Source organism: Klebsiella sp. RHBSTW-00484, from assembly GCF_013705725.1.
Taxonomy (GTDB): Bacteria; Pseudomonadota; Gammaproteobacteria; order Enterobacterales; family Enterobacteriaceae; genus Klebsiella.
The window spans coordinates 1,256,747-1,311,951 of the sequence record NZ_CP055481.1; the positions used below are offsets into that span (position 1 = coordinate 1,256,747).

The 55,205-nt window shown below is 56.9% G+C and carries 59 protein-coding genes, 3 tRNA genes and 1 riboswitch (2 of these 63 running past the window's edge); of the genes, 29 read left to right on the plus strand and 33 right to left on the minus strand.

Annotated elements, in window-relative coordinates; all coding sequences use genetic code 11:
• The 20 genes in view from HV213_RS06055 to pduA are tightly spaced (at most 18 nt apart) and all read right to left on the minus strand, a layout consistent with a single transcriptional unit that may run on beyond the window.
• On the minus strand, window positions 1–1,187 hold the 5' portion of the coding sequence (locus HV213_RS06055) for an acetate/propionate family kinase (RefSeq protein WP_181485032.1). 28 nt of this gene lie to the left of the window's left edge; 1,187 of the gene's 1,215 nt are visible here — the first part of the coding sequence; it begins with the start codon at window positions 1,185–1,187; its stop codon lies beyond the left edge, outside the window.
• Window positions 1,172–1,624 (minus strand): propanediol utilization protein PduV, encoded by a 453-nt coding sequence (gene pduV / locus HV213_RS06060; RefSeq protein WP_000826271.1) that lies wholly within the window; start codon window positions 1,622–1,624, stop codon window positions 1,172–1,174. The genes HV213_RS06055 and pduV overlap by 16 nt, the downstream gene beginning before the upstream one ends.
• Window positions 1,625–1,628: 4 nt before the next feature.
• Window positions 1,629–1,979, minus strand: coding sequence for a propanediol utilization microcompartment protein PduU (gene pduU / locus HV213_RS06065; RefSeq protein ID WP_000441100.1), 351 nt, complete (start codon window positions 1,977–1,979; stop codon window positions 1,629–1,631).
• Window positions 1,979–2,533 (minus strand): propanediol utilization microcompartment protein PduT, encoded by a 555-nt coding sequence (gene pduT / locus HV213_RS06070; RefSeq protein ID WP_110276466.1) that lies wholly within the window; start codon window positions 2,531–2,533, stop codon window positions 1,979–1,981. The genes pduU and pduT overlap by 1 nt, the downstream gene beginning before the upstream one ends.
• 2 nt (window positions 2,534–2,535) lie before the next feature.
• Complete coding sequence (gene pduS, locus HV213_RS06075; RefSeq protein WP_181485033.1) at window positions 2,536–3,891, minus strand: cobalamin reductase PduS; 1,356 nt, start codon at window positions 3,889–3,891, stop codon at window positions 2,536–2,538.
• Window positions 3,888–5,000 carry a 1-propanol dehydrogenase PduQ gene (pduQ, locus tag HV213_RS06080; protein ID WP_181485034.1) on the minus strand — a complete coding sequence of 371 codons (1,113 nt, stop codon included), beginning with the start codon at window positions 4,998–5,000 and terminating at the stop codon, window positions 3,888–3,890. Before pduQ ends, pduS begins: the two co-directional genes overlap by 4 nt.
• Window positions 5,001–5,011: 11 nt before the next feature.
• A complete protein-coding gene (gene pduP / locus HV213_RS06085; RefSeq protein WP_181485035.1) occupies window positions 5,012–6,403 on the minus strand; it encodes a CoA-acylating propionaldehyde dehydrogenase PduP in 1,392 nt (463 codons plus the stop codon).
• Window positions 6,400–7,410: a two-domain cob(I)yrinic acid a,c-diamide adenosyltransferase PduO gene (gene pduO / locus HV213_RS06090; protein ID WP_181485036.1), complete on the minus strand. Its 1,011-nt coding sequence runs from the start codon at window positions 7,408–7,410 to the stop codon at window positions 6,400–6,402. The genes pduP and pduO overlap by 4 nt, the downstream gene beginning before the upstream one ends.
• Window positions 7,411–7,419: 9 nt before the next feature.
• Window positions 7,420–7,695, minus strand: a complete 276-nt coding sequence (gene pduN, locus HV213_RS06095; protein WP_004133641.1) for a propanediol utilization microcompartment protein PduN — start codon at window positions 7,693–7,695, stop codon at window positions 7,420–7,422.
• Between the two features lie 3 nt (window positions 7,696–7,698).
• Window positions 7,699–8,190, minus strand: coding sequence for a microcompartment protein PduM (gene pduM, locus HV213_RS06100; RefSeq protein ID WP_181485037.1), 492 nt, complete (start codon window positions 8,188–8,190; stop codon window positions 7,699–7,701).
• The gene (locus HV213_RS06105; protein ID WP_181485038.1) at window positions 8,187–8,819 is read right to left on the minus strand and encodes a phosphate propanoyltransferase; all 633 of its coding nucleotides are present in this window, start codon (window positions 8,817–8,819) and stop codon (window positions 8,187–8,189) included. The genes pduM and HV213_RS06105 overlap by 4 nt, the downstream gene beginning before the upstream one ends.
• Complete coding sequence (locus HV213_RS06110; protein WP_181485039.1) at window positions 8,819–9,301, minus strand: BMC domain-containing protein; 483 nt, start codon at window positions 9,299–9,301, stop codon at window positions 8,819–8,821. Before HV213_RS06110 ends, HV213_RS06105 begins: the two co-directional genes overlap by 1 nt.
• Before the next feature lie 3 nt (window positions 9,302–9,304).
• Entirely contained in the window at window positions 9,305–9,577 is a 273-nt protein-coding gene (pduJ, locus tag HV213_RS06115) for a propanediol utilization microcompartment protein PduJ (RefSeq protein ID WP_110276474.1), read from the minus strand.
• 18 nt (window positions 9,578–9,595) lie between these two features.
• A complete protein-coding gene (gene pduH / locus HV213_RS06120) occupies window positions 9,596–9,946 on the minus strand; it encodes a propanediol dehydratase reactivase beta subunit PduH (RefSeq protein WP_181485040.1) in 351 nt (116 codons plus the stop codon).
• Window positions 9,936–11,768: a propanediol dehydratase reactivase alpha subunit PduG gene (gene pduG / locus HV213_RS06125; protein WP_181485041.1), complete on the minus strand. Its 1,833-nt coding sequence runs from the start codon at window positions 11,766–11,768 to the stop codon at window positions 9,936–9,938. The genes pduH and pduG overlap by 11 nt, the downstream gene beginning before the upstream one ends.
• A gap of 15 nt (window positions 11,769–11,783) precedes the next feature.
• Entirely contained in the window at window positions 11,784–12,305 is a 522-nt protein-coding gene (gene pduE / locus HV213_RS06130) for a propanediol dehydratase small subunit PduE (protein WP_181485042.1), read from the minus strand.
• Window positions 12,306–12,319: 14 nt separating this feature from the next.
• A complete protein-coding gene (pduD, locus tag HV213_RS06135) occupies window positions 12,320–12,994 on the minus strand; it encodes a propanediol dehydratase medium subunit PduD (protein WP_181485043.1) in 675 nt (224 codons plus the stop codon).
• A gap of 10 nt (window positions 12,995–13,004) precedes the next feature.
• Window positions 13,005–14,669, minus strand: coding sequence for a propanediol dehydratase large subunit PduC (gene pduC / locus HV213_RS06140; protein WP_112213931.1), 1,665 nt, complete (start codon window positions 14,667–14,669; stop codon window positions 13,005–13,007).
• Between the two features lie 18 nt (window positions 14,670–14,687).
• Window positions 14,688–15,500 carry a propanediol utilization microcompartment protein PduB gene (gene pduB / locus HV213_RS06145; RefSeq protein ID WP_181485044.1) on the minus strand — a complete coding sequence of 271 codons (813 nt, stop codon included), beginning with the start codon at window positions 15,498–15,500 and terminating at the stop codon, window positions 14,688–14,690.
• On the minus strand, window positions 15,497–15,781 hold the full coding sequence (gene pduA, locus HV213_RS06150; RefSeq protein WP_110276481.1) for a propanediol utilization microcompartment protein PduA: 285 nt from the start codon (window positions 15,779–15,781) through the stop codon (window positions 15,497–15,499). The genes pduB and pduA overlap by 4 nt, the downstream gene beginning before the upstream one ends.
• A 523-nt stretch (window positions 15,782–16,304) precedes the next feature.
• Between pduA and pduF the strand changes: the two genes are divergently transcribed.
• The 21 genes from pduF (at window position 16,305) to cobT (ending at window position 34,683) form a co-directional block, all read left to right on the plus strand.
• Window positions 16,305–17,105: a propanediol diffusion facilitator PduF gene (gene pduF / locus HV213_RS06155; RefSeq protein ID WP_181485045.1), complete on the plus strand. Its 801-nt coding sequence runs from the start codon at window positions 16,305–16,307 to the stop codon at window positions 17,103–17,105.
• Between the two features lie 188 nt (window positions 17,106–17,293).
• A complete protein-coding gene (gene pocR / locus HV213_RS06160) occupies window positions 17,294–18,205 on the plus strand; it encodes a transcriptional regulator PocR (protein WP_181485046.1) in 912 nt (303 codons plus the stop codon).
• Between the two features lie 291 nt (window positions 18,206–18,496).
• Window positions 18,497–18,787: riboswitch (cobalamin riboswitch) on the plus strand.
• A 96-nt stretch (window positions 18,788–18,883) separates the two neighbouring features.
• Window positions 18,884–20,263: a cobyrinate a,c-diamide synthase gene (locus tag HV213_RS06165; RefSeq protein ID WP_181485047.1), complete on the plus strand. Its 1,380-nt coding sequence runs from the start codon at window positions 18,884–18,886 to the stop codon at window positions 20,261–20,263.
• Window positions 20,260–21,219, plus strand: a complete 960-nt coding sequence (gene cbiB, locus HV213_RS06170; RefSeq protein ID WP_181485048.1) for an adenosylcobinamide-phosphate synthase CbiB — start codon at window positions 20,260–20,262, stop codon at window positions 21,217–21,219. Before HV213_RS06165 ends, cbiB begins: the two co-directional genes overlap by 4 nt.
• A gap of 10 nt (window positions 21,220–21,229) precedes the next feature.
• Entirely contained in the window at window positions 21,230–21,862 is a 633-nt protein-coding gene (locus HV213_RS06175) for a cobalt-precorrin-8 methylmutase (protein WP_181485049.1), read from the plus strand.
• On the plus strand, window positions 21,859–22,998 hold the full coding sequence (gene cbiD / locus HV213_RS06180; RefSeq protein ID WP_181485050.1) for a cobalt-precorrin-5B (C(1))-methyltransferase CbiD: 1,140 nt from the start codon (window positions 21,859–21,861) through the stop codon (window positions 22,996–22,998). The genes HV213_RS06175 and cbiD overlap by 4 nt, the downstream gene beginning before the upstream one ends.
• Complete coding sequence (locus HV213_RS06185) at window positions 22,992–23,597, plus strand: cobalt-precorrin-7 (C(5))-methyltransferase (protein WP_112213925.1); 606 nt, start codon at window positions 22,992–22,994, stop codon at window positions 23,595–23,597. Before cbiD ends, HV213_RS06185 begins: the two co-directional genes overlap by 7 nt.
• Window positions 23,587–24,156 (plus strand): decarboxylating cobalt-precorrin-6B (C(15))-methyltransferase, encoded by a 570-nt coding sequence (locus tag HV213_RS06190; protein ID WP_181485051.1) that lies wholly within the window; start codon window positions 23,587–23,589, stop codon window positions 24,154–24,156. Before HV213_RS06185 ends, HV213_RS06190 begins: the two co-directional genes overlap by 11 nt.
• Window positions 24,149–24,922: a cobalt-precorrin-4 methyltransferase gene (locus HV213_RS06195; protein ID WP_105274013.1), complete on the plus strand. Its 774-nt coding sequence runs from the start codon at window positions 24,149–24,151 to the stop codon at window positions 24,920–24,922. The genes HV213_RS06190 and HV213_RS06195 overlap by 8 nt, the downstream gene beginning before the upstream one ends.
• A complete protein-coding gene (cbiG, locus tag HV213_RS06200) occupies window positions 24,903–25,958 on the plus strand; it encodes a cobalt-precorrin 5A hydrolase (protein ID WP_181485052.1) in 1,056 nt (351 codons plus the stop codon). The genes HV213_RS06195 and cbiG overlap by 20 nt, the downstream gene beginning before the upstream one ends.
• The gene (locus HV213_RS06205; protein WP_181485053.1) at window positions 25,958–26,683 is read left to right on the plus strand and encodes a precorrin-3B C(17)-methyltransferase; all 726 of its coding nucleotides are present in this window, start codon (window positions 25,958–25,960) and stop codon (window positions 26,681–26,683) included. The genes cbiG and HV213_RS06205 overlap by 1 nt, the downstream gene beginning before the upstream one ends.
• Entirely contained in the window at window positions 26,680–27,465 is a 786-nt protein-coding gene (locus HV213_RS06210; protein ID WP_181485054.1) for a cobalt-precorrin-6A reductase, read from the plus strand. The genes HV213_RS06205 and HV213_RS06210 overlap by 4 nt, the downstream gene beginning before the upstream one ends.
• A gap of 10 nt (window positions 27,466–27,475) precedes the next feature.
• Window positions 27,476–28,270: a sirohydrochlorin cobaltochelatase gene (cbiK, locus tag HV213_RS06215; RefSeq protein WP_181485055.1), complete on the plus strand. Its 795-nt coding sequence runs from the start codon at window positions 27,476–27,478 to the stop codon at window positions 28,268–28,270.
• A complete protein-coding gene (locus HV213_RS06220) occupies window positions 28,267–28,980 on the plus strand; it encodes a cobalt-factor II C(20)-methyltransferase (protein ID WP_181485056.1) in 714 nt (237 codons plus the stop codon). Before cbiK ends, HV213_RS06220 begins: the two co-directional genes overlap by 4 nt.
• Window positions 28,977–29,723, plus strand: coding sequence for a cobalt ECF transporter S component CbiM (gene cbiM, locus HV213_RS06225; RefSeq protein ID WP_110275912.1), 747 nt, complete (start codon window positions 28,977–28,979; stop codon window positions 29,721–29,723). Before HV213_RS06220 ends, cbiM begins: the two co-directional genes overlap by 4 nt.
• A 1-nt stretch (window position 29,724) precedes the next feature.
• Entirely contained in the window at window positions 29,725–30,006 is a 282-nt protein-coding gene (locus HV213_RS06230) for an energy-coupling factor ABC transporter substrate-binding protein (RefSeq protein WP_181485057.1), read from the plus strand.
• Window positions 29,993–30,670 carry an energy-coupling factor ABC transporter transmembrane protein gene (locus HV213_RS06235; RefSeq protein ID WP_181486343.1) on the plus strand — a complete coding sequence of 226 codons (678 nt, stop codon included), beginning with the start codon at window positions 29,993–29,995 and terminating at the stop codon, window positions 30,668–30,670. The genes HV213_RS06230 and HV213_RS06235 overlap by 14 nt, the downstream gene beginning before the upstream one ends.
• An 8-nt stretch (window positions 30,671–30,678) precedes the next feature.
• Complete coding sequence (locus HV213_RS06240) at window positions 30,679–31,494, plus strand: energy-coupling factor ABC transporter ATP-binding protein (RefSeq protein WP_181485058.1); 816 nt, start codon at window positions 30,679–30,681, stop codon at window positions 31,492–31,494.
• Window positions 31,491–33,014: a cobyric acid synthase gene (locus HV213_RS06245; protein WP_181485059.1), complete on the plus strand. Its 1,524-nt coding sequence runs from the start codon at window positions 31,491–31,493 to the stop codon at window positions 33,012–33,014. Before HV213_RS06240 ends, HV213_RS06245 begins: the two co-directional genes overlap by 4 nt.
• Window positions 33,008–33,553, plus strand: a complete 546-nt coding sequence (gene cobU / locus HV213_RS06250) for a bifunctional adenosylcobinamide kinase/adenosylcobinamide-phosphate guanylyltransferase (RefSeq protein WP_110275907.1) — start codon at window positions 33,008–33,010, stop codon at window positions 33,551–33,553. Before HV213_RS06245 ends, cobU begins: the two co-directional genes overlap by 7 nt.
• A gap of 74 nt (window positions 33,554–33,627) precedes the next feature.
• Window positions 33,628–34,683, plus strand: a complete 1,056-nt coding sequence (gene cobT / locus HV213_RS06255; protein ID WP_181485060.1) for a nicotinate-nucleotide--dimethylbenzimidazole phosphoribosyltransferase — start codon at window positions 33,628–33,630, stop codon at window positions 34,681–34,683.
• A gap of 97 nt (window positions 34,684–34,780) precedes the next feature.
• On the opposite strand, the gene HV213_RS06260 is transcribed toward cobT, so the two are convergent.
• The 3 genes from HV213_RS06260 to HV213_RS06270 all read right to left on the minus strand — a co-directional run bounded on the left by HV213_RS06260 (window position 34,781) and on the right by HV213_RS06270 (window position 35,205).
• Window positions 34,781–34,857, minus strand: a tRNA-Met gene (locus HV213_RS06260).
• A 147-nt stretch (window positions 34,858–35,004) separates the two neighbouring features.
• Window positions 35,005–35,081: transfer RNA gene (locus tag HV213_RS06265), tRNA-Met, on the minus strand.
• A 47-nt stretch (window positions 35,082–35,128) separates the two neighbouring features.
• Window positions 35,129–35,205: transfer RNA gene (locus HV213_RS06270), tRNA-Met, on the minus strand.
• A gap of 211 nt (window positions 35,206–35,416) precedes the next feature.
• Between HV213_RS06270 and mltA the strand changes: the two genes are divergently transcribed.
• On the plus strand, window positions 35,417–36,514 hold the full coding sequence (gene mltA, locus HV213_RS06275; RefSeq protein WP_181485061.1) for a murein transglycosylase A: 1,098 nt from the start codon (window positions 35,417–35,419) through the stop codon (window positions 36,512–36,514).
• An 80-nt stretch (window positions 36,515–36,594) separates the two neighbouring features.
• Window positions 36,595–37,416, plus strand: a complete 822-nt coding sequence (gene tcdA, locus HV213_RS06280; RefSeq protein ID WP_181485062.1) for a tRNA cyclic N6-threonylcarbamoyladenosine(37) synthase TcdA — start codon at window positions 36,595–36,597, stop codon at window positions 37,414–37,416.
• 96 nt (window positions 37,417–37,512) lie between these two features.
• On the opposite strand, the gene csdE is transcribed toward tcdA, so the two are convergent.
• Window positions 37,513–37,944, minus strand: a complete 432-nt coding sequence (gene csdE, locus HV213_RS06285; RefSeq protein WP_181485063.1) for a cysteine desulfurase sulfur acceptor subunit CsdE — start codon at window positions 37,942–37,944, stop codon at window positions 37,513–37,515.
• Window positions 37,944–39,149 (minus strand): cysteine desulfurase CsdA, encoded by a 1,206-nt coding sequence (gene csdA / locus HV213_RS06290; protein ID WP_181485064.1) that lies wholly within the window; start codon window positions 39,147–39,149, stop codon window positions 37,944–37,946. Before csdA ends, csdE begins: the two co-directional genes overlap by 1 nt.
• A gap of 197 nt (window positions 39,150–39,346) precedes the next feature.
• Between csdA and HV213_RS06295 the strand changes: the two genes are divergently transcribed.
• From HV213_RS06295 to rlmM, 4 genes are all read left to right on the plus strand, one after another.
• Window positions 39,347–39,571 carry a YgdI/YgdR family lipoprotein gene (locus tag HV213_RS06295; protein ID WP_014226620.1) on the plus strand — a complete coding sequence of 75 codons (225 nt, stop codon included), beginning with the start codon at window positions 39,347–39,349 and terminating at the stop codon, window positions 39,569–39,571.
• Window positions 39,572–40,197: 626 nt separating this feature from the next.
• Window positions 40,198–41,115: a glycine cleavage system transcriptional regulator GcvA gene (gcvA, locus tag HV213_RS06300; RefSeq protein WP_181485065.1), complete on the plus strand. Its 918-nt coding sequence runs from the start codon at window positions 40,198–40,200 to the stop codon at window positions 41,113–41,115.
• Window positions 41,116–41,134: 19 nt separating this feature from the next.
• Window positions 41,135–41,530, plus strand: a complete 396-nt coding sequence (locus tag HV213_RS06305; RefSeq protein WP_181485066.1) for a DUF423 domain-containing protein — start codon at window positions 41,135–41,137, stop codon at window positions 41,528–41,530.
• Window positions 41,523–42,623: a 23S rRNA (cytidine(2498)-2'-O)-methyltransferase RlmM gene (gene rlmM, locus HV213_RS06310; RefSeq protein WP_110275899.1), complete on the plus strand. Its 1,101-nt coding sequence runs from the start codon at window positions 41,523–41,525 to the stop codon at window positions 42,621–42,623. Before HV213_RS06305 ends, rlmM begins: the two co-directional genes overlap by 8 nt.
• A 61-nt stretch (window positions 42,624–42,684) precedes the next feature.
• Here the strand turns inward: rlmM and fucR are convergent, their stop codons facing one another.
• From fucR to fucP, 5 genes are all read right to left on the minus strand, one after another.
• Window positions 42,685–43,395: an L-fucose operon activator gene (gene fucR, locus HV213_RS06315; protein WP_181485067.1), complete on the minus strand. Its 711-nt coding sequence runs from the start codon at window positions 43,393–43,395 to the stop codon at window positions 42,685–42,687.
• A 57-nt stretch (window positions 43,396–43,452) separates the two neighbouring features.
• Complete coding sequence (gene fucU, locus HV213_RS06320) at window positions 43,453–43,875, minus strand: L-fucose mutarotase (RefSeq protein ID WP_181485068.1); 423 nt, start codon at window positions 43,873–43,875, stop codon at window positions 43,453–43,455.
• A 1-nt stretch (window position 43,876) separates the two neighbouring features.
• Window positions 43,877–45,295: an L-fuculokinase gene (gene fucK / locus HV213_RS06325; protein WP_181485069.1), complete on the minus strand. Its 1,419-nt coding sequence runs from the start codon at window positions 45,293–45,295 to the stop codon at window positions 43,877–43,879.
• 100 nt (window positions 45,296–45,395) lie between these two features.
• The gene (fucI, locus tag HV213_RS06330; RefSeq protein WP_181485070.1) at window positions 45,396–47,171 is read right to left on the minus strand and encodes an L-fucose isomerase; all 1,776 of its coding nucleotides are present in this window, start codon (window positions 47,169–47,171) and stop codon (window positions 45,396–45,398) included.
• Window positions 47,172–47,285: 114 nt separating this feature from the next.
• Window positions 47,286–48,638, minus strand: coding sequence for an L-fucose:H+ symporter permease (gene fucP, locus HV213_RS06335; protein ID WP_181485071.1), 1,353 nt, complete (start codon window positions 48,636–48,638; stop codon window positions 47,286–47,288).
• Between the two features lie 572 nt (window positions 48,639–49,210).
• On the opposite strand from fucP, the gene fucA reads away from it, so the two are divergent.
• Window positions 49,211–49,858, plus strand: coding sequence for an L-fuculose-phosphate aldolase (gene fucA, locus HV213_RS06340; RefSeq protein ID WP_181485072.1), 648 nt, complete (start codon window positions 49,211–49,213; stop codon window positions 49,856–49,858).
• 652 nt (window positions 49,859–50,510) lie between these two features.
• Here the strand turns inward: fucA and HV213_RS06345 are convergent.
• From HV213_RS06345 to HV213_RS06355, 3 genes are all read right to left on the minus strand, one after another.
• Window positions 50,511–51,533 carry an IS110 family RNA-guided transposase gene (locus tag HV213_RS06345; RefSeq protein WP_181482387.1) on the minus strand — a complete coding sequence of 341 codons (1,023 nt, stop codon included), beginning with the start codon at window positions 51,531–51,533 and terminating at the stop codon, window positions 50,511–50,513.
• A 186-nt stretch (window positions 51,534–51,719) separates the two neighbouring features.
• Window positions 51,720–52,475, minus strand: a complete 756-nt coding sequence (xni, locus tag HV213_RS06350; RefSeq protein WP_181486344.1) for a flap endonuclease Xni — start codon at window positions 52,473–52,475, stop codon at window positions 51,720–51,722.
• 110 nt (window positions 52,476–52,585) lie between these two features.
• A complete protein-coding gene (locus tag HV213_RS06355) occupies window positions 52,586–54,529 on the minus strand; it encodes a sigma-54-dependent Fis family transcriptional regulator (protein ID WP_181485073.1) in 1,944 nt (647 codons plus the stop codon).
• A gap of 271 nt (window positions 54,530–54,800) precedes the next feature.
• Here HV213_RS06355 and ssuD point away from each other — a divergent pair, with 271 nt between their 5' ends.
• Window positions 54,801–55,205: the start of an FMNH2-dependent alkanesulfonate monooxygenase gene (gene ssuD / locus HV213_RS06360; protein WP_181485074.1), read on the plus strand. 768 nt of this gene lie beyond the right edge of the window; 405 of the gene's 1,173 nt are visible here — the first part of the coding sequence; its start codon is at window positions 54,801–54,803; its stop codon lies beyond the right edge, outside the window.

Genomic DNA, 55,205 nt, shown 5'->3' on the forward strand with positions numbered 1-55,205 from the left:
TCGGGAAGCGCGAGGCGCATAACGTCGCGGGCAATCATCAACTCTTCATTAGTATTAATGACTGCCACTTTGACGACTGCGTTTTCGGCCTGAATAAAGGTGGCGTTATGCTGGTTTTTCTCTTCATCGACCGACAGCCCGAGAAAATTCAGGTTGTGGCAGATGGCACTTCTGGCGCGGGCCGAGTTTTCGCCGATACCGCCGGTAAAGATCAGCGCGTCCAGGCCGCCCATCTGCATGATATAGCTGCCGATGGTGGCGCGAATGCGCTCGGCAAACAGCGTCAGCGCCAGGGTTGCTCGTTGGTTGCCACCGTCAGCAGCCTGTTCGACATCGCGATAGTCATGGGAGACTCCGGAGACGCCAAGCAGGCCCGATTCATTGTTTAACAACAGGTTGAGCTGCTCCGGCGTTTTGCCCTCATGCAGCGCCAGCCACGGTAAAATCGACGGGTCGATATCGCCGCTGCGGGTGCCCATCATCACGCCGGACTGCGGCGTAAAACCCATCGAAGTGTTCACGGAACGCCCGCCTTTGATGGCGCAAACGCTGCTACCGTTACCAAGATGGCAGCACACCACGCGCAGCGCGCTCAGCGGCACGCCCAGTTTTTCTGCCAGCGTCGTGCTGACGTACTTATGGCTGGTGCCGTGGAATCCATAGCGACGAATGCCCAACTCGCTGTAGTAGCGCCAGGGCAGCGGGTAAATAAACGCGCGCTCGTCCAGCGTCTGGTGAAAAGCGGTATCAAATACCGCGACCGACGGCGTATCGGGCAGCAGTTGGCGGAACACTTTGATCCCCAACGCATTAACCGGGTTATGCAGCGGGGCCAGTTCAGCCAGACGCTCAATTTCAGCTAAGGTTTCATCGGTGACCGGTGTCGAATCTTTAAAACGTTCCCCGCCGTGCGCCACGCGGTGACCGACGCCGTCGATATCCTGCAGGCTCTGAATAATCTGGTAGCCAAGAAGCTTTTCCAGCAGCAGGGTGACAGCCTCACGATGATCGGCGATCGGCGCCGACTCCTGCCATTTTTGCGCAGGGGTTTTTATCGTTACCTGAGCGTTGGCCATGCCGATACGTTCAATCAGTCCCTGACAGAGCGTCTCGCCCTGCGGCATTTCCAGCAGTTGGAATTTTAATGATGAGCTGCCGGCGTTAATGGCCATTATTTTGTAAGACATAAAGGTTCCTTCGAATTCAGAAAATCCAGCACGGCGTCGAGACCCGAGTTATTCAACGCGCTGGTAATAAAAATCTGCTGTGCGCCAGCCTGCGTAAGCCACTCCGCAACCAGCGAAATACGCTGCGGGTCGGCCAGATCGGCCTTGGTGACCAGGCCAATCGTCGGGCGATTCATCGGGGCGGTAAAACCCGGAGAAAATGGCGACCACTGGGCATCGGCGTTCAGCACCAGCGCGATGACGTCAGCTTCGCAGGCGCTGGTCAGCAGGGCGCTATACAGGCAGCGGTTCTCCAGATATTCGCCCGGCGTGTCGATGGCCATCGGCGACCATTCAATGGCCTGAGTTTTCTTATAATGGAGCGCTTCGCCGCGCAGGCTTTGGGTCAGCGAGGTTTTTCCGCACTGGCTGGGGCCGATAAACATCAAACGCTTCATTGGCTTACGTCCGGGTGATCGAACAGGTGGTGAACTGCATCATTTCGCCCAGCGTGCGCGTCACCTGCTTGAGGGCATATTCGACGGCGGAAACATCGCCGGTCAACACCACCGCGCCGGTAAAGCGATCGAGAAAACCAATCTCCACCGCGCCGGATTTGGTGGCGATATCGCAGGCGATAATCGACGCTTCGCTCGGCGTGATGGTAAGGATGCCAATGGCGGAAACCGCATCCGGCAGGCCCAGCTTCTTAAAGAGATCTTTCCCTGGATTGGCAATCAGGTGCGCGAGGGTGACCTGTTTCCCCGGCACGTATTCCTGAATCATGCGATCCGTTGTCGGTTGTCTTTCCATTATCCCTCCACCATCTGTCGCCACATGGCTTCATGCGGGCGCGGGATCACCGAACGGTAAACCAGCAGCCCTTTCTCGCCTGCGCTTTCGCTGGCAACCGTTACGGCGTTATTGACGTCAGAAACGTCGCCCGCCACCACCATGTAGCACTTACCGCCGATGCCGAATGCCATATGCACTCTTACCAGGGTGACGTTTGAGGCTTTCACCGCCCGGTCCGCGGCGCTAATGCAGGCCGCTACGCTCCAGGTTTCGACGATGCCGACCGCCTGGCGTTTTTCGACGCTGTTCAGGCCGCTGATCGCCGGGAGAATGCTGGGATGGATGTTCGCCAGCACCATGCTGTCGACGAGCATCTCGCCCGCCAGCGACGTGCCGGTTTCAATGGCCTGCTGGAGCGCGCCGATATCGCCGCCCAGCATCAGTAAAAACTTACCTGGGCAGATGGTCTTGCTGACCAGTAAATCGACGTTGGCGCTTTTCAGCATTGCATCACCAAGCTCCATGCCTTTGGCGATGCTGGTGAGTTCTAAAATTCCTATAGCCTGAGACATGGTTAACCTCTTACAACCGTGATGGCCTGTTCGCTGATGGCCGATACAACGCCGTCGATGCTGGCGTGAATCGGCGCGCCTAATGCACCTGCCGGGACATCGGCAATGCACTGTCCGCGCGTGACGCGTTCCCCTTGCGTGACATTCGGCACCGCGCTGGCACCAATATGCTGGCGCAGCTGCAAGGTCACTGTTTCCACTGACGGTTCGTCAGCGCAGAGCGGCGCTTCCTGATACCAGGGGCTGAGCCCGAGTTTGGCGATCAGCCGCTTCACCGGCACCAGGCGATATTTCGCCATCTCATCGGCCGGATACAGCGGCCCTTCGTAGCGCTGGTTTTGCGCCCGCAGCTCGCGTTTCAGCATCCGGTTGATGCGCATCGGTGAGATCCCCACCGGGCAGGCCACGCTTTCACAAACGTTGCATTCCGAGCAGGTAAGGGCGCTCAGCAGCAGCTGCGGCGTGGCGGCCTGGTGAAAGTTCACTGCCCGAACCAGCAGGTGCGGGGAGAGTTCGTGGCCAATCAAATGCCGCGGGCAGAGATCGGTGCACAGACGGCACTGCTCGCAGACGGTACGCGCGACGGAAAGCACCGTGCGCTCGTCCTGCATTCGCCGCTGGATAAGCGGATGGCTTTTCGGTAGCACCAGCAGACCACCGGTGGTTTTGGTCACCGGGTTATCCAGCGAGGTAATCAGGCCGCCCATCATCGGGCCGCCGTTAATAAAACCGGGGTCGTCAACCGTTGCACCGCCCGCCAGCGCTAATACTTCGCGCAACGACATGCCGATGGGGACGGTAACGGTCAACGGCCTGGCGACCGCGCCGTTCACGGTCAACGTGCGGCGGGTCACCGGAAACTGCTGCTCGACCGCCCGGGCAATATTAAGGATCGTTTGCACGTTATTGACGACTACGCCAACGCTGGCTGGTAGCGCTGCCGGGGCGACCCGGCGGCCGGTTGCCATCCAGATGGTCAGCACTTCATCGCCCGCCGGATAGACATCCGGCAGGATATGCAGGCGGATACCGGCAGGCAGCAGCGGGGTTAATGCGTCGATGGCCTGGCGGTATTTCTCTTTCAGGGCGATAACCCCTTCGCGCGCGCCGGTTGCCGTCATCGCATATTGCACGCCGCGTACCAGACGCGCGGCCTGCTGCCACATCAGCTGCTGGTCAACTTTGAGCATCGGTTCACACTCGGCGGCGTTCACCAGGAAAATTTCCACCTGCGCCTGTAGCTTTACGTGGGCGGGAAAGCCTGCGCCACCTGCGCCGACGACGCCCGCCGCGCGAACGCGCTCGCGAATTTCATCAGCGCTATAAGACATTTCAACGGCGTTGATGGCGGTACTCATAGCAGTTCCTCCAGCAGTTCCCGAATGGCTTCGGCATTAGCCGGACGCGGGTTGGTGCGTAGGGTGACGTCAGCCAGCGCAGCCTGCACCATCGCTGGAATGCGCGCGGAAAAGTCGGATTTTCCTTCTTTAAGCGCAGCGGCCAGTGAGGGAAGGGCGCAGCGTTGCTTAAGCAGTTCGATTTGCTGAATCAGCGCATTGATCGCCGCGATATCATTAGCTTCTGCCGGGCAAAAACCACAGGTCTTCGCCATCCGCGCGTAGCGTTTGGCGGCACGCGGGTCACCCGCGTTAAAACGAATCACCGTCGTGAGCAGCAGCGCATTAGCCAGCCCGTGCGGCAGATGAAACTGTCCGCCGAGCTGGTGAGCTATCGCGTGATTAAGCCCCAAACCCGCCTGACTGAACGCCATCCCCGCCAGTGTTGAAGCATTGTGCATTTTCCCGCGCGTCGCTACGCAGTCACCTTTTTCCACCGCCGTGGGCAGATACTGGAACACCAGTTTGGCGGCTTTTTCCGCCAGCGCGTCGGTAAAGTCGCTGGCGTGCGGTGATACCCAGGCCTCCAGGGCGTGGGTCAACACGTCCATACCGGTGTTGGCGGTAATCTGCGGCGGTACGCTGACCACCAGCTCCGGGTCGAGGATCGCCATATCCGGATACAGCGCATTGTTGAACAGCGGGTACTTGATACCTTTATCAGGATCGCTGATCACGCAGGCGCTGGTGACTTCCGAACCGGTGCCGCTGGTGGTCGGGATCGCTACGCAGGTTTCGATGTTGATCCCGCTCTGCTGGCTAAACCAGACGATGGCCTTCGCCGCGTCCATTGCCGAGCCGCCGCCGAAACCGATCACCACCTGCGGTTGCAGAGCCTGCATTTGCGCAATGCCCTGCACCACGGTGTGGATGGTGGGGTCCGGCGTTATCTCGCTAAAGACGCTGATGCGGTTATCTGCGGGCAGCGCGTTGCGCAGGGTATCCAGCAGCGGCGAGCGTGCCAGAAACCCATCGCAGATTATCCAGATGTGCTTGTTGGTAAAGCGCTTAAGCACCGCCAGACTGCCCTGACCGCTGTACAACCGCGTTTGTAGTGAGAAAGTATTCATCGCGACCTCGGTTAGCGGATGGAGAAGCCGTTGGTCAGCACGCAGCGCCGTGAGCGAGCAAAGGTTCGCGCCGACGTGGTCCCTTCACCGGTTGGCGTGGCGATAGTGAAGGTGGTAAACCCTTCGCCGCCGACGCCAATCCCGGCATAGGATGGGCCGTTTTTAACGAATATTGAGGTTTGCAGGGTGCGCGCTGCGAGGTTCAGGCGCGACACGTTCTGCGAGTGCATGATCGCGGTGTGATGCAGCCCCTCTTCAACCTTCAGTGCTAGCGTCAGCGCGCTATCGAAATCGCTGACTTTTACCACCGGCAGCATCGGCATCAGCTGTTCGCTGGTCACCCACGGATCGTCGGCGTTGACGATGCCAATCAGCAGACGAGGCGCTTTGGCAGGAACGGCGATCCCGGCGGCTTCCAGCATGGCTGACGGGCTTTTCCCGACCAGCTTTTTATTGGCCTGGCCTTCTGGCAGGCAGGCGGCGCGGAGTTTGTCGGTATCGGCAGGACTTAGCAGCAGCGCGCCGAAGGTCTGCATTTGCTGCACCAGGCGGTCGGCGACGCTCTCCACCACAATCAGGCTCTTTTCAGCAATGCAGGGCAGGTTGTAATCGAATGAAGCGCCGTTGATGATATCTTCCGCAGCCTTCACCAGATCGGCCGTTTCATCGACGATACAAGGCGGGTTGCCCGCGCCTGCGCCAATCACTTTCTTACCGCTCTTCATTCCCATCGCCACAATGCCCGGCCCGCCGGTAATAGCGAGTACCGCAATTCGCGGGTGGGCCATCATCTGCTGGGTGGCTTCGAAAGTTGGCTCTGCGACGGTAACCACCAGGTTGCGGATGCCGCAGCAGCGGAAAGCAATCTCTTCAATCAGGCTGATAAGCTTGAGAGAGACCTTTTTCGCTCCCGGATGCGGGCTAAAGTAGACGCTGTTGCCCGCTGCCAGCATGCTGATGCTGTTGTTGATGATGGTTTCCGTCGGGTTGGTGCTTGGGGCGACCGAACCGATGACGCCAAACGGTGAGTATTCAAAGAGCACCATGCCGCCGTCGCCGGTCAGCGCGGTAGTGGTGAGGTCTTCTACGCCCGGGGTGTTATCCAGCGCAGCCTTGTTTTTCAGAAACTTATCTTCTTTATTGCCCATGCCCGTTTCATTGGCGCTCTCTTCCGCCAGCGCGGCGAGAAGCGGCGTCAGCTCCTGACGCATTGCGCTGATGATTGCGCTGCGCGTTTTCAGCGGGCACTGCTGGTAACGTAAGAACGCCTGGTGCGCGGCGTCGATTGCCTCGCTGACGGACTGGAAGATCCCTTTGCCCTGAGGCTGGCTCGGCGTTTGCTCCGGGGTCAGTTGCTCGCTGAGAATGGTGCGAATGAGGGTTTCGAGTTCAGAAGTATTCATTGATGAGTTCCCACGTTAATGGCCGCAATGGCAGCCAGTGCTATATCCATGTCCTGCTCAACGCTGCCGCCGCTGATGCCCAGACCCCCAATCAACAGACCGTCACGCCACAGAGCGTAACCGCCGCCAAAGGTAACGACTTTTCCCTGTAAATGACTTTCCAGGCCATAAAGCGCGGCGCCCGGCTGAACGACATCGCTCAGTTCATGGGTTGCCGTTTTCATAGCGACTGCGGTCCAGGCTTTTTTCGGTGCCAGTTCGCTGCTGACCAGCAGCGCATCCGGCATTCGCCAGGTGACGGTTTCCGTGCCATGTGCGTCAACAATGCTGACTACCACTGGGACCTGAAGCTGCTGGGCGCGCTCTACGGCGGCGCGGGTCAACTGGTGTAGATCGTGAAATGAGAGAGCCACGGGCGTCGTCTCCTTGATGCGAGGTGGCTGGCTGGCAGCCAGATAGCGTTTGCTGATTTCACGGATGATGTCGTTCTGGTGCGCATCGCTATCTTCGGCGCGAGCCAGGGCGTACAGGCAGTCTGATAAGCGGTTGATGTAGCGCATCAGCACCTGGCGCACGTTGACTTCTGCCGCCAGTTCCACCAGGCGGCGTTCGGCCCGGCGGGCTAGCGTGCGGGCAAAATGTAAGCGGCTCGCGGCTTCGCAGCGGCCGGGTAAAATAAAGCTGTGCAGCGGCTCGACGCGAGCCATTGCCCGATCGATAGCGGCTTCCAGAGCCGAAATCTCTTCGCTGCTGATGTAGCGCTGTTTGGGCGACGGCTGCTCGCTGTCGCTGGCCAGTTCGGCGCTAAACCAGAAAATTTGCTGCTGGATGGCCTCGAGTAAGATGCGATGGCTTTCATCCGCAGCGGCGCAGGCGCACAGGCTCAACGCGGCGTTCAGCTCATCCAGCGTGCCGTAGGCTTCGACGCGCGGGTGGGTTTTGCTCACTCGTTGGCCGGTAAATAACGATGTGGTGCCGGCGTCACCTGTTCGGGTATAAATCGCCATAATCGCCCCTTAACGCGAAAGCGTATCTACAATGCCGACAACGGCGAGGTCAATGGCCTCATTGGGCCCGGAAAAGACATGTCTGGCGCTGGAGCCGCCGCTAAGCAGCACCAGTTCGCCGACGCCTGCGCCGACGGAGTCAACGGCAACTTCATCGCCTGACGTTGGTGATGCGGGAAGTTCGCCATCGGCGCTGACCCGACGTACCAGCAGCAGTTTTTTCCCTACCAGGGAGGGCGATTTTTGCGTGGAGACAACCGCGCCCGTGACTCGTGCCAGATGCATGATTTACTCCTGCTTAATTAATTGAATATTCCGCGCGCTTGCCGCTTCATGCGCCAGTGCGGTCACGAGGCATTTGCGATGGAGAACCAGGCGCCCCTGGCCCAGCAGCGCGACGTCGCGATAGCTCAGTAGCGAACCGGCGTGCAGAGTCAGCGCCAGCCCGTGCTCGTCGGTGAACATCACCGGTAGACGAGCCAGTTTTTTTACCGGGATAACCGGTAGCAGCTGGCTATGCACGGAGAGCTGTACGCGGATGCCGAAAGCCAGAGCGTCGTGAATTTTCCCGGCGACGGGGTCGTCGGTTTCCGCTTCAGCGAGCTGGCCCAGCAGCGGCAGGTCGATGAGCAGAATGCGCAACGACGCGTGCTGACAGAACAGGCTTCGGCTGTCCGCTTCACGCAACTGCGCAACGCTCAGCGTCGCCGTGCTGTGGGCGCGACGCTGCAGCCGGGAGACAATCTCCTCAACAATGCGCTGCAGAATTTCGCCGTTCATCGTGGGGCCACCAGCCGGGCAAAGGCCTGCGGGTTATCGGCACCGGCGGCGTTGGCTTCATCGGTATCGATATGCATTTCGAGGCGCATGTCCGGTGAAACGCGAATCGCCACGTTGTTGAAAATCAGCCCGCGCTCGTCGCCTTCGATTGCCACGGAGACCTTATCGCCGTGGGAGACCCGCAGGATCAGGGCATCCAGCGGCGACATATGAATATGCCGCTGGGCGACAATAACCCCAGAAGATAATTCCAGTTCGGCAAAGGGGCTGACCAGACGGATGCCCGGCGTCCCTTTCAGGTTGCCGGACATTCTTAGCGGTGCTGCCACTCCCAGCGTCCTTGCGTCGGTGCGCGATATTTCCACCTGGCTTGTTGAGCGCAGTGGGCCAAGCAGGCGTACGTTTTTGAGCTGCCCTTTTGGCCCCACCAGGGTGACGGTTTGATCTGCGGCATACTGCCCCGGCTGCAACAGCGCTTTTTTCTCGCTGATGGGCTGGCCGGGAAAAAGCTGCGTGTAATCCTGCGCAGACAGATGGATATGACGGTTCGAGACGCCCAGCGGAATCGGGCGCTCGCGCATCTCATCAAGAACTTTGCTGACCGTTGATTCCAGAAGCTGTTTATCCATTACGCTTCACCTCGCTTGCCTGAATGAAGGCAAAGAGAACGAGGATCGCCTTTCTGACGCTGGCATTTCGGGTCCAGGCACAGGTTGCAACTGACCAGTCCGGCTTCCTGTGGTACTTCATCTGCTGGCTCTTCAGAAACGACATCGGCCATGATTGGCTCTTCAGGTTCAGGTTCCATGACGGAGGGCGGGGGAGTTTCTGCGGGCATTATCCCTTCTCCGGGCCTGGCGATGACCTTGTGGGCCACCAGGCCATTTCGCTGTTCGGCAAAATGTGCACCGGTGGTGATCGCCGCCTGCACGGAGGCGACATCACCGGTCACTTTAATAACCGTCCAGCCTGAACCATTGGTCTTTTCGAGGGCGACCAGCGTGATAGAAGCGGATTTCGCCATGATATCGGCGCAGCTGATAGCCAGTGCCAGACCACAAACTTCAAGTAATCCAAGAGATTGCTTCACGCGGTGCTCCTTATTCGCCATCGATCAAGCTTTCGGTAAAATGGCCTCAACGTCGCTGTGCGGACGCGGGATAACGTGGCAGGATTTCACTTCACCCACTACGCTTGCCGCCGCGCTGCCTGCGTCTACGGCTGCTTTAACCGCGCCAACATCGCCGCGAACCATCACGGTAATCAGACCAGAGCCAATTTTTTCGTAGCCCACCAGCTGCACGTTGGCGGATTTCACCATCGCATCGGCGGCTTCAATGGCGCCGACCAGCCCTTTTGTTTCAACCAGTCCCAGTGCGTTATTCATACTGCCGTTCTCCTGTGTTTAAGCATGGAGATCCCTAAAAGGGATCCCTTTGACGAGCCGTGCCGCGTTGTTACCTGTGTTGCGTTGGGCTTGACTGTCCTGATGATGCATCAGCGTAAAAAGCGGCGCGGATGCGGGTAAATTCTTGTAGTGCACGACCAGCGTGCGCCGATTGCAGGCAATGCCGACCAGCAGCGGCGAGCTGCGCGCCGCCTGCCATGCGCTGTCTACGACGTCTCCAGCCGGGTGATGTTGAATCAGGAAAGGGATGCCTTCCTCTTCGATACCCAGCAGCACTTCGCCCCAGAGGCTGGCGCAGTCGTCGATAGCGGTAATGACAATTGCCGGAGTGGTGTGGTTACTGTCCATGAGCAAACTCCTTATACCAGGAGAGAATCAGGCCAGTTGCCACCGCGTTTCTTGGGCCTTCGCTGCCGCGAATATTTCCTCGCCCGGCAACCAGGCGGTAGTGCGCCAGCGCATCGGTGACCAGCTGCGGAACTTCGAAATCCAGCGACGAGCCGCCGACCAGCACCACGAACGGAATATCGCGAATGTTGCCAGTCGGGCTAACCTGACGCAGTGCGCGCAGTGCGTTGGTGACGAAGACGCGTTCTTTGGCGCTGCGGCGAATAGCGCGCACCTTTTCCAGCGCTAAATCGCCGGGAAGCGGCACCAGTCCATCGGGTTTCACCACGCAGACGCGGGCGAATACGGCAGGGGGGAGCGGCGTCGGGAAGAACTGGACGCTGCCGTCCTCGTGGCGTAAATGGAACAGGCTTTCGACCTTGGCCAGCGGGTATTTCTTAATCTCTTCCGCCAGATAGCGGTCTTCCAGCCCCAGCTCGCGGGCAATGATCATCGTGACCATATCGCCTGCACCGGCGAGGTGGGTGGCGATAATTTCGCCTTTGGGGTTGATGATTGACGCATCTGTAGAACCTGCGCCAAGGTCGAGGATCGCCAGAGGGCGGGTAGTGCCCGGAGTAGTCAATGCGCCTAAAATGGCGGCTTCGGCCTCAGCACCGCCGATTTGCACGTCGATATTGAGCTTTTGCTCGATTTCACGGGCAATCATCGCCATTTGCAGACGGTCTGATTTCACCATCGAAGCGATGCCGACGGCCTGCTCCAGCGAGAACTCCCCGGCAAGACCACCGGTGACGCTGACCGGTACCGAAGTATCAACGGCCAGCAGATCCTGAATAAAAATCTCGCTGCTGGGCTTGTTGGTCAGTTCGGCCATGGTCTGGCGCACGTGTTCCAGCATGCCGCCGATATTGGTCCCGGCCTCGCCGGTCACGTTATCGAGCTTGCTGCAACCATCGACCGCTTTCATGATGGCTTCGGCACCGGCGGCAACATCGACGCGCACGGTACGTCCTTGAGCCAGCAGTTCCAGATTACCGGCTGGTATGGCGCGCGCTTTGACGTCGCCAGAAGGCGTTTTGACCACCACCGCAGAGCGGTTGCCGATCAGCGCACGCGCCATCGGCACGATATTTTTCGTCTCATCGGCGGTGAGGTTAAATACGGTGGCGATGCCGTAAGGGTTGGAGAGGGTTTCGATAACCTTCCCCGGAACGGCGACTTCAATCGCCGCCAACATCCCCAGCGGAATGCGGTCGATGTACAGAACTTCATCGACAATCGGCAGTGGTTTTTCCAGCCGATTGCTGACCAGTACGCCATCATCGCGCTGCAAAATGACGCCGGTAATCTGGTATCCGGCGCGCATAGAGGCGTTGATGACGTTGGCGATGTCGGCAAAATCGAATGCCGATGACACCACCAGAATATAGGACGAGTCCGCCGGGCGGGTTAACAACTCCTCCGGCGTAATCGTGATACCCACACCAAGGCCTACTCCACCCGGCGTTTTCGGGTTATGGCCGATCATTGTCGATTCGGTGATGATGGTTTCGGTAATCGTCTCCATCGCCACATCGCCAATGACCGGCGTGGCTTCGTTAATGCGAATGAGCGAAATATCGCTGACATTGATCCCCGCGCGTTTTGCAACGAGGGAAAGTGCTTCCTGAATCCCGAACACGTTGCGTAACGTGCCTTTGATTCCGGTGGTTTCCGCCAGCGCACTGTGCGTAATCGTCAGTGCGTCTGTCCCATCAAGCGTCGCCAGCGCGATTTCCGTTGATGAGTTACCAATGTCAATGCCAGCTATATATCGCATTGCCTACTCCTAAAGTTAATCGTCGCCTTTGAGTTTTTTACGCTCGACGTACAGCGTTGCCGCTTCACGAACAAAAGCTGCGCAAATTTTTGCCTGATAGCGGTTTTCGAGATCGTCAGCCATTGCTATCAGCTCTTCTTTGGTGGAACGATACGGACGAAGGGCGTTGTAGATTTCAAGAATGCGATCGTCCGGTACAGCGGTCAGTTCGGCGGCGCGTTCAAAGTTCATCGCCAGCCGGTCGCGGCCTGCATCTTTGGCGATAGACGCCTGTAAACGCAGGGTTTCCGGAGTGATACGCATATCCTGAGCGGTGACTTTATTGCTCAGCACGTTTTCCAGCGTGAAGTCATCCAGCGTTTTGTTGGTGGCGGTTTTCACCCACTCTGGATGCTTATTCGCCAGCGGATAGTCGCTGACTTTTGCGCTACGGGCTGTGTCGCTAGCAGCAGGAGCCGCCGCTGGCGCATCGCCCTGCAGGCTGTTCATGCGGCTCAACACATCCCGAACCATCGATTCAATTGCGTCGGTATTCATGGAGTTATCCTTTATCAAAGCGCCACGCGCAGTTCCTGCGGGTTTTTGCCCGTCACGACGTATTTGGTCTCTTTAATGTGCAAAATGGCCGACTTCGCCTGGTATTTTGGGCGTGCCATCTGGTCATTAAGCGTAGGGACCGGTTGCGGCGATTCGCGCTTCGCATAGCGGGCGGCGTTTTTACCAATCTGCCGATAGGTTTCCAGCGTCAGCAGCGGTGCCTGCGGGAACAGCTCAAGGTTGGAGAGCGGCGGCAGTCCCTGCTGATGGATAACCGTGGTGCCCTTCGACTGGATGCCGATGGAGATACCGGAGCCGCTCAGGCGGTTGCCTTCAACGGCGACAAACGCCACGTCGGAGGATTTAAAGCAGCGAATCACGCGCGCTTTGACGCCTTCTTCTTCAATACCGGCAATGACTTCGCGCAAAATGCTCTTATGCGATAAGCCGACGATATTGACGGTCTGCGCCAGGCCAAATGCCGGGCCGACGGCGATAATCACTTCGTCCTGCTGAGTGCCCTGGCGAGCTTCGCCCACTTCGGTCAGAAAGCCGTCGCCCGCAGGCGCAGCGGTCTGTGGTGCTGTGGATGCCGCTGGCGCATTAAACGAGACGGGTTTATCGCTGCCCTTCATATCGCGGAGCACGTCTTCAATTATCTGGCGCAGCAATTTTTCATTAATTTCCATTTCTCACCCCTTAATCAATCTCGTTGGGATCAAGAGCGCCAGGGATGTTTTTAATCTCTTCCCAGCGTTCTCCCTGCAGGCGATAACCCGTTGCCGGACCGGCATAGTCATTGACGTCATTAACCGCAGAGAGCACCTGTCCGTCGCCGACGATAATGGCGGAGGTGTGCAAATAGTCCCCGGTCAGCTTGGCTTTCTGGATGTTGAGCATGTCCTGCGCAACATCGGTAAACCCGCCCTGAGCCAGCGCTTTCACCACTTCCAGGCCGTTACGGTTTTTGCTGATGATTTCCTGTGCGAACTTGATATCTTCAACGATGTTACGTTCCGGCATATCTTTCGAACCGTGGGCGTAGGTCGCGGCTTCGACTTCTTCGTCGGTAATCGGCGGCAGGCCCATTCCGGCAAACACGGCCTGCAGGGCGCGAGCAGCTTTGTTACGAATAGCGATAACGTCTTCCTCGCGAACCGGACGCAGACCGCCGTCCACTTTCAGGTCGCGCTGGATAACGTTGTAATCGTCAAAATCTTCCGCATCTTCGTTGGAACCGGCGAACATGTTGTCGTAGTTCGGCACCGCGGAATAACCGGAGGAGATAAAGTCAGTACCCGGCAGGAACTGCATCAGCAGGCGTGCGGTACGACGCATATCGGAGTGGGTGAAGGTCTGGTCATTACTGGAGGCGCATTCCAGATCCAGCGATGAGCAAATCAGGTTTTCTGCCAGCACTGCGCGAATGCCTGATGGCACGGCTGATGGCACACCGATGCAGCTTACAGAGCCGTTTTGCAGACCCTGAACGCCAGCGGCTTTGGTGATATAGATGCAGCGCGCTTCCAGATAAAGCATCGATTTACCTTCGGCGTAGCCCATCTGTACTTCAGAGCCAGAACCGGAGGTGAAGCGCATTTTCAGGCCGCGAGAGGCGTAGGACGAGGCCAGGAAGCCCTTCGACCACGGAGTATCGTCACCGTCGGTAAACACCGGTTCAGTACCGTACACGGAAATGGTTTCCGCATAGCAGGTGTGGCCTAACATGCCGAGCTTCAGCTCGGTGGCTTCTTCCAGTGAACACTGGGTTAATACGCCCGGACGACCTACCTGTGAACCTACCAGCAGCGCGATGGCGTTGAACGGGGCATAACGCGCTACCGCAACGGTCGTCTCTTGCTCATCAAACCCGCGCCATGCGCCTTCGGCGGCGTCGGCGGCAATTTGCACCGGGTTATCTTTGACGTTGGTGACGTGCGCCTGTTGAGAAGGGGTACGGCGTGCGCGCATTTTCTGCATCGACATCATCATTTCGACGACGTTCATATGCGAAACCACTTCGACAATTTTCGCCGGGGTCATGGCGGTGGTCAGGGGGACGATGTCGCTGCGTTTTACGTTAGGATCGCACAGCATGTTCGCCAGCTTGACCGAATCCATCGCCATCACTTCTTCTGCACGATTCAGGTTAATACCGTAGCGGGCAATAAAGTGGTCGATCAGGTCAAATTCGCTAACCGGTTTCCCGTCCAGCTCGGTCACCGCGCCGTTTACGATTTTAATCGACGGTTTCGGGTCGTTCGGGCTTTCCATCGCGATAAAGCCTTCTTCGATCCACTCTTTAACGAAGCCGTCCTGATTCACAGGGCGTTTCGCGAGTGCTTCAAATCTTTTCGATCTCATGAATCAGCCTCGTGGGGTTTAGATGTAGGACGGGCGATCGTTTTTCGGTTCAGAACCGAGGGTCGCAAGGACGGTTTTGCCAATTTCGCGCGCGGAGGTGACCGCCTGACGGACTGCGCCGGAGTCGCCAGAAATCACCAAAATGGCTTCGTTACTGAAGCTGGTGCCGTGTGCCGGTGAGCTGTAAGCGACCACTTCCACGTTGGCTGATTTCAGAGCGGTATCGGCCATTAACACACCGACGGAAGCCGGAGCGCCGACGATGATGCCGCAGGCACGGCCAATTGGCGCACCGAAGGCTTTTTCAAGGGCGTAGCTGGCGCGTGCGGTGTATTGCAGCTCGATATGCCCGGCTTCGTTGGCGTAAACATCGCCGAAGGTGCGGTCGAGTTCTTTCAGCGCGACTTCGATACCGCGCTTAACGTCAGAAACGTCGTTGCCGCCTAAAATAATCAGCGAACCGTGACCTGCTCCGCCTTTGGTATCGCGGGGAAGTTCGATGCTGACCACTTCGGTGTTAGTGGCTTTCACCGCTTCGTCCGCCGCCATAATGTGCGGACCTGCGCCGGTACGGGCGCCAAGAATGCCGATGGAGCGATAGCGCTTTTCAAGCTTCATCGCGTCCAGCAGGGCGGTATCAACGTTAGCGATAACCAGACCCAGGGTGTCGCCAATGGCGGTCCCGACAAATTCCGTTAAACTGCAGCTTTTTTCTGCCATAGCCGTCTCTCGTATAGGATGGGGGTGAGTAGGGGTGGCCTGCTGTTCCGGCGTTGCCACTCGGGCAATCACCTGCGCCATGATCTGTTCAACCAGCTCATTGCTGCTCATTGGCTAATTCCCTTCGGTAAGATTTTTTCTACATCGGAGTGAGGGCGTGGGATGACGTGTACGGCTTTCACTTCACCCACATTGCGTGCGGCGGCGGAACCAGCATCGGTTGCCGCTTTAACCGCACCGACATCACCGCGGACGATGACGGTTACCAGCCCGGAGCCAATCTTTTCATAGCCCACTAACATCACATTGGCCGATTTAACCATTGCATCAGCGGCCTCTATGGCTGCGGTTAAGCCTTTGGTTTCTACCATTCCTAGTGCTTCTTGTTGCATAAAGACCTCGCATGGAGTGTTCCGATAGTTGGGACTATAAGAAGATGCGAGGAAAAAGAATGGCTGACTTGAATTTGATGATGAAAAAATAGTGAGCTATCAATAATATAAAATTGCTATTTTATAATCTAATATATTGATTTGTATCATTTTATTTATTTGTTTTGATGTGATTATTTTGTTTTGTATATTCCATATTTACAAATTTGTTTATGACGATTTTAATTTTATCTGCTATGCGAAAAAAACGATTTGTGATGCTTGTTGGAAAACAGTGAGTTGGTTATAGCAATAATTTTGCATGTTTGATGGGGCGGTTAATTGCGAAAGCCGCGCGTGTGCTATGCCGCCATCCATTATTTAATAGCAATAATTTGTTATCCATGCCCGAATTTTCCGGGGTAGCCATCAGCAGGTTGCCAACAATTTGCAGGCAGGAATTCATTATAGTGTGCCCGTTGTACTCTACTGCCAGCAGGATGTTGGCTGGTCAGGACACGAAATCTGCTAAGAAGGTGTCACAATGAATGATTCGCTAAAAGCGCAATGTACCGCCGAGTTTTTGGGCACCGGGCTGTTTTTGTTTTTCGGCATCGGTTGCCTGAGCGCAGTGAAGGTGGCGGGAGCAAGCCTCGGATTGTGGGAGATTTGCATCATATGGGGATTGGGGATCTCTCTCGCTGTCTATCTGACCTCAGGAATATCCGGTGGCCATCTCAACCCTGCTGTTACCGTCGCGTTGTGGTTATTTGCTTGTTTTCCGGGACGAAAAGTTTTTCCTTACATCATTGCACAGGTCGCAGGCGCCTTTGGCGGAGCTGTGCTGGCCTACGTGCTTTACAGCACAATGTTTACCGAGTTTGAAGCCACACACCATATCGTGCGCGGTAGCGTAGAGAGCCTGCAACTGGCAAGCATCTTTAGTACCTATCCGGCGGCATCGCTGAGCATCTGGCATGCGGCGCTGGTCGAAGTGGTGATTACCTCCATGCTGATGGGGATGATTATGGCACTGACTGACGACGGTAACGGTGTGCCAAAAGGGCCTCTGGCTCCGCTGTTGATTGGTCTGCTGGTCGCGGTTATTGGCGCATCCACCGGGCCACTTACCGGGTTCGCGATGAATCCGGCACGTGATTTTGGGCCGAAACTGTTTACGTGGATAGCGGGCTGGGGTGATATCGCGATAACCGGCGGACGGGATATTCCGTACTTTATCGTGCCGATTATCGCACCGTTAATCGGAGCCTGTTTGGGTGCGGCTATCTATCGTTATCTGATTGGTAATAACCTACCGTGTAATACCTGTAAGTTAGAGGATTAATTCATAAGCTGAATTAGAAAAATGTTTTCATGAACCGGTATCACGAAGTCGCCCAAAATGTCTCCCACGGATGGGAGACTTTTGCTATCGTATTATTCTTTTATCGTTGCCGGTGGATGATGATGAAAGGGCGTAAATATTAATAAAATGTTTTATTTATAACAAAAAATTAACTGAGAGGTTTTATCATGATTTCTGCGAGTACACTGAACTCAGAACTCATCAATAAAATCGCACAGGATTTTGCACAAGCCACCAGTCTGGCGGTTGTGGTTGTCAATATTCACGGTGATGAAATTTCTGAACTGTTTAATTTCACTCCTTTCTGCCAGCTTATGCGGCAACACCCCCAGCATAGCACCCGCTGTCGAATGAGCGACCGCTGCGGAGGCCTGGAAGCCTCAAAAACCGATCAGCTCTGTATCTACCGCTGTCATGCCGGGTTAACCGACTTTTCCATCCCTCTGGTTATTGCCGGGCACCTTGTGGGCTTTGTGCTATGCGGGCAGGTGCGCTTAAGTAACGATGTTGAACTGGTTGACATTTTGAACGTCGACGACCGCTGGCAGACCGATCCTGATTTGGTCAAAGCGTTCCGCGACGTACCGGAGATGGACTACTCACGCGTTATTGCTTCCGCCGATTTATTGAAGCTAATAGTAGAAAACTGTCTTAAAAAACAGCTCAATTTTGTGGTGATTAAAGACAATCCGCAGCAGCCTGAACCCGCGCGCGCCAGCCGGGCCGTCAGCCCCCATGACAGTAAAATGAAGAAGGCGCTGCGCTATATCGATGCCCATTTGTCTGATGAGCTTCGTCTGGAAGACGTTGCGGCCCATGTTTATCTCAGCCCGTACTACTTCAGTAAGCTGTTCAAGAAATATCAGGGGATTGGCTTTAACGCGTGGGTTAACCATCAGCGGATGGTGAGCGCCAAAGAGCTGCTGTGCCACAGCGACTGGAGTATTGCCAGCATTGCCCGGAATTTAGGATTTTCTCAAACCAGCTATTTTTGCAAAGTTTTTCGCCAGGCCTATCAGGTGACTCCGCAGGCTTATCGCCAGCAAATTAATGCCAGATCACAAACTGAACCATTTTAAATGACAATATTTTGTTATTGCCGATTTTTGATATGCCCCCGTATCTACCTCATTATAAAATGAAAAACTCTCATCCAGAGCAATAAATTGTCATAGCGCAACAAATTAATAATGAGAGAGCGCTAAGCTGCACCAGTTTTTATTTATTTGATGGGATAGAGTGTTACCAGAAATTGCTTTCAGATCGCCGCAGGCGTAATGAAACTACCTTTGCAATTAAAAACCAAAGACGATGGAAGCCATCCAGCTTCCACAAAATGTTCCAGGAATAATTCGAGCGAGGATTAATCCAGCTCGAGAAAACCGACAGGTGCCAGGGAAGGGGGTGTAAATCCCCCGCAGCCCCCGCTGCTGTGATGCTGACGAACCCATATATACGCTAAATAATTCGCGTTGTAGGAAGGCGGCAAACGAGTAAATCCCCAGGAGCTTACACTGGTAAGTGACTGGGGTGAACAAGTGAAGCCAACGCACATACAACGTGAAGTATGACGGGTATGACCACTGATCCGATTACTGGATTGGGAAGGATGGGGAAGGACGACGCTAAGCCAGAAGACCTGCCTGTCGGTGACTACCAACAACTTCGGTGGGAAGTGGGTTGCTCAGATGCGTACAGTCGAAGGACTGGGTTTGCGCGCACCTCTACAGCCCTACCACCCTGAACAGGATCAGGGTATGGCAGCCAGGCAGCACGCATTTATTCTCGCAGGGACCGGCAGCGGTTGTGGCAAAACCACCGTTACGCTCGGTCTGCTCAGCCTGCTGAAACAGCGCGGCATGCGGGTTCAGCCCTGTAAAGTCGGCCCTGATTATCTCGATACCGGCTGGCATACCGCCGTCAGCGGCGTCGCCTCCCGCAACCTCGACAGTTTCATGCTCCCGGAACCGGTTCTCAATGCACTGTTTTGTGAACAGATGCAGCAGGCGGACATCGCGGTGATTGAAGGCGTCATGGGGCTTTATGACGGCTACGGCACCGACCCGAATTATTGCAGCACCGCCGCGATGGCCAAACAGCTCGGCTGCCCGGTGATTTTACTGGTCGATGGCAAAGCGGTATCCACCTCCATTGCCGCTACGGTGATGGGATTTCAGCACTTCGATCCCAGTCTGAATATCGCAGGCGTTATCGTCAATCGCGTTAACAGCGAATCCCACTATCAGCTACTGAAAAGCGCTATTGAACGCTACTGCGCGCTGCCAGTTCTCGGCTACGTGCCGCGAGTGGAAGGCGTGGCCTTGCCCGAACGCCATCTGGGGCTGGTGACCGCCCGTGAATCGCTGGTGAACCAGCAGCCGTGGCGCGATTTTGCCCAAACGCTGGCGCAAACTCTGGATATTGAACAACTTCTTACCCTCAGCCAGCTTACTGCTTTACCCACCGGGGAGTGGCCTGCGCTACCGTCGCCTGATGCCGGAGCAGGTTTGACTCTGGCGCTGGCTGACGACGAAGCCTTCAACTTTTACTACCCGGATAACCTCAACCTGCTTGAACGCTGCGGGGTGAATATTGTGCGTTTTAGCCCGCTGCATGATAGCGAACTCCCACCGTGCCAGATGATCTGGCTTGGCGGCGGGTATCCGGAAATTCATGCCGCCGGACTGGCGGCAAATACCGCTATGCTGGCGCAGTTGCGGGATGCGCATCGGCGTGGGGTGGCTATCTACGCCGAATGCGGTGGGCTGATGTATCTCGGCAGCACCCTTGAAGACGCCGGCGGCGAAATTTACCCGATGGCCAATCTTATTCCCGGCCACAGCAAGATGGGCAAACGGCTCACCCGCTTTGGCTACTGCGAAGCGAGGGCGATGCGGCAAACGCTGCTGGCAGCACCCGGCGAAACCCTACGCGGGCACGAGTTTCACTACTCAGATTTCATCCCGGAAAACCCGGCGGTGCTGGCCTGCCGTAAAGTGCGCGACGGCCTGACGCTTCAGCAGTGGTCGGGGGGCTGGCAGGTGGGCAACACTTTCGCCAGCTACCTGCATCTGCATTTCGCCCAGCGTCCGGCAATGCTCAACCACTGGCTGGCTGCGGCAAGGAGCGCCCAATGACGCTGCTGGCCTGGGGCGTGGCCTGGATCCTCGATTTTATCATTGGCGACCCGCAGAGCTGGCCGCATCCGGTGCGCTGGATAGGCAACCTGATCTCCGCCGTTCAGCGCAGCGTGCGCCGCTATTGTCACAGCGACTTTGCTTTACGCATCGGTGGCGGGGTGATGTGGGTCATCGTGGTCGGCCTCACGTGGGGTATCTCCTGGGGTGTGCTGACGCTGGCGCAGATGATTCATCCGTGGCTTGGCTGGGTGCTTGAGGTGTGGATGATCTTCACCGTGCTGGCCGGACGCTGTCTGGAGCAGTCGGCGCGGGATGTTGAGCAACCGCTGCGCGCGGGCGATCTGGCTGAAAGCCGCGTCAAGCTGTCGTGGATTGTCGGGCGCGACACCTCGCAACTTGAGCCGCAGCAGATTAACCGTGCGGTGGTGGAAACGGTGGCGGAAAACGCCGTTGACGGCATTATCGCGCCGCTCTTCTTTCTGCTGCTGGGCGGTGCGCCGCTGGCGATGGCTTACAAAGCGGTCAATACCCTCGACTCGATGGTCGGTTACAAACATGAAAAATACCGCGCCATCGGCATGGTTAGCGCCCGCCTTGATGATGTTGCCAACTTTATTCCTGCTCGTCTGAGCTGGCTGCTTATCAGCCTGGCCGCTTTCCTCTGCCGTGAAGCGGGCGACCGCGCGCTGCGTATTGGCTGGCGCGATCGCTACAACCACAGCAGCCCGAACTGCGCCTGGTCAGAGGCGGCGGTTGCCGGGGCGCTCGGCATTCAGCTCGGCGGCCCCAATGATTACTTTGGTCAGCGCGTGGAGAAGCCGTGGATTGGCGACGCGACGCGCGACATTGCCGTAGACGATATTTCCCGAACTATTCGACTGATGTGGGTAGCCTCGACCCTGGCACTGGCGCTGTTTATGGCGACGCGGTACTGGCTGGTTGGCGTGGCCTGAGGACAAATAAATGCACTATATCCAGCAACCACAGGCGATTGAGGCGAAAAGCTTCGACATTATTGGCGACATTATTGCAGAAACTCGCCCGGACTACCGCTTTGCCAGCCCGCTGCATGAAGCCATTATCAAACGGGTGATCCACACCACCGCCGATTTTGACTGGCTGGATATTCTGTGGTTTTCAGCCGATGTTCTTGAGCGCCTCAGCGCTGCCCTGAGCCAGCCCTGCACCCTGTATACCGATACCACCATGGCGCTCTCCGGGATTAATAAAACCCTGCTGGCTAAATCCGGTGGCGAGTGCCGCTGCTATATCAGCGATCCGCGCGTAGTGGCTGAGGCGAAAGCGCAGGGGATGACCCGCTCGATGGCGGCGGTTGACATCGCGGTTGCCGAAGAGGGCGAGAAGGTGTTTGTTTTCGGCAATGCCCCCACCGCGCTGTTTCGTCTGCTTGAGCATGATGTCGCGGTGAACGGCGTGATTGGCGTGCCGGTTGGTTTCGTCGGCGCGGCGGAATCGAAAGAGGCCCTGACGCAAAGCAACCTGCCAGCCATTGCCGCTCTGGGTCGCAAAGGCGGTAGCAACGTCGCCGCGGCTATCGTCAACGCCATTTTGTATCACCAGCAGGGGGCGCGATGAGCGAGCAATCCTTTGATGACCCGGTGTGGCACAACGGCAAGGCATTGCGTAAAGGCTATACCACCGGCTCCTGCGCGACGGCGGCGGCAAAAGTCGCGGCGCTGATGGTGATGCGTCAGCATCTGATTCATCAGGTCTCGATTATTACCCCGTCCGGTGTAACGCTATGTCTTAACGTCGAGTCGCCGCACGTCGAAGGACAACAGGCGATTGCCGCGATTCGAAAAGATGGCGGCGACGATGTTGATGCCACCCACGGGATGATGATTTTTGCTCGTGTGACCCTTGATGACTCCGGCGACATCACCCTGCGCGGCGGTGAAGGCGTCGGCACCGTGACGCGCAAAGGGATTGGCCTGCCCATCGGCAGTCCGGCAATTAACCGTACTCCGCGCCACACGATTGAGTCAGCGGTGCGTGAAGCGATTGGTCCATCGCGGGGGGCGGCGGTAGAAATTTTCGCACCGGAAGGCGAGGAGCGGGCGCAGAAAACCTACAACTCGCGGCTCGGTATTTTAGGCGGCATCTCAATTATCGGCACCACCGGGATCGTCACGCCGATGTCGGAGGAGAGCTGGAAGCGTTCGCTTTCGCTGGAGCTGGAGATCAAACGCGCGGCGGGGCTGGATCGCGTGGTGTTGGTGCCGGGTAACCACGGCGAGCGCTTTGTTCGCGAGCAGATGGGGATCGATTCTCAGGTGGTGGTCACCATGAGCAACTTTGTCGGCTACATGATTGAAGAGGCCGTGCGCCTCGGGTTCCGCCAGATTGTTCTGATCGGCCATCCCGGCAAGCTGATTAAAATTGCCGCCGGTATTTTTCACACCCACAGCCATATTGCCGATGCGCGGATGGAAACGCTCGTCGCGCACCTGGCGCTGCTCGGCGCGCCGCTGGCGCTGCTGCGGCTGGTCAGCGAATGCGATACCACTGAAGCGGCGATGGAACATATCGACGCGTACGGTTTTCAGCATATCTACGACCATCTTGCCGAGCGCATCTGCCTGCGGGTGATGCAGATGCTGCGCTTTACCAAAACGCCGCCCACCTGCGACGCCATCATGTTCTCCTTTGATAACAAGGTCCTCGGCAGCAATCGCCCGGTCAAAGAGATCGCTCGGGAGATGTCATGTTAACGGTTGTCGGCATGGGGCCGTCGGGCCTGCATCTGATGACGCCCGCGGCGCGTGAGGCGGTGGCGACGGCAGATGCTTTGGTCGGCGGCAAGCGGCATCTATTGCAGTTCCCTGAATTTCACGGCGAGCAGTTTGCGCTGGGCGCCAATATTGCCGAGCTGCTGGAATGGCTCGAAGAGCGTGAAGCGCAGCAAGTGGTGGTGCTGGCCTCCGGCGACCCGCTGTTTTACGGCATCGGCACGCGGCTGATTGCCCACTTTGGCATCGAACGCGTGCGCATTATCCCCGGTATCAGCGCGGTGCAATACCTGTGCGCCCGTGCCGGAATCGACATGAACGATATCTGGTTGACCAGCAGCCACGGGCGAGAGGTCTCTTTCGATGAGCTGGCTCGCCACAGCAAAGTGGCGATGGTGACCGACGGACGCTGCGGGCCGCGTGAAATCGCCGCCCAGCTAGCAGCGCGAGGGAAAGGGTATCGCTGGATGGTGATTGGCGAAAATCTGGCGATGGAAAATGAGCGCATTCACTGGCTGCCGGTTAGTGAGGTCGACGCTGAATATGAAATGAACGCGGTGGTGATCCTCGATGAAAGATGAGCTTTTTCTGCGCGGCGAGAAAGTGCCGATGACCAAAGAAGCGGTTCGCGCGCTGGCGCTGGCCAAACTTGAACTGCACCGGGCAAGCCACCTGATTGATATCGGCGCCGGTACCGGCAGCGTGTCGATTGAGGCGGCGTTGCAATATCCCTCGCTACAGGTGACGGCGGTCGAACGTAATCCCGCAGCCCTGCGGCTGCTTGATGAAAATCGCCAGCACTTCGCCTGCGGCAACATTGAGATCCTGCCTGGCGAAGCGCCGATGGTGATTACCGAACGGGCCGATGCCATTTTTATGGGCGGCAGCGGCGGCCATCTTGGGGAACTGATTGACTGGTCCTGGCAGCAGCTCTATCCCGGCGGCCGTCTGGTGATGACCTTTATTCTGCAAGAGAACCTGAACGCCGCCCTCGACTACCTGCAACAACGGGGGATCGAGCAGGTCGATTGCCTCCAGCTTAACGTTTCGTCGCTGACTACGCTTGGCAGCGGCCACTATTTCAAACCGAATAATCCCGTTTTTGTTATCGCCTGTCAGAAGGAAGAAAACCATGGCTGAGACATTTGACCCCCGTAGTGTGTGGTTCGTTGGCGCAGGGCCGGGCGACCGTGAGCTGATTACCCTCAAGGGTTACCGCTTGTTGCAGCAGGCCCAGGTGGTGATCTACGCCGGTTCGCTGATAAACACCGAATTACTGGAGTATTGCCCGGCAGGAGCTGAGTGCCACGACAGCGCCGAACTGCATCTGGAGCAAATTCTCGACCTGATGGAAGCGGGCGTAAAAGCCGGGAAAACGGTGGTGCGTCTACAGACCGGAGACGTCTCGCTGTACGGTTCGGTACGCGAGCAGGGTGAAGAGCTGACTAAACGCGGTATCGACTGGCAGGTGGTACCGGGAGTCAGCGCGTTTTTGGGCGCGGCGGCGGAGCTGGGCGTTGAGTACACCGTGCCGGAAGTCTCTCAGAGCCTGATTATTACCCGTCTTGAAGGGCGCACGCCGGTGCCAGAGCGCGAACAGCTTGAGTCGTTTGCCAGCCACCAGACCTCGATGGCGATTTATCTCTCGGTACAGCGCATTCACCGGGTGGCGGAACGCCTGATTGAAGGCGGCTACCCGGCAACCACGCCGGTAGCGGTTATCTATAAAGCGACCTGGCCGGAAAGCCAGACCGTGCGCGGCACGTTGGCCGATATCGGCGACAAGGTCCGCGATGCAGGGATCCGTAAAACGGCGCTCATTCTGGTCGGGAATTTCCTTGGGGACGAGTATCACTACTCAAAACTCTACGCGGCGGACTTTAGCCATGAATACCGTAAAGCCTGAATCTATCGCTCTTTTCTGCCTGACCCCAGGCGGTGTCTTGCTGGCGAAAAGGTTGGCGGCAATGCTGCCGTTAACCTGCTTTACCAGCGAGAAGCTGTTGGAGGAGGGGTTTCTGCCCTTTGAAAACGGCTTCGCCAACGCTGCGCGCGAGGCCTTCAGCAGCTACTCGGCGCTGATTTTCATCGGCGCGACCGGTATCGCGGTGCGCGTGCTGGCGCCGCTGGTTAATGACAAGTTCAGCGATCCGGCGGTGGTGGTGATCGATGAACGCGGGCAGCACGTCATCAGCCTGCTCTCCGGTCACGCGGGTGGGGCTAATGCCCTAAGCCGCTATCTGGCGGGAATGCTCGGTGCAGACCCGGTGATCACCACCGCCACCGACGTTAACGATATGGCGGCCCTCGATACCCTGGCATTCCAGCTTAACGCGCGGATGACCGACTTCCGCGCGGCGGTGAAAACCATCAACCAGATGCTGGTTAGCCATCAGCGCGTCGGCCTGTGGTGGGATGAAGAGCTGGATGAAGACGTCAATCACTGCGACCGGCGTGGGTTTATTACCGTCTCTGACCTGAATCAGCTTCCCGAACTGGATGCGCTTATCTGTATCACCTTGCGCAACGAGCTGCCGGAGATCGCCGTGCCGCACTGGAAGCTAGTGCCGCAGCGCGTCGTTGCGGGCATCGGCTGTCGTCGCGATACGCCGTTCCCGCTGTTAGCGGCGCTGCTGGCGCGTCAACTTGAGGCGCAGCGGCTCGATCCTCTGGCGCTGAAAGCTATCGGTAGCGTTACGTTGAAAAAACACGAGCAGGGGCTTATCCAACTGGCCTCCTGCTGCCGCGTGCCGTTTGAAACCTTTACCGCTGACGCGCTGCGTGAGCATGAACACCACTTCCCTTCGTCCTCGTTTGTTCGCCAAACGGTGGGGGTTGGAAGCGTATCGGGTCCGGCGGCGTGGCTGCTGAGCCATGGGCAACTTTTAGGCGAAACCCTGCGCGAGCAGGGCGTCACAATTACTTTGGGAGTTTCACACTGATGTTAAGCGTAATCGGGATTGGCCCTGGCTCACAGTCAATGATGACTATGGAAGCGATTGAGGCGTTACAGGCGGCGGAAATCGTCGTGGGTTATAAAACCTACACCCACCTGGTGAAAGCCTTTACCGGTGATAAGCAGGTGATCAAAACCGGGATGTGCAAAGAGATTGAACGCTGCCAGGCGGCGATTGAGCTGGCGCAGGCCGGGCATAATGTGGCGCTGATTAGCAGCGGCGACGCCGGTATTTACGGCATGGCGGGGCTGGTGCTGGAGTTGGTGAGCAAGCAGAAACTCGACGTAGAAGTTCGCCTTATTCCCGGGATGACCGCCAGTATCGCCGCCGCCTCGCTGCTGGGCGCGCCGCTGATGCACGACTTCTGTCATATCAGCCTCAGCGACCTGCTGACCCCGTGGCCGGTGATTGAAAAACGCATTATCGCTGCCGGAGAAGCCGATTTTGTTATTTGTTTTTACAACCCACGCAGCCGCGGCCGCGAAGGGCATCTGGCACGTGCCTTTGAACTGCTGTCTGCCAGCAAAAGCGCACAAACGCCGGTGGGCATCGTGAAGTCCGCCGGACGCAAGAAACAGGAAAAATGGCTGACCACCCTGGGGGAGATGGATTTTGAACCCGTCGATATGACCAGCCTGGTGATCGTAGGCAATAAAGCGACCTATATACAGGATGGCCTGATGATCACTCCGCGAGGCTATGTGCTGTGAGCTACGGCGAGGTGCTGGTCATGGGCGGAACCAGCGACGCGCGGGCGCTATGCCAACAGCTGGACGCGGCGCAGGTCAAATACACCCTGTCGGTGGCGACGCCGACTGGCCAGCAGTTGGCAGGCGATATTCAGGGGCAGGTGCGCTGCGGGCGGCTTGAGCCGGAAGAGATGGTTGCCTGGCTAAAGGACAATCGTACCCGCTGGGTTATTGACGCTTCGCACCCCTACGCCGAAGTGGTGAGTCGTAACATCATCCGCGCCTGTGAAACCGCTAGCGTGTTGCTCAGCCGCTATCAGCGCCCGGAACAGCTTAGCGACCTGACGCATCCACAGCTTTATACCGTGCAGAGCATCGAAGAAGCCTGCGATGTGGCGCGGGGCTTTGGTCAGCGCGTGCTGCTCACCACGGGAAGCAAAGATCTGGCGCGCTGGCGGGCAGGATTAGGTGAAAAAACGCTGCTGGCTCGCGTACTGCCCGTTCCCGATGTTATCGCGCAGTGCGCTGAGCTTGGCTTTGGCGTCGGCGAGATCTTCGCGCTATGCGGGCCGTTCAGCGCCGAGTTTAACGCTGCTTTTTACCGCCAGTGCCGCGCCGATGTGGTGATCACCAAGGCCTCCGGCGCGGAAGGCGGTTATCAGGAAAAAGTACAACCCTGTCTCGATGCCGGTATCCCCTGCATCGTGATTACGCGTCCGGCACCGCTGGTGACGGGTGAAGAGTTACTGGAAAGTCAGGCTGCCTTTGCCCAACGCTTAGCGCGCTGGCTGGCCGCTGCTTAAGGAGTCAGAAATGAAAAAAGCGCTTCTGGTGATCAGTTTTGGCACCAGCTATCCCGACACCTGTGAAAAGAACATTGTCGCCTGCGAGCGTGAGCTGGCGGCCAGCTGTCCTGACCGCGACACGTTTCGCGCCTTTACCTCGGGGATGATTATTCGCAAGCTCAAGCAGCGTGATGGTATCGAGATTGATACGCCGTTGCAGGCTTTGCAGAAGCTCGCCGAACAGGGCTATCAGGATGTGGTGATTCAATCGCTGCACATCATTAACGGCGATGAATACGAAAAGATCGTTCGCGAAGTGCAAAGCATGCGCCCGCTATTCGCCCGCTTAACGCTGGGCGCGCCGCTGCTGAGCAGCCATGACGATTATGTTCAACTGATGCACGCACTGCGTCAGCAAATGCCGCCGCTTGCTGAGAAAGAAACGGTGGTCTTTATGGGGCACGGTGCCAGTCATCACGCCTTCGCCGCCTACGCCTGTCTGGACCATATGATGACCGCCCAGCGCTTTCCGGCGCGGGTGGGGGCAGTCGAAAGTTATCCGGAAGTCGATATTCTTATCGACAGCCTGCGCCAGCAGGAGGTTACCGGCGTTCACCTGATGCCGTTGATGCTGGTGGCGGGCGATCATGCCATCAACGATATGGCCTCCGATGAAGAGGACTCCTGGAAAACGTTGTTCAACGCCGCCGGTATTCCGGCGACGCCGTGGCTTAGCGGGCTGGGGGAAAACCCGGCGGTGCGCGCGATGTTTGTCGCCCATCTACAGCAGGCGCTGAATCTGGCAATGGAGGAAGCAGCATGAGCGGCAAACTGTATGCCCTGAGCACCGGACCGGGCGCGTCCGACCTGATTACCGTTCGCGCGGCGCGCATTCTTGGCAAGCTGGACATTCTCTACGCCCCAGCCGGACGTAAAGGCGGCGACAGCCTGGCGCTCTCCATCGTGCGTGAATATATCGGCGAACAGACCGAAGTACGCTGCTGCCATTTTCCGATGAGCGCTGACAGTGCGGAAAAAGAGGCGGTCTGGGACGAAGTTGCCGCCGCGCTGGTGCACGAAGTGGAGGCGGGTAAACAGGTCGGGTTTATTACCCTAGGTGACGCCATGCTGTTCAGCACCTGGGTGTTCTTACTCCAGCGTATCGGCTGTGCGGACTGGCTGGAGATTGTTCCTGGCGTCACCTCTTTCGCCGCCATTGCCGCGCGTTCAAAAACGCCGCTGGCTATGGAGCAACAGTCGCTGGCGGTGGTCTCCTGCACCGCGCCGGAAGCGGAAATTGAACAGGCGCTGCGCCAGCATGAAAGCCTGGTACTGATGAAAGTGTATGGCCGTTTCCCCCGCATTAAAGCGCTGCTGGAGAAAAACGGCCTGCTCGATGCCGCGCTGATGATGTCCGAGGCCACGCTGCCCGGCGAACAGTGCTGGCGTCATCTGAATGACGTGAGCGACGAACAGCCGCTGCCCTATTTTTCGACCATCCTGGTGAATAAACAGTGGGAGTATGCAGAATGAAACTTGAACAACAGCTAAAACAGCTGTCTTTCAGCGGGTTAGCTGCGGCGCTATTGCTGATAGTGGTTCCCGAAAAGGCCTTCGCGATGCACATCATGGAGGGATTTTTACCACCGATGTGGGCCCTGGCATGGTGGCTGCTGTTTCTGCCTTGCCTGTGGTACGGGCTGGTGCGCCTGCGCCGTATCGTGCAGGAAGATAACAATCAGAAGGTACTGCTGGCGCTGTGCGGAGCGTTTATTTTTGTCCTCTCGGCGCTGAAGATACCATCGGTAACCGGCAGCTGTTCGCACCCGACCGGCGTCGGCCTGGCGGTCATTCTGTTCGGGCCGGGCGTGGTGGCGATCCTCGGCGCTATCGTGCTGCTGTTCCAGGCGCTGTTGCTGGCGCATGGCGGGCTGACAACGCTCGGCGCTAACGGCATGTCGATGGCGGTGATTGGGCCGGTGGTCGGCTATATGGTATGGAAAATGGCCTGCCGGGCGGGGATTCGCCGCGACGTCGGGGTCTTTCTCTGCGCGATGCTGGCGGATCTGGTGACCTACTTTGTCACCTCCGTGCAGCTTGGCGTGGCCTTCCCGGATCCGACGGCGGGCGCAACCGGCTCGATCGTCAAATTTATGGGGATCTTCTGCCTGACGCAGATCCCGATCGCCATCGCTGAAGGGTTGTTAACCGTCATGATCTACGACCAGTTGACCAAACGCCAGCTGATCACCGCACAGACCGCACAGGGGCATTAACATGAAAAAGACGCTGATATTGTTATCGATGGTGGTGGCGCTGGTGATCCTACCGTTCTTTATCGATCACGGGGGTGAATTTGGCGGTTCGGACGGCGAGGCGGAGAGCCAGATTCAGGTGGTTGCACCGCACTATGAGCCATGGTTCCAGCCGCTGTACGAACCGGCGAGCGGAGAAATTGAGAGTCTGCTGTTCACGTTACAGGGCTCCCTTGGCGCGGCGGTGATTTTCTATATTTTGGGCTACAGCAAAGGCAGACAACGCCGTGATGACCGGGTTTGACAGACTAAGCTATCAAAGCCGCTGGTTTCACGTCGCGCCAGAGCGCAAGTTTCTGTTCTGGCTGCTGCTGATGGTGCTGGCCTTTACCCTGCCCCCGCTGGGGCAGGGTATTGAAATGGTGCTGATTGCCGCCTTGACCTGCTGGCTGCTGCGGGTTTCGCCGTGGCGCTGGTGCCGCTGGATGGCGCTGCCGTTCGGCTTCCTGTTGATCGGCGTGGTGACTATTCTGTTTAGCATCAGCCGCGATCCGCATGCTCTGCTGGTGAGCGTTCCGCTGGGAAGCTACTGGCTGGGCATCACCTCAGCGGGGCTGAACACCGCTAATGAGACCTTCTGGCGCAGCCTGGCGGCGCTGGCGTCAACCTTCTGGCTGGTGCTGAACCTGCCGTTCCCGCAGCTGATTTTGCTGCTTAAGCGCGGTCGGGTACCACGACTGTTGACCGAGCAAATCCTGCTGACCTGGCGCTTTATTTTTATTCTCTTAGACGAAGCGCTGGCGATTCACCGTGCGCAAACTTTGCGTTTTGGCTACCGTAGCGTGCCGAAAGGCTATCGCTCGCTGGCGATGCTGGTGGGGTTGCTGTTTACCCGCGTGATGATCCGCTACCAACAAATGAGCACCACGCTGGATATCAAACTGTACCAGGGTGATTTTCACCTCTAAGGATAAGTATGCTTGCCACGACCGATCTCTGGTTTCGCTATCAGGATGAGCCGGTGCTGAAGGGGCTGACTCTGGATTTTTCTCACCACTCCGTGACCGGGCTGGTGGGGGCAAACGGCTGCGGAAAATCCACGCTTTTTATGAACCTGAGCGGCCTGCTGCGCCCGCAAAAAGGGGCGGTGTTGTGGCAAGGGAAGCCGCTGGATTATGGCAAGCGCGGCCTGCTGGCGCTGCGTCAACAGGTGGCGACCGTATTTCAGGATCCGGATCAGCAGATCTTTTATACCGATATCGATAGCGATATCGCCTTTAGCCTGCGTAACCTGGGCGTCGCGGAAGATGAAATCGCCCGTCGGGTGGACGATGCGCTGACCCTGGTTGATGCGCAGTCTTTTCGCCAGCAGCCGATTCAGTGTCTGAGCCACGGGCAGAAAAAACGCGTGGCGATCGCCGGAGCGCTGGTGCTGCAGGCACGCTATTTGCTGCTTGATGAACCCACGGCGGGCCTCGATCCCTCCGGGCGCGCGCAGATGATCGACATCATTAAGCGCATTGTCGATCAAGGCAACCACGTGGTGATCTCCAGCCACGATATCGATCTGATTTATGAAGTCAGCGATGCGGTTTACGTTTTGCGCCGTGGCGAAGTGCTTGCACACGGCGAACCCGGAGAGGTGTTTGCCCGCAGCGAGTTAATGACGCAGGCCGGATTGACCCAGCCGTGGCTGGTGAAACTGCATGCGCAGCTGGGACTGCCGTTGTGCAAAACCGAAGGCGAGTTTTTTGAGCGGATGCGAAATCATGCAATGAAGGAGGCGTCATGACGCTGGCAATTATGTTACTGGGCACTGCTTCTGACGTCGGTAAAAGCGTGCTGGTGGCGGGGCTGTGCCGTATTTTTTATCAGGACGGGCAGCGTACCGCGCCGTTTAAATCGCAGAATATGGCGCTCAATTCCGGTATCACACCGGATGGCAAAGAGATGGGTCGTGCGCAGATTTTCCAGGCTGAAGCTGCGGGCATTGCCCCGGATGTGCGTATGAACCCGGTGCTGCTCAAGCCGACCAGCGACCGCAAAGCCCAGGTGGTGCTGATGGGCAAGGTGGCGACCGATATGGACGCGGTGAGCTATCACGAATACAAGCCGCGCCTGCGCGAGCAGATCCTTTCGGTCTATAACAGCCTGGCCGCGGAGCATGATGTGCTGGTGCTGGAAGGGGCGGGCAGCCCGGCGGAGATCAACCTGCGCGACCGCGACATCGTCAATATGGGTATGGCCGAGATGGCGCAGTGTCCGGTGATCCTCGTGGCGGATATCGATCGCGGCGGCGTCTTTGCCTCCATTTACGGCACCCTCGCGCTGCTGCACGACCACGAACGTGCGCGGGTTAAAGGCGTCATTATTAATAAATTTCGCGGCGACGTGACGCTGCTTTACTCGGGTATCGAGCAGATAGAAGCACTGACCAACGTCCCGGTGCTCGGCGTGATGCCGTGGCTGGATGTCGATCTCGAAGACGAAGACGGCGTGGCGCTGCAAAAGGGAAAATACCTGCGTACCGACAAGCGCGATATTGAGATTGCTGTGGTCCAGGTACCGCATATTTCCAACTTTACCGACTTCAACGCGCTGGCGGCGCAGCCGGACGTTCGCGTGCGCTATGTTCGTTACCCGCAGGAGCTGGCGGGCGCGGATATGGTGATCCTGCCGGGTAGCAAAAATACGCTCGGCGATCTGCTCTGGCTGCGCGAAAGCGGGATGGCGCATGCGGTGCTGCAGGCCCGGCGTCAGGGCGTGCCGGTGCTGGGGATTTGCGGCGGCTACCAGATGCTCGGCGAAACCATTATTGATGAGGTGGAATCGGGACTTGGCACCCAGCCCGGGCTAGGGTTACTCAATACCGTGACCCACTTCGCACAGCACAAAACCACCACTCAGGTCACGGCGACACTGGCTCCGGTGCTGCCAGAGTGGCTGGCGGCAACGGCAGGGCTTGCCGTACGCGGCTATGAAATTCATATGGGCGAGACCGAGCTGCACGACGGCTGCCGTTCGCTGATGCAATTACATAAGAACGGGCTGAGCGTGGCGGACGGCGCGGTGAGCGACGATGGTCTGGCGTTTGGTACCTATCTTCACGGCTTGTTTGATAGCGATGAATTCACTCGCGCGCTGGTTAACGGCCTGCGCCAGCGTAAAGGTCTGGCGGCGCTCGATAGTGACTTCCAGTATGCGCAGTACAAATCCCAGCAGTTCGATCTACTGGCCGACGCGATGCGCCAGAATATTGATATCGAAAAAATCTACGCCATCATGCGCCAGCATCAGGAGCCTGTATGCTGACTTTAGTTACTGGTGGCGCGCGCAGCGGCAAAAGCCGTCACGCCGAAGCGCTGATCGCCCACTCGCCGCAGGTGCTGTACATCGCCACTTCACAGATTTTTGATGATGAGATGGCGGCGCGGATCCAACACCACCGCGACGGCAGGCCCGCGCACTGGCGCACGGCCGAGCGCTGGCAGCAGCTTGATGAGCTGATAACGCCGGATAACCATCCCGAAGAAGCGATCTTGTTGGAGTGTATTACCACCATGGTCACCAATTTGCTGTTTGCGCTGGGCGGCGACAGTTCGCCGGACGGCTGGGATTACGCGGCGATGGAGCGGGCTATTGACGCCGAAATCGCCGTGCTGATTGCCGCCTGTCAGCGCTGCCCGGCTCACGTGGTGCTGGTAACCAACGAGGTGGGGATGGGGATCGTGCCGGAAAACCGTCTGGCCCGCCATTTCCGCGATATTGCCGGGCGAGTCAACCAGCGCCTTGCGGCGGCGGCGGATGAGGTCTGGCTGGTGGTGTCGGGCATCGGCGTAAAAATCAAATAAACCAGGCGCTCCGTACCGGGAGTTATTCTTCCTGCTGGCTCTGCCATGAGCCAGCCAACATGACGAGAATCTCTATGCACAGCTTAACCTCTCTACTGGGCGCGATCCCTGCGCTTGATGAAAATGCAATGGCGCGCGCGCAACTCCATATTGATGGCCTGCTTAAGCCGCCGGGAAGCCTTGGACGCCTTGAAGACCTGGCCGTACAGCTCGCGGGAATGCCCGGTCTTGAAGGCGTGCCGCAGGTGAAAAAGAAGGCGCTGCTGGTGATGTGCGCCGACCACGGCGTTTGGGATGAAGGGGTGGCGATTTCGCCCAAAGTGGTGACCGCAATTCAGGCGGCCAATATGACGCTGGGCAAGACCGGCGTTTGCGTGCTGGCGGCGCAGGCAGGGGCGGAAATGCATGTGATTGACGTCGGGATTGATGCCGAGCTGATTCCTGGCGTTATCAATATGCGCGTGGCGCGTGGTTGCGGAAATATCGCCGTCGGCCCGGCAATGAGCCGTGGTCAGGCCGAAGAGCTGCTGCTGGAGGTGATTCGCTATACCCGTGGGCTGGCGGAAGATGGCGTCACGCTGTTTGGCGTTGGTGAGTTGGGGATGGCGAATACTACCCCGGCGGCGGCGATCGTCAGCGTTCTGACCGGTAGCGATGCGCAAGAGGTGGTGGGGATTGGCGCGAATTTACCGCTGACCAAAGTCGGTAACAAAGTGGAAGTGGTACGTCGAGCTATCGCCGTTAACCAGCCTGACGCGAATGATGGTCTGGACGTGCTGGCGAAAGTGGGCGGTTTTGATTTATTGGGGATGGCGGGCGTGATGCTGGGCGCGGCTTCCTGTGGATTGCCGGTACTACTCGATGGCTTCCTGTCTTACGCGGCGGCGCTGGCGGCGTGCCGAATTGCGCCGGAAGTGAAACCCTACCTGATACCGTCGCACTATTCGGCAGAGAAGGGCGCACGCACGGCACTGATGCACCTGGAGCTGGATCCGTATCTCAATATGGGCATGCGTCTGGGGGAAGGCAGCGGCGCGGCGCTGGCTATGCCAATCGTCGAAGCGGCCTGTGCGATGTACCACGATATGGGCATGCTGGCGGCGAGCAATATTGTTTTGCCAAAAGGCTGAGGAGATTTGCGGGGACGGTGCTAAGCCGTTCCCGTGAAAGGTCTGGGGTTTGCGGAACGCAGAAACAAAAAAACACCCTTGAGGGTGTTTATGATGTTGGTTGCGGGGGCCGGATTTGAACCGACGACCTTCGGGTTATGAGCCCGACGAGCTACCAGGCTGCTCCACCCCGCGTCCGTCTTTCTACGTCGTATTTCAAACCACATGTACGTTGGCTTTCCTCGTTCACCTCAGTCACTTACTTATGTAAGCTCCTAAGGATTCACTGCGTCGCCGCCTTCCTGTGATTCGAACTACTCGTATAAATAATCAGATTTTAATTGGTTGCGGGGGCCGGATTTGAACCGACGACCTTCGGGTTATGAGCCCGACGAGCTACCAGGCTGCTCCACCCCGCGTCCGTCATTACTCTTCCATCGAGTAACGTTACTTCTCTGATTTTAATTGGTTGCGGGGGCCAGATTTGAACTGACGACCTTCGGGTTATGAGCCCGACGAGCTACCAGGCTGCTCCACCCCGCGTCCGTGGAAGCGCACTATACTCTGCTAACGTTTTGATGCAACCCTTTTTCATAGAAATCGTCAATTTTGTAAGAATTGATGCATATGGAAGCATTGTTAGTCTGTTTTTTGCGCAAAACTGTCTTTGCCGTGCCTAAGCGCATTTCATTAGCCCTGGGGGTTTGTTATCTTCATCACGCACCCGGGCTTAGTTGCATAAAGAAGAGATACCATGAAAGGACGTTGGGCAAAATACGCAGTAACAGGGGCAATGCTGGCAATGCTGGCCGCCTGTTCCTCAAAACCGACCGATCGCGGTCAGCAGTATAATGAAGGCAAACTCACCCAGCCGTTTTCATTGGTTAACCAACCTGATGCGGTCGGCTCACCGATTAACGCTGGTGACTTCTCCGAGCAGGTGAGCAAAATCCGTAGCGCCTCGCCGCGTCTCTATAACAGTCAGAGCAACGTCTACAACGCGTTGCAGGATTGGCTGCGCTCCGGCGGTGATACCCGCACGCTGAGCCAGTTTGGTATCGACGCCTGGCAGATGCAGGGGACGGACAACTACGGTAACGTCCAGTTTACTGGCTACTACACGCCGGTGGTGCAGGCGCGCCATACTCGCCAGGGCGAGTTCCAGTATCCGATTTACCGTATGCCGCCCAAGCGCGGTAAGCTGCCGTCCCGCGCCAGCATTTACGCGGGCGCTCTGAGCGACAACTACATCCTCGCCTACAGCAACTCGCTGATGGACAACTTTATAATGGACGTGCAGGGCAGCGGCTATATTGATTTTGGCGACGGTTCGCCGCTGAACTTCTTTAGCTATGCCGGGAAAAACGGCTGGTCCTATTACAGCATCGGTAAGGTGCTTATCGATCGCGGCGAAGTGAAGCGTGAAGATATGTCGATGCAGGCGATCCGCGAATGGGGTGAAAAGCACAGCGAGGCGGAAGTTCGTGAACTGCTGGAGCAGAACCCGTCGTTCGTCTTCTTTAAGCCGCAGTCTTTCGCACCGGTGAAAGGCGCCAGCGCGGTGCCGCTGATTGGCCGTGCATCGGTCGCCTCCGATCGTTCGATTATTCCACCGGGCACCACGCTGCTGGCGGAAGTGCCGCTGCTGGATAATAACGGTAAGTTTAACGGCCAGTACGAGCTGCGCTTAATGGTTGCCCTGGACGTTGGCGGTGCGATTAAGGGCCAGCACTTTGATATTTACCAGGGCATTGGGGCTGATGCCGGGCATCGTGCCGGTTGGTATAACCACTATGGTCGCGTATGGGTGCTGAAAAACGCGCCGGGCGCTGGCAACGTCTTTAGCGGTTAACGCGCACCTGACCGATATTTTGTAGCCCGGGTAAGGCGCTTGCGCCGCGACCCGGGAATTCCCACTAATTCTGAGGTTCTATGTCTGTTGTAATCAGCGATGCCTGGCGTCAGCGTTTTGGCGGTACGGCGCGTTTATATGGTGAAAAAGCGCTGCAGTGTTTTGCCGATGCGCATGTCTGTGTGGTCGGCATCGGCGGTGTGGGCTCATGGGCGGCGGAAGCGCTGGCGAGAACCGGGATTGGCGCGATTACCCTTATCGATATGGATGATGTCTGCGTTACCAACACTAACCGCCAGGTTCACGCGCTCGACGGTAACGTCGGTCTGGCGAAAGCGGAAGTGATGGCGGAACGCATTCGCCTGATCAACCCCGAGTGTCGGGTGACGGTGGTGGACGATTTTGTCACCCCGGAAAACGTCGCTGAGTATCTGGGCGTGGGTTTCAGCTACGTGATTGATGCCATTGATAGCGTGCGCCCGAAGGCGGCATTAATCGCATACTGCCGTCGCTATAAGGTGCCGCTGGTTACCACTGGCGGTGCGGGCGGGCAAATCGACCCGACGCAAATTCAGGTCGCCGATCTGGCGAAAACCATCCAGGACCCGCTTGCAGCCAAGCTGCGCGAGCGGCTAAAAAGCCAGTTTGGGGTGGTGAAGAACAGTAAAGGTAAACTGGGCATTGATTGCGTCTTTTCCACCGAAGCGCTGGTGTATCCGCAGGCAGACGGCAGCGTGTGCGCGATGAAAAGCACCGCCGAGGGTCCAAAACGGATGGATTGCGCATCCGGATTTGGCGCGGCAACGATGGTGACCGCGACCTTTGGTTTTGTCGCCGTGTCCCATGCATTGAAGAAAATGCTGGCGAAGGCGGCACGTGAAGCGGCGGCTTCTGCCGGGTAATTCCCCGGAGGCGGTGCTGCGCACCTGTCCGGGCTACAAAACCGCACGAACTCGTAGCCCGGGCAAGGCGCGTTAAGCGCCGCCCCCGGGATGAGGTTAAACCTCGCGGGCGGCGGTGAGAACCGCTTCGCTCAGCGCATTCAGCCCCTGGCTGCGCGAGGCGCTGAGTTGGCCGCGCAGTCCCAGCTCATCAAATAGCGTCAGCGGGTCCCGTGCCAGTAGTTCTCCGGCGTTTTTCCCCTCAATGGCGGTTAATAACACCGCCAGCATGCCGCGCACAATGCGGCCTTCACTATCGCCGTAGAAATGCAGTTTGCCCTCGGCATCAATGAAATAGCCTAGCCAGACGCGGTTTTCACACCCGGCAATCTCTTTGGCACGGGCTTTCAGGTCGTCCGGCAGCGCCGGAAGCTGCTTACCGAGTAAAATCAGCTGGCGGTATTTATCCTCCCACTGGGTGAGTGGAGTGAAGGTCTGGCGCAAGGCCTCTTCAGTAATGCGGGTACCAAAAGGGTGAGAAGTCGTCATCAATCCACCAGTATTTGCAGGGCGCGGTCAACGGCGTGCACCAGCGCATAAACATCGTCTTGCGTATTATAAGGCGCGAACGAGGCTCGCAGGGTACCGCTGACGCCAAGCGCCGCCAGCAGCGGCTGAGCACAGTGTTGACCGGCCCGCAGGGCGATGCCGGACTCCGCCAGTAGCGTGACCATGTCGCTATGGTGCACGCCGTCAAAATCAAACGCCAGCAGGCTGGAGTCCTGGCAGCGGAAGGAACGGAAGCCCGGACGCTTTGCCAGCTCCTCTTCCGCCAGCGTTGCCAGGCTGCGGCTCCAGTTTTCCGCTTGGGCAATATCGGTTTCTTCCAGCCACTCCAGCGCCGCGCTCAGGCCAATTACTCCGGCGATATTTGGCGTTCCTGCTTCGAAGCGGTAAGGCGCAGGCTGGGTTTTAAAGCCGTCGAAGGTGACTTCAGTAATCATTTTCCCGCCGCCGAGCCAGGGCGGCATCTCGGCCAGCAGTTCGCTTTTGCCATACAGCGCGCCAATGCCCGTTGGCCCATAGAGCTTATGGCCCGAGAAGGCATAAAAGTCGATATCCAGCGCCTGCACGTCCGCCGGGAAATGCACCGCACCCTGTGCGCCATCCACCATCACGACCATATCGGCAGCGTGGGCCAGACCAATCGCCAACGCCAGATCCGGACAGCCGCCGGTGACGTTGGACATCTGACCGATCGCCAGCACCCGGCTGCGCGGCGTAATCAGCGAGCTCAGTTGAGCCACATCCGGCAGGCGATTGGCCGCAAGCGGAAGCTTCACCACCCGGGCTCCGGTCTGCTCTGCGACCATTAGCCACGGAACCAGATTGGCGTGATGCTCCGCCTCACTGACGATAATTTCATCGCCCGGCTTCAGGCGCGGACGGACGTAGCTCTGCGCCACCATATTTATGGCCTCGGTGGTGCCGCGCGTCCAGACAATATCCTTGCCGGAAGGGGCGTTAAGCAGCGCCGCCACGCGCGCGCGCGCGTCTTCATAGCGTTCAGTTAACCGCTGGGCTGCGGCGAACTGGCTGCGATGGACGTTACCCGCGCTGAGGCGATAAAACTGGTCGCTGGCCTCGATCACCGCCAGCGGCTTAAGCGCCGTCGCTGCGCTATCAAGATAGACGCCAGCATCGGACAGCGCCGGAAACTGGGCGCGAAATTGGACGGGGTTGAATGCGTTCATGAGCTCCTCATATTGATTCGGCGATCGTCGCGCAAATCGGCTGGCGATACAAGGTTTCTGCTAGCGAGTGGAATTTTCTGAATGTGACTTCGGCGGTGTAAAAGATGGTTATGCTAAATAGTGTTGGGTTTGCGTTTTAACCTGGTGATGAATGAATCATAAACAGTATAAATAGTCGTAAGGAGAGAAAGATGAAAATGAATAAGACTGCCGCCATTATTTCTGCCTGTGTGCTGACCTTCGGTCTGAGCGCCTGTTCTTCCAACTACGTGATGCACACTAATGACGGGCGCACCATTGTGACGGACGGGAAACCGCAAACGGACAATGACACTGGGATGATTTCCTACAAAGATGCCTGGGGCAATAAGCAGCAGATCAATCGTTCTGACGTAAAACAGTTGGGCGAACTGGATAAGTGATTGGCGTATATACCCTAAATAATTCGAGTTGCAGGAAGATGGCTAGTGAGCGACAAATTCGTCGGGAACGAATTTGACCAGCCGAAGGCTGGCCTCCGGTGAGAGGCAGGAGCCTCTCATTAATCCCCTGGAGCTTACTCGAGTATGTGACTGGGGGTGAACGACAAATCTGTCTGGAACAGATTTGAACGCTGTGTAGCGGCGGCCCGTAAGGGCGAGGCTCATGGATGAGCCGAGTAACGTAGCCAACGCACAGGCAACTTGAAGCATGACGGGTATAGCAGGCAAAAAAAAGCACCGCGCATTGCGGTGCTACATTAAATCACTATGGACAGACAGGGTAAATGTACAGGAAGTGAAAAAGGGGTAGCTTAGCTACCATGGTCCGCACACACACAGACCAATTGCAAACACAACAACACAACATCACAACCGTAAGCCAAAAGCTTGTTGGAACACGCATTCCAAAAAAAGCTCTTCGTTCCGGCTCAGGAAGTGCCGCCACTATAGGTATTTGCTGGTAGAACCTCAACGGACAAATTATAATGGCTCAGATAAAAAAAACTAATAGGTTAACTGTTGTTTCCTGTTTGTTAAATTGCCTTAACATCTAAGCCAGAATAACTATGTCAAAGCGTTTGCCACCTCTGAATGCATTACGTGTTTTTGATGCAGCCGCACGTCATCTCAGCTTCACTCGCGCTGCCGATGAGCTTTTTGTGACCCAGGCCGCAGTCAGCCACCAAATCAAGTCACTGGAGGATTTCCTCGGCCTCAAGCTGTTCCGTCGACGCAATCGTTCTCTTCTTTTGACGGAAGAGGGACAGAGCTATTTTCAGGATATTAAAGATATTTTTTCCCAGCTCACCGAGGCGACCCGCAAGCTTCAGGCACGAAGTGCAAAAGGGGCGTTGACCGTCAGTATGCTGCCCAGTTTTGCCATACAGTGGCTGGTGCCGAGACTCACAAGCTTTAACTCAGCTTATCCGGGAATCGATGTCAGAATCCAGGCGGTAGACCGTCAGGAAGACAAGCTGGCGGATGATGTTGACGTAGCGATTTTTTATGGCCGCGGCAACTGGCCGGGGCTGCGCGTTGAAAAATTATACGCCGAATATCTGCTCCCGGTTTGCTCGCCATTGTTGCTTACCGGCGACAAAGCATTGAAAACACCTGCTGATCTGGCGCAACATACGCTGTTACACGATGCTTCCCGTCGCGACTGGCAAACTTATACCCGCCAGTTGGGTCTAAACCATATTAATGTGCAACAGGGACCGATTTTTAGCCACAGCGCAATGGTGCTGCAGGCCGCAATCCATGGACAAGGTGTCGCTCTGGCCAACAACGTGATGGCGCAGTCCGAGATTGAGGCAGGCCGTTTGGTCTGCCCGTTTAATGATGTTCTGGTCAGCAAGAATGCGTTTTATCTCGTTTGTCATGACAGTCAGGCTGAACTGGGTAAAATAGCTGCCTTCCGCCAGTGGATTCTGGCAAAAGCGGCTAATGAACAAGAAAAATTTCGCTTTCGTTACGAACAATAAATCATTGTAGGGTAATCACATGACCAGCCGTTTTATGCTGATATTCACCGCGATAAGCGGTTTTATCTTTGTGGCTCTGGGCGCTTTTGGTGCGCATGTTTTAAGTAAAACGATGGGCGTTGTGGAAATGGGCTGGATCCATACCGGCCTGCAATATCAGGCTTTCCACACGCTGGCAATTTTTGGTCTGGCGGTGGCGATGCAGCGCCGTATCAGCATCTGGTTTTACTGGAGCAGCGTGTTTATGGCGCTCGGTACCGTTCTTTTTAGCGGCAGCCTGTACTGTCTGGCGCTATCGCATTTACGCCTGTGGGCGTTCGTTACGCCGGTGGGAGGCATCTGCTTCCTTGCCGGTTGGGTATTAATGTTAATTGGTGCAATTCGTCTGAAACGTAAGGGCGTTGTTCATGAATAAAGTTGTCCTCTATTGTCGCCCTGGGTTTGAGAAAGAGTGCGCAGCAGAAATTACCGATAAGGCTGGCCGCCTTGAGGTATTTGGTTTTGCCCGAGTCAAAGATGACTCCGGCTATGTGATTTTTGAGTGCTATCAGGCCGAAGACGGCGAAAAGCTGGTGCGTGAACTGCCGTTCAGTTCGCTGGTGTTTGCTCGTCAGATGTTTGTTGTCAGCGAGCTGCTGCGCGACCTGCCGCCGGAAGACAGGATCACCCCGATTGTCGGCATGCTGCAGGGCGTGGTCGAAAAAGGCGGCGATCTGCGCGTTGAGGTCGCTGATACCAACGAAAGCAAAGAGCTGATGAAGTTCTGCCGTAAGTTTACGGTACCGCTGCGTGCGGCGCTGCGCGAGGCGGGGGTGTTGACCAACTATGAAACGCCAAAACGTCCGGTGGTGCATGTGTTCTTTATCGCCCCCGGTTGCTGCTATACCGGCTATTCGTTGTCCAATAACAACTCGCCGTTCTATATGGGTATTCCGCGCCTTAAATTCCCGTCTGACGCGCCGAGCCGTTCAACCCTCAAGCTGGAAGAGGCGTTTCATACCTTTATTCCGGCAGATGAGTGGGATGAGCGTCTGGCGAACGGCATGTACGCGGTAGATCTCGGGGCTTGTCCCGGCGGCTGGACCTATCAGCTGGTGCAGCGCAACATGTGGGTCTCCTCGGTGGATAACGGCCCGATGGCGCAAAGCCTGATGGATACCGGGCAGGTGACCTGGCTGCGTGAAGATGGCTTTAAATATCGTCCGACGCGCAACAACATCTCATGGATGGTGTGCGATATGGTGGAAAAACCGGCGAAAGTGTCGGCGCTAATGGCGCAGTGGCTGGTAAACGGCTGGTGTCGTGAAACTATCTTTAACCTTAAGCTGCCGATGAAAAAACGCTATGAAGAGCTATCGCGCAACCTGGCTTATATTCAGGAGCAACTGGACGAGCACGGTATTAACGCGCAAATCCAGGCGCGCCAGCTGTATCACGATCGCGAAGAAGTGACCGTTCACGTGCGCCGCCTGTGGGCTGCCGTCGGTGGTCGTCGCGACGAACGCTAGTTTTGTCGATTTTGCAGGCCGGATAAGGCGTTAAGCTATTATCCGGCACTGCAAATAACCGTTATGACTGCGACACATCAGAAACAATATGCGTTACATCATTCAGATGGCCGATCCGCGCCTCCCCCGAACGATTAAATTTGCTCTTATCAATCAGCAGTAACGATTGCGAAGCCCGCTTCAGCAGCAGCGATTTAAAATCGGCATTGACCGTATTCGAGTCCCAAAGCGCACCGTCGCTGTCGATGCCTTCACACGAAAAAATAAACAGGTCGATTTCCAGCGATTTGAGCTGCGAGATAAGCGACGAGCTGACGTAACAGCCATATTTGCGCTGGAGCGTACCGCCGGAGCAGGTGAGCTGAATATTTTCGCGCTTGCTCAATTCCTGGCAAATCGGCTGGCTATTGGTAAACACATGAAGGTCGATATCCGGCAGCTGGCGGGCCAGATACCAGCAGGTTGAGCTGGCATCAAGGGCGATAACCATCCCTTCTTCTATCCACGCAAGGGCTTCACGCGCGATATCTGCCTTGTGGGCGTAATGGCTTTTAAGACGGATGTGAAAAGGGTCGCCGCTGTCCTGGTTTTCCCGATGAATCACTTTTGCCCGACCGTGGTTGCGCAGCACTTTCCCCTGGGACTGGAGTTCGCTGAGGTCGCGACGAATGGTTTCCCGGCTGACGTTAAGCTGTAGCGATAAGGCTTCGGTGGTCAGGCTGGTATGGTTCATGAGCAGGTCTAGAATCGCTTGCTGTCGTGCCGCTTTCATTTTTCTCACCCTGGCGTTCGATGAGCGCCCGCATTGGACGGGCGCTGCGGCATGAGATTACGGCGTTACCCCTTTTTTTAAAAGAATATTCCCGTACTTGGCACGCTCACCTGTGATAACGATCGCAAAGGCTTTTTGCGCCCGCTCGTAGAAGGCAAAGCGGTCGATGCGGGTGATATCCGGGCAGGATGCGGGGCCTGAAAGCGCATCGCGATAGCGCGTTTCAACCTGCGGGTCGAGCGTATCGCCTTCTACCGCAGCCATCATCACCAGCGGCGGGGCGTAGCTGTCGAGTTCAAATAACGGAATAATGGCTTGCAACAGATCGCTAACTAACAGCCCGTCGGCGCGAATCACCTGCGGCCCCATGCTGTGTGCCGGGAAGTGGGCATCGGAAAAAATGATCTCATCCCCATGTCCCATTTCCGCCAGCACTTTCAGCAGTTCTGGAGAGATTAACGGTGAAATAGTCTTTAGCATCTCAAATTCCCTCAATCAGTTCGGGTTCGGTTTGCGGATAAAAATAACGGTATTCGTAGCTCACCTGTGCTCTGGCCTGTTCCGGGCTGGTAAATTCACCGACGCCGTACCAGCCGAACATTGCAGCTCCGGCCACGGTGGTTTCGGCATCATCCAGCACCTTAATCGGAATATCGAGCATATTGGCTTTGATCTGATTCCACAGTGCGTTACGGCTGCCGCCGCCAACCAGCAGCAGTTCGGTCGCTTTAAAGTGGCCAATTTTTTGTAGCGTTTGCAGGTTGCGCGCAAGCTGTTCCGTTAACCCTTCCAGCGCAGCGCGATAGAAATGACCGCGAGTGGTGTTGAGCGTGACGCCCTGCCAGCCCGCGTTTTGGCAGGCGAGCAGGTCGCACTGCATCTTCACACCTTCAGCACCCTCAGGAATAACCCGTGCCTCATCAATCAGCGTCTGCCACGGCGTTTCCGACGTCCACAGCAGCTTGCGCACCCATTCGAGCACGCCGGAAGCCAGCCATTGCATGCCGGGATTATAGAGATCTACCTGGCTATCCAGCTCGCAGGTGGAACCTGCATAGTGGCTAAGCAGCGGCGTGTTGACCTGGGCGCTGCGCACCATCAGTATTTCCCAGGTGCCGGATGAGAGTACCGGTTCATCCTGCTCTGCGCCCGCGCCAAACAGCGCAAACTGCGTGTCGTGTCCGGCGGAGATAACTGGAATACCTGCGGGTAAGCCCAGTAAGTTCGCGGCATCAGATTGCAACGTGCCTATTTTCTCGCCCGCTTCGACCAGGCGGGGAAAGAGGCGGCGCGGCAGGCCGGTGGCTTGTAAGATTTCCGGGCTGAAATCCCGCTGGTGGATGTCCAGCATCTGGCTGGTGCCCGCCATAGTGATATCGGTGGTGAATTCCCCGGTCAGTCGGTGGTTGATGAGCGAGGAAATAAACAGCCAGGCGTGGGCCTGCTCCAGCAACTGCGGGTGGTTCTCTTTCAGCCATATCAGCTTGTACAAGGTGTTGAAGCTAAACGCGCCGACGCCGGAGATTTGCTGGAGCTGTTGCGGGGGCATAAAACGGCTGATGCTTTCCATTACCGCTGCGGTGCGCGGGCATTTCCAACTGATCACCGGATAGAGCAGCTCGCCGTGTTCATCAACCAGCGCGCCATCGACGCCGAAGGTGGTGACCGTGATGCCGCGAACCCGACAGGAGGACAGCTCGCTGCGAATCAGCCGACAGCACTGTGCGAAGCGTTGCACAATGGCCTCCAGCGACCACTGGTGCCAGGCGCTGTTCTCCACGGCAATATCGCTGGCGTTTGCGGTGGCGGCACGGGCAATAATTTTCCCTTGTCGGTCAACGGCAATCGCCCGTACGTTGGTGGCGCCGCAGTCGAGGACCAGGATGACGTCTTGTTTCATATATAACTCCATAAACGTCGCCGGATGGCGCTGCGCTTATCCGGCCTACGGTTCACGCGCCCGTAGGCCCGGTAAGCTTGCGCCACCGGGCAAAGCCGCATTAACGTTTATACAGCGGGCCATAGTTCTGGCAGGCGCGGTAATCCTGACCTTCTGTGTCCATGCCGTGCGCAGACCAGGTGGAAGGGCGATAAATTTTCGCCTCTTCGACGTTATGCATGCACACCGGAATGCGCAGCATAGAAGCCAGGGTGATAAAGTCGGCGCCGACGTGGCCGATGGTCAGCACGCCGTGGTTAGCGCCCCAGTTTGCCATCACTGAATAGACGTCGGAGAACGGGCCTTTACCGGTCAGGCGCGGTGCAAACCACGTGGTAGGCCAGGTGGAGTTGGTGCGGGCATCAAGCTGGTCGTGCATCTCTTTCGGCAGCTCAACGCTCCAGCCTTCGGCGATTTGCAGTACCGGACCAATGCCTTTGATGATATTCACGCGGGTCATAGTGAACGGCACGCCGCCTTCGGTCAGGAAGCGGGAAGAGAAGCCGCCGCCGCGGAAATATTCATGAATCGCCGGGCACCACTCGGTGGCAGCCAGGCAGTCGTCGGCTTCTTTCTGGCTGATCTCCCAGTGCGGTTTCATCGTTGGTTTGCCGTTGCCATCACGCTGTTTGCAGGAGCCATCCAGCGCCGCAGAGCCGGAGTTAATCAGGTGGATGATGCCGTGCTCGGCGAGGCCGGTGAGCGGTTTACCGGTGACGCGTTCAACGGCGTCTGGCGACCAGTAGGTACGGACGTCAGCGAACACCTGGGCGGTGCCGGTTAACTGATGCCCCATCAGCATGGCAACGCCGTTCAGGCTGTCGTTTTCGGTGGCGACGACAAAGGGTTCACGCACTCCATTCCAGTCAAAAGAGCTGTTCAGCAGGGCTTCGGCGGTATCGCCGTTAGGGTATTGATCGGTCCAGTGACGCTGGCCCTGGAAGCCGGCGGCAATGGCGTTATAGCCCAGCGACTCTTCCACCAGCCCTTTTTCCGCCAGCTTCTTGTTGCCCTGCATCATGTCGCGGATGCACATCGCCATCAGCAGGCTCTCTTTGAGCACCGCGCGGCTCTGCTCTTCATTACGCTTATACTGCTGCGCGTTCTGGTCTTCGCCATAGCGGAAGTTTTTGTCCGCCCACGCCAGCGCCATCTCCAGCTCGGCTTCGTCATAGATTTTCTGATCGATACGGCGGCGCAGTTCGGTCATATCCACCGCCTGCACCTTCATGCCCAGCCAGGATTCGAAGAAGTTGTGATCGACAATGGAACCGGCTATCCCCATCGACACGCCGCCGACGGAAAGATAGCTTTTGCCTTTCATGCTGGCGACCGCTAAACCGGCGCGGGCAAAGCGCAGCAGTTTTTCTTCGACATCTGCCGGAATGGAGGTGTCATCGGCATCCTGCACGTCATGGCCGTAAATGGAGAATGCCGGAATGCCTTTCTGGCTGTGCGCTGCTAGTGCGGCGGCAAGATACACCGCGCCTGGGCGCTCGGTGCCGTTAAAGCCCCAGATGGCTTTCGGGCGCAGAGGGTCCATGTCGATCGTCTCGCTGCCGTAGCACCAGCACGGAGTGACGGTAATGGTGACGCCAACGTTGTGGCTGCTGAATTTCTCTTCACAGGCGGCGGATTCGGCCATTCCCGCGATACAGCTATCGGCGATCACGCATTCAATTTGTGCGCCGCAGGCGTGGCGGAGTTTCTCGGTGATAAGCGCGGCGGTGGCTTTCGCCATATTCATGGTTTGCTCTTCCAGCGACTCGCGCACTCCCATGCGACGTCCATCAATCACCGGGCGAATACCAATTTTCGGTAAGCTGATTTTTTTCATTATAGATTCCTCACGTTATTCGGATAAATGTTTATACCCGTCATACTTCAATTTGCTTATGTGTTGGCTACACTCGCTCACCCCTGTCACATAGTTATCTATGCTCCAGGGGATTCACTCCCTTGCCGCCTTTAAGCAACTCGAATTATTTTGGGTATAGTTAGCTGCCGTTTGTGAACGGAAACGGGCAAAGATGAAGATGATGGCAAAGCAAAGTGCCGGAATGAGCTCTGCGGTCGTAATACTGCCTGCGGCGTCGCTGACAAAACCCATGACCGGGGTAACGATGCCGCCGCCAATGATGGTCATGACGATGAAAGAGGAGCCGTATTTGGTGTCCTGTCCCAGATTTTTAATACCCAGCGAGAAGATGGTCGGATACTGAATCGACATAAATGCGCTGCACAGCGTCAGGGCCAACAGGCCGATTTGGCCGCCCGTGAAGGCTGAAATCAGGCACAGGATCATGGCAAGCAGGGCGTAGGCTGCCAGGACTTTATGCGGCGCGAAGCGGCTGACAAGCCAGGTGCCGGTGAAGCGACCGATAAAGAAGCACACCATGGTGCCGGTCAGATAGTTGGCGGCAAAGCCTGGGGTCATGCCGGGGATCTCTTCGATAGCGTAGCGAATCAGATAGCTCCAGCAGGCGGTTTGCGCGCCGACGTAGCAGAACTGCGCCAGCACCGCCCAGCGCCAGTGGCGAATGCGCACCAGGCGGGAAAAGGAGGCTGAAAATGAACTCTGTCCGACATCACTATGATCATCACTTTGCAGGGCTGGGAATTTGGTAAACATAATCAGCAGAGCGACCAGTAAGACGACCGCGACGATGATCATATAAGGGGTTTGTACCGATAACACCAGGCTGTGCTTATAGGCGCTGAGCTGTTCGGGCGCCATTTTATCGAGCACTTCCTGAGATTGATGCGGCACGTTAGACAAAATAAGACTTTGCCCAAAGACGACGGCGATAATGGCACCAAAAGAGTTAAAAGTTTGCGCCAGATTAAGTCGGAAGTGTCCACCACTTTCTGGCCCTAAAACGGTAACAAAAGGATTCGCCGCCGTTTCCAGACAACCTAAACCTGCGGCGATAATAAATAATCCAATCAGGAATAAGGTGTAGTTCATCACTTCGGCGGCTGGCCAGAATAATGCTGCACCTAAAGCATATAAGAATAATCCGGTAATAATTCCTGCTTTGTAACTTAATTTTTTCATCAATATCCCGGCAGGGATAGGAATGACGAAGTAACCAAAATAAAAAGCGGATTGGATTAGTCCGGCCTGAAAATTAGTTAGCGTAAAAGCTTGTTGAAATTGGGGTAATAAGATGTCATTCAGGTTGTTGGCGACCGCCCAAAGGAAAAATAACGAGCACAGTAAGGCGAAGGGAATAATGTAGCGCTTGCTTTTCCCTGTATCTACCGCACGAAAACTCTGCGTTTGTATTGTTGTGTTTCCCATAGCATCCTCATTGGTTCAGAAGCGTGTTCAGCAGCATTAGAGTGTGGTTGGTTATACCCACCAGACCGCAAAAATCAGGGGAGTTCCGGTGACGGTGTAAACAGTGAAATAAACATCACGGAATGAACTCATGAATGCATTTTCAAATAAAAAACGTCTTTTAATATGATGGTGGTCACACTTAGCATCTATTGAGTGATTTTATGTGATTATCATCACTTTAATAATCAGGAAAACATGACCGTTTGAGAATGTTAATTCTAAAACCCACAAAGAGAATGACCGATTGAATTTATAATGTGGAATACGGGCAGTTGTTACAATTATCGCTAAAATGCCCGTTTTTTAATGTATCAGTAATAACGGGCATTTTTGAGAAATTAAAAGTGAGTTATCTGTTTTTTTTAGCTTTAAATAAGTGAGGGGTATCACAGAACGTGGTGATGTAAATTCCTTTCTCATTATTCAGGATGATGATGGTGAACAATTATTCGCATTATTCAACAGCGCCAGGGCGTCATGCCAGGTGAGTCGTCTGTTGTCGTATTGAGCATCATAAAGAGAGGTAAGAAATGGAACGAAATAGACTGGCCCGGCAGATTATTGATACCTGCCTGGAAATGACCCGCCTGGGATTAAACCAGGGAACAGCAGGTAATGTGAGCGTGCGTTATCAAGGGGGAATGCTCATAACGCCTACGGGCATTGCTTATGAAAAACTGACCGAAGCGCACATTGTTTATATTGATGCCGATGGCCAGCATGAGCAGGGCAAACTGCCATCCAGCGAGTGGCGTTTTCATATGGCGGCTTATCAGACGCGTTCTGACGCTAACGCGGTGGTGCATAACCATGCGGTTCACTGCACGGCGGTTTCGATCCTCAACCGTCCTATTCCGGCTATTCACTACATGATTGCGGCGGCGGGCGGTAATTCTATCCCCTGCGCGCCGTATGCCACTTTCGGTACCCGCGAGCTGTCCGAATATGTGGCAGTGGCCCTTAAAAACCGTAAAGCGACGCTGTTGCAGCACCATGGCCTGATTGCTTGCGAAGAGAATCTGGAAAAGGCCCTGTGGCTGGCGCATGAGGTGGAAGTGCTGGCGCAGCTCTACCTCAGCACACTGGCTATTGTCGATCCGGTTCCGGTGCTTGATGACGAGGCGATTGCTATCGTGCTGGAAAAGTTCAAAACCTACGGATTACGTATCGAAGAATAAAGCCTAAGAGAACGTTTTCTCCCGGCTGTCGGATGGCGGCGTGTCGCCTTATCCGGCCTGTGTTTGATGCCGCTTTGTGGGCAGGATGCGCCATTGGGCAACGGGCTTACTGCCGTTTGCGGGATGGTAGCCCGGACAGATGCGCAGCATCGCCTCCGGGAAATTCTGCCCCTCTGCACTTTGCTCCCGGGGGCGGCGCAAAGCGCCTGCCCGGGCTACGGGTTAGCCGTCGTCTGCGGGCAGGATGCGCCATTGGCCAACGGGCTTACTGCCGTTTGCGGGATGGTAGCCCGGACAGATGCGAAGCATCGCCTCCGGGAAATTCTGCCCCTCTGCACTTTGCTCCCGGGGGCGGCGCAAAGCGCCTGCCCGTATATGGATACCTCCCGTGATGCAAGCTATTTTTTGTGTGAGTCACCAGGGTAAGTTGCGTTCGTATATCCGGCCTCTCTTTCGGTACCGTCGTACCCGGGCCATGATGTGTTCTGCGCACCTGCTTCCTTTCGGGCTATCGGCTTTGCTTCGCAGGGAGCCTTCGGACAGGCCGGATTTCTCAGGTGCTGGTCTTACCGGTTACTCATCACGCTAAATCGCTTCGCAATCTCACGACAGGGTTACTGCTCTTTTTACTGCATGGTTCACGGGGCGTCGGTTAACCGGCGACCCGTGAACCATGGTAATCTTCTCCGCGACTCATCACCGCCCACGCTATCCGCACATTCTTGTTCGCCAGCGCCACCGTCGCGATATTCCGGTTCCGTCTTTCCGCCACCGACTGCAGCCACTGGCTCCGCCGGTCTTCTTTGCCTGCACATGTCTTCAGAACTGACCGTGCCCCGTGGATGACCAGCGTACGCAGGTAGCTGTCACCCCGCTTGCTGATATGCCCCAGCTGCTGCTTACCGCCGCTTGAGTGCTGCCGGGGAACCAGCCCCACATAAGCCGCCATCTCCCGACCGTTCTTAAACTGCGTCGCGTCACCCAACAACGCCACCATCGCGCTGGCGGTTATCACGCCGATACCTTCTATTTTCATCAGCCGCTGGATGCAGATATCTTCCCGCGCCGCCTCTGCGAGCCGCCGGTCATGCCCCGCCACCCGGTCATCCAGCATCCGCAGCTCTTCGGCCAGCTCGCACAGCAGGCGCATAAACCGGTCATCCCACTGCTCCTGCTGTGACAGTATCTCCGGCAGCGCCTTACGCAACTGGCTGATGCCGACCGGCAGCACCACGCCGAATTCGCCCAGAAAGCCCCGTATCTCGTTGCACAGCGCCGTGCGGCTTTTTATCACTCTGGCCCGCACGCGATGCTCAGCCTGAAGAGTCTGCTGGCGCTCTGTCTTAACCGCGACGAAGCGCATGGCGGGGCGGCTGATGGCTTCACAGATGGCTTCGGCATCGTTGGCATCATTCTTGTTGCCTTTGAGGTAAGGCTTGACGAATTTCGGGGGAATAATGCGCACGGTATGCCCCATGCGGGTGAGTTCGCGGGACCAGTAGTGGGATGATGCGCAGGCTTCAATCCCGATGGTGCAGGGAGCCAGCTGAGAGAAATAAGCGTGCATGTGGGCGCGGCGGAGAGATTTCCGTACGACGACATGTTCATGGTGATCCACAGCATGGATCTGAAAGACATTTTTTGCCAGGTCAAGACCGATACGTTTAATATTCATGGTGGACACCTCCTCCTGTGGACTGCAGGTAACACTTCCAGTCTGGCACGTTATGATGCCGTAAGGTGGGAGGTGTCCATCACATCGGGCTACGGGTTAGCCGTCGTCTGCGGGCAGGATGCGCCATTGGGTAACGGGCTTACTGCCGTTTGCGGGATGGTAGCCGTCGTCTGCGGGCAGGATGCGCTACTGTGTCAGCCGCAGCTGTTGCAGGTTGCCATCCAGATGCAAATCGGTTTGCAGGCGTGCTATCTCACGGCAGGTAAACGCCATCTCTTTATGTTCTTCCAGCTTCTTACGCCACTTCTCCGGCACTTCCGCCAGTCGCGCGTAGATCCCTTCCAGATCCTGAAAATCGGTTAACAGCTGGGCGGCGCTTTTCGGCCCAATCCCCGCCACGCCGGGAACCTTTGAACTGCTGATGCCCGCCAGCCCCCAGTAATCAGGCAGTTGCTCGGGCGTGACGCCGAACTCTTTGGCGATAAACGGCGCATCCAGCCAGCGTTTCTGGAAGTAATCGCGAATGCGGATAGTTGGCGACAGCAGCTGGCAGTAGCCTTTATCGGTGGAAACAATGGTGGCCTGATGCCCGGCTTGCGCCACTTTCACCGCCAGAGTGGCGGCAAGGTCGTCGGCCTCGCTACCGGAGATCGCCCAGCAGCGGAACCCACGCTGCTCGAACGCCGCTCGCAGTGCTGGCATCTCCGCTTCGAGGGTTTCCGGCATCGGTGCGCGCCCGGCTTTATAGTCCGGCAGGCGCTGATGCCGCCAGCCGTGAGCGCGGTCTTCATCATCAAACACCGCCACGACGTGAGTCGGCTGGCTATGGACCACCAGTTGTTCAAGCGCGTGCAGGCAGGTATCAACGCAGGGCGACCCCTGCACCGCGTGGATGCGGCGAATGAGATTAAGTGCGTCGACGATGAGTAGATGAACGGCCACGGATGTCCCCATAGATAGGCTCCTGTTCTTAATGCCTTTTAGGGTAACATCGCCGCGCGGGTGAGGCTATTAGCACCTGGAGAATCAGGAAGATGACTCGCAGTTTCGACCTAATCGACGTGCATCAGCAGGCTGGGTTCGCTATTAGTGGCGTCGCCGTACCAGACCGCTTCGCGCACCGAAATCGGTTTGTTGATAAGCCCCAGGGCGTAAAAACGATCGGCGATACTTTGCTGGGCGCGAATCACATTGAGATCCATCGGGCGTGTTCGATGGCTGCGGCGGGCTAATGCTCGGGTCAGCGAAGCGGCGTTAAGCCCCAGCTCCGCAGAGAGCAGGTTTGCAGCTTCATCACGGTGCAGGTCGATAAACTGCCCGGTCTGCGTTAATTCGGCTACCAGGCGCTGCATAATATCGTTATTGCGAATGGCGTAGTCGCGGCGCGAGAGGTAGAAATGGTGGTTGTTGACGCGCCCCTCGCCGCTGGTGACGACCCGTAATTCACCGCTATATTCCGCATCGCTGAGTAGCGGATCCCACATCATCCACGCATCAACTGTTAGATAATCGCTGGCGGTTAGCGGGTATTTCGGTGGAATGTAGACCACTTTGACGTCATTCAACTCTAGCCCGGCCTCTTCCAGAATATGCAGCAGCAGCCAGTGAACGTTAGAGCCTTTATTCAGCGCGATGCGCTTGCCGCGCAGGTCGGCAATGGTGTGGATATCGCTGTGCTGCGGGACGACCATCGCCACGCTTTGCGGTGCGGGCGGCTCCCAGGCGACGTAGACCAGATCGCTGTTGTTGGCCTGAGCGAAGACTGGCGGCGCTTCGCCAGTGGTACCGAAATCTATCTCATCGCAGGCCAGCGCGTGCAGCAACTGTGGCCCGGCGGGGAACTCGCTCCACAGCACGCTGACGCCGTGGCTGGCAAAGGCTTTCTCCAGACTTTGCCGCGCTTTCAGGATACCGAGGTTGCCGAAGCGCTGAAAACCGATGCGCAGTTCCCGGTCATGACTATCACTATTTACCGCCGGACGATAAGTCGGCTCCAGCCTGCGGCGGCCTTTAATCATGCCAAAATTCGCCAGTTGCGTGCGCAGCGTGTGGCGACTAATGCCCAGCAACGCCGCGGCCTGGCTTTGGTTATCGTCGCAGTGGGCCATTGCGCCGCGAATCAACGCCCCGGTGACCCGCTCCCACAGCGGCTCGCCCGGTAAGGAGAGCTGGTGGTGAATAAAGTCGTCCAGTTCATTATCGCTGGCTGCCGGTAGCGCACTGCTTAGGGTCGTCAACCGTAGCTGGGCGGGGCTAATGACCTCTTCTTTACTGAGCAACACCGCGTTATGCAGGGTGTTCTCCAGCTCGCGGATATTGCCCGGCCAGGGGTAATCCATCAGCCTTGCCAGAGTTTCCGGAGCCAGACGGCGAACCGGGCTACCCAGACGATGGGCGTAGAGCGAGAGGAAATGGTCCGCCAGCACGGGAATATCCTGGCGACGCTGGCGCAGGGGCGGCAGCGGCACGATGGCGATATTCAACCGGTAGTAGAGGTCTTCGCGGAAACGACGTTCGCGGATGGCCTGCATTAGATCAACGTGGGTGGCGGCGATCACCCGCACATCGACCTTGATCGCTTTGCGCGAGCCTACACGGGTGATTTCGCGCTCCTGAAGGACGCGCAGCAGCTTGACCTGTAGCGGCAGGCTCAGCTCGCCAATTTCATCGAGCAGCAGCGTGCCGCCTTGCGCTGCCTCGAACCATCCGGGATGGCTTTGTATCGCGCCGGTAAAGGCCCCTTTTTCATGACCAAACAGCTCCGCTTCCGCCAGACTTTCGCTGAGCGCGCCGCAGTTGACCGCCAGAAACGGCCGGTGACGGCGCGGGCTGTGGTGATGCAGATAGCGGGCGACAACCTCTTTACCGGTGCCGGTTTCGCCGACAATAAGCACCGTCGCTTCGGTAGGGGCCAGTTTATCCAGCAGACTCTGAAACGCTTTTGACGCCGGGTCGATTAGCACGGGCGTAGCGGATGGGAATTCAGGGTTCAGCATGGCGGATCTCCGGTAGTTGATGCCCTGAACTTATCCTGTGCCGACGGCGGAAGCCAGAGGGTAAACCCGCCGGACTGTTGCAAAAACGACAGCCTGGCCGCATTGGCTGGCGCATTTGCAACAGCAAGATGAAATTGAATCTCTGCCAACGCACTGAATTTGTTTGGTTAATTTTTTATTCACCATTGGCATGATTATCGCTAACACTCATATAACTAAATTAAAACAACACTTCGATAAATATCGAATATGGTTATATAGGAAAGAGATAATGACGCAAAAAACCGACGATAAAATCAATGTGTTCTGGTTCCTGCCCACCCACGGCGATGGCCGCTATCTGGGTACCGCAGAGGGGGGACGCCCGGTTGATTTGCCTTACTTGCAGCAGGTGGCGCTGGCGGCCGATAGCCTTGGCTACTACGGCGTGCTGATCCCCACCGGGAAAAGCTGTGAAGATTCCTGGCTGGTGGCCTCGGCGCTGGCGCCGCTGACCCGCCGTCTGCGCTACCTGGTCGCCGTCCGTCCAGGCCTGCAACCGCCGACGCTGGCGGCGAGAATGGCGGCGACGCTCGATCGCCTGTCCGGCGGTCGGCTGCTGATTAACGTCGTCACCGGCGGCGATCCGGTGGAGAACAAAGGCGACGGTATTTTCCTCAGCCACGGCGAACGCTAT

What these genes read in the sequence shown, in the direction of transcription:
- pduV (WP_000826271.1), bottom strand. Translation starts at nt 1,624, where the DNA reads ATGAAGCGTTTGATGTTTATCGGCCCCAGCCAGTGCGGAAAAACCTCG.
- pduU (WP_000441100.1), bottom strand. Translation starts at nt 1,979, where the DNA reads ATGGAAAGACAACCGACAACGGATCGCATGATTCAGGAATACGTGCCG.
- pduT (WP_110276466.1), bottom strand. Translation starts at nt 2,533, where the DNA reads ATGTCTCAGGCTATAGGAATTTTAGAACTCACCAGCATCGCCAAAGGC.
- pduS (WP_181485033.1), bottom strand. Translation starts at nt 3,891, where the DNA reads ATGAGTACCGCCATCAACGCCGTTGAAATGTCTTATAGCGCTGATGAA.
- pduQ (WP_181485034.1), bottom strand. Translation starts at nt 5,000, where the DNA reads ATGAATACTTTCTCACTACAAACGCGGTTGTACAGCGGTCAGGGCAGT.
- pduP (WP_181485035.1), bottom strand. Translation starts at nt 6,403, where the DNA reads ATGAATACTTCTGAACTCGAAACCCTCATTCGCACCATTCTCAGCGAG.
- pduO (WP_181485036.1), bottom strand. Translation starts at nt 7,410, where the DNA reads ATGGCGATTTATACCCGAACAGGTGACGCCGGCACCACATCGTTATTT.
- pduN (WP_004133641.1), bottom strand. Translation starts at nt 7,695, where the DNA reads ATGCATCTGGCACGAGTCACGGGCGCGGTTGTCTCCACGCAAAAATCG.
- pduM (WP_181485037.1), bottom strand. Translation starts at nt 8,190, where the DNA reads ATGAACGGCGAAATTCTGCAGCGCATTGTTGAGGAGATTGTCTCCCGG.
- HV213_RS06105 (WP_181485038.1), bottom strand. Translation starts at nt 8,819, where the DNA reads ATGGATAAACAGCTTCTGGAATCAACGGTCAGCAAAGTTCTTGATGAG.
- HV213_RS06110 (WP_181485039.1), bottom strand. Translation starts at nt 9,301, where the DNA reads ATGGCGAATAAGGAGCACCGCGTGAAGCAATCTCTTGGATTACTTGAA.
- pduJ (WP_110276474.1), bottom strand. Translation starts at nt 9,577, where the DNA reads ATGAATAACGCACTGGGACTGGTTGAAACAAAAGGGCTGGTCGGCGCC.
- pduH (WP_181485040.1), bottom strand. Translation starts at nt 9,946, where the DNA reads ATGGACAGTAACCACACCACTCCGGCAATTGTCATTACCGCTATCGAC.
- pduG (WP_181485041.1), bottom strand. Translation starts at nt 11,768, where the DNA reads ATGCGATATATAGCTGGCATTGACATTGGTAACTCATCAACGGAAATC.
- pduE (WP_181485042.1), bottom strand. Translation starts at nt 12,305, where the DNA reads ATGAATACCGACGCAATTGAATCGATGGTTCGGGATGTGTTGAGCCGC.
- pduD (WP_181485043.1), bottom strand. Translation starts at nt 12,994, where the DNA reads ATGGAAATTAATGAAAAATTGCTGCGCCAGATAATTGAAGACGTGCTC.
- pduC (WP_112213931.1), bottom strand. Translation starts at nt 14,669, where the DNA reads ATGAGATCGAAAAGATTTGAAGCACTCGCGAAACGCCCTGTGAATCAG.
- pduB (WP_181485044.1), bottom strand. Translation starts at nt 15,500, where the DNA reads ATGAGCAGCAATGAGCTGGTTGAACAGATCATGGCGCAGGTGATTGCC.
- pduA (WP_110276481.1), bottom strand. Translation starts at nt 15,781, where the DNA reads ATGCAACAAGAAGCACTAGGAATGGTAGAAACCAAAGGCTTAACCGCA.
- pduF (WP_181485045.1), top strand. Translation starts at nt 16,305, where the DNA reads ATGAATGATTCGCTAAAAGCGCAATGTACCGCCGAGTTTTTGGGCACC.
- pocR (WP_181485046.1), top strand. Translation starts at nt 17,294, where the DNA reads ATGATTTCTGCGAGTACACTGAACTCAGAACTCATCAATAAAATCGCA.
- HV213_RS06165 (WP_181485047.1), top strand. Translation starts at nt 18,884, where the DNA reads ATGGCAGCCAGGCAGCACGCATTTATTCTCGCAGGGACCGGCAGCGGT.
- cbiB (WP_181485048.1), top strand. Translation starts at nt 20,260, where the DNA reads ATGACGCTGCTGGCCTGGGGCGTGGCCTGGATCCTCGATTTTATCATT.
- HV213_RS06175 (WP_181485049.1), top strand. Translation starts at nt 21,230, where the DNA reads ATGCACTATATCCAGCAACCACAGGCGATTGAGGCGAAAAGCTTCGAC.
- cbiD (WP_181485050.1), top strand. Translation starts at nt 21,859, where the DNA reads ATGAGCGAGCAATCCTTTGATGACCCGGTGTGGCACAACGGCAAGGCA.
- HV213_RS06185 (WP_112213925.1), top strand. Translation starts at nt 22,992, where the DNA reads ATGTTAACGGTTGTCGGCATGGGGCCGTCGGGCCTGCATCTGATGACG.
- HV213_RS06190 (WP_181485051.1), top strand. Translation starts at nt 23,587, where the DNA reads ATGAAAGATGAGCTTTTTCTGCGCGGCGAGAAAGTGCCGATGACCAAA.
- HV213_RS06195 (WP_105274013.1), top strand. Translation starts at nt 24,149, where the DNA reads ATGGCTGAGACATTTGACCCCCGTAGTGTGTGGTTCGTTGGCGCAGGG.
- cbiG (WP_181485052.1), top strand. Translation starts at nt 24,903, where the DNA reads ATGAATACCGTAAAGCCTGAATCTATCGCTCTTTTCTGCCTGACCCCA.
- HV213_RS06205 (WP_181485053.1), top strand. Translation starts at nt 25,958, where the DNA reads ATGTTAAGCGTAATCGGGATTGGCCCTGGCTCACAGTCAATGATGACT.
- cbiK (WP_181485055.1), top strand. Translation starts at nt 27,476, where the DNA reads ATGAAAAAAGCGCTTCTGGTGATCAGTTTTGGCACCAGCTATCCCGAC.
- HV213_RS06220 (WP_181485056.1), top strand. Translation starts at nt 28,267, where the DNA reads ATGAGCGGCAAACTGTATGCCCTGAGCACCGGACCGGGCGCGTCCGAC.
- cbiM (WP_110275912.1), top strand. Translation starts at nt 28,977, where the DNA reads ATGAAACTTGAACAACAGCTAAAACAGCTGTCTTTCAGCGGGTTAGCT.
- HV213_RS06230 (WP_181485057.1), top strand. Translation starts at nt 29,725, where the DNA reads ATGAAAAAGACGCTGATATTGTTATCGATGGTGGTGGCGCTGGTGATC.
- HV213_RS06235 (WP_181486343.1), top strand. Translation starts at nt 29,993, where the DNA reads ATGACCGGGTTTGACAGACTAAGCTATCAAAGCCGCTGGTTTCACGTC.
- HV213_RS06240 (WP_181485058.1), top strand. Translation starts at nt 30,679, where the DNA reads ATGCTTGCCACGACCGATCTCTGGTTTCGCTATCAGGATGAGCCGGTG.
- HV213_RS06245 (WP_181485059.1), top strand. Translation starts at nt 31,491, where the DNA reads ATGACGCTGGCAATTATGTTACTGGGCACTGCTTCTGACGTCGGTAAA.
- cobU (WP_110275907.1), top strand. Translation starts at nt 33,008, where the DNA reads ATGCTGACTTTAGTTACTGGTGGCGCGCGCAGCGGCAAAAGCCGTCAC.
- cobT (WP_181485060.1), top strand. Translation starts at nt 33,628, where the DNA reads ATGCACAGCTTAACCTCTCTACTGGGCGCGATCCCTGCGCTTGATGAA.
- mltA (WP_181485061.1), top strand. Translation starts at nt 35,417, where the DNA reads ATGAAAGGACGTTGGGCAAAATACGCAGTAACAGGGGCAATGCTGGCA.
- tcdA (WP_181485062.1), top strand. Translation starts at nt 36,595, where the DNA reads ATGTCTGTTGTAATCAGCGATGCCTGGCGTCAGCGTTTTGGCGGTACG.
- csdE (WP_181485063.1), bottom strand. Translation starts at nt 37,944, where the DNA reads ATGACGACTTCTCACCCTTTTGGTACCCGCATTACTGAAGAGGCCTTG.
- csdA (WP_181485064.1), bottom strand. Translation starts at nt 39,149, where the DNA reads ATGAACGCATTCAACCCCGTCCAATTTCGCGCCCAGTTTCCGGCGCTG.
- HV213_RS06295 (WP_014226620.1), top strand. Translation starts at nt 39,347, where the DNA reads ATGAATAAGACTGCCGCCATTATTTCTGCCTGTGTGCTGACCTTCGGT.
- gcvA (WP_181485065.1), top strand. Translation starts at nt 40,198, where the DNA reads ATGTCAAAGCGTTTGCCACCTCTGAATGCATTACGTGTTTTTGATGCA.
- HV213_RS06305 (WP_181485066.1), top strand. Translation starts at nt 41,135, where the DNA reads ATGACCAGCCGTTTTATGCTGATATTCACCGCGATAAGCGGTTTTATC.
- rlmM (WP_110275899.1), top strand. Translation starts at nt 41,523, where the DNA reads ATGAATAAAGTTGTCCTCTATTGTCGCCCTGGGTTTGAGAAAGAGTGC.
- fucR (WP_181485067.1), bottom strand. Translation starts at nt 43,395, where the DNA reads ATGAAAGCGGCACGACAGCAAGCGATTCTAGACCTGCTCATGAACCAT.
- fucU (WP_181485068.1), bottom strand. Translation starts at nt 43,875, where the DNA reads ATGCTAAAGACTATTTCACCGTTAATCTCTCCAGAACTGCTGAAAGTG.
- fucK (WP_181485069.1), bottom strand. Translation starts at nt 45,295, where the DNA reads ATGAAACAAGACGTCATCCTGGTCCTCGACTGCGGCGCCACCAACGTA.
- fucI (WP_181485070.1), bottom strand. Translation starts at nt 47,171, where the DNA reads ATGAAAAAAATCAGCTTACCGAAAATTGGTATTCGCCCGGTGATTGAT.
- fucP (WP_181485071.1), bottom strand. Translation starts at nt 48,638, where the DNA reads ATGGGAAACACAACAATACAAACGCAGAGTTTTCGTGCGGTAGATACA.
- fucA (WP_181485072.1), top strand. Translation starts at nt 49,211, where the DNA reads ATGGAACGAAATAGACTGGCCCGGCAGATTATTGATACCTGCCTGGAA.
- HV213_RS06345 (WP_181482387.1), bottom strand. Translation starts at nt 51,533, where the DNA reads ATGAATATTAAACGTATCGGTCTTGACCTGGCAAAAAATGTCTTTCAG.
- HV213_RS06355 (WP_181485073.1), bottom strand. Translation starts at nt 54,529, where the DNA reads ATGCTGAACCCTGAATTCCCATCCGCTACGCCCGTGCTAATCGACCCG.